The 57,671-nt window shown below is 25.3% G+C and carries 60 protein-coding genes, 1 tRNA gene and 1 pseudogene (1 of these 62 cut by a window edge); 26 read left to right on the top strand and 36 right to left on the bottom strand.

Annotated features, from left to right (window positions below):
* Both G9C01_RS02630 and G9C01_RS02625 read left to right on the top strand, forming a co-directional pair.
* Positions 1–169, top strand: partial view of a zinc ribbon domain-containing protein gene (locus tag G9C01_RS02630; protein WP_166266085.1) — the final stretch only. The gene continues 623 nt to the left of window position 1, outside the view; 169 of the gene's 792 nt are visible here — the last part of the coding sequence; its start codon lies beyond the left edge, outside the window; it ends in the stop codon at positions 167–169.
* A gap of 3 nt (positions 170–172) precedes the next feature.
* Positions 173–727 (top strand): thioredoxin family protein, encoded by a 555-nt coding sequence (locus tag G9C01_RS02625; RefSeq protein WP_166266082.1) that lies wholly within the window; start codon positions 173–175, stop codon positions 725–727.
* On the opposite strand, the gene G9C01_RS02620 is transcribed toward G9C01_RS02625, so the two are convergent.
* From G9C01_RS02620 to G9C01_RS02605, 5 genes are read right to left on the bottom strand one after another with little or no spacing between them, the layout of a single operon-like run.
* Positions 711–1,718, bottom strand: a complete 1,008-nt coding sequence (locus tag G9C01_RS02620; RefSeq protein ID WP_166266079.1) for a DHH family phosphoesterase — start codon at positions 1,716–1,718, stop codon at positions 711–713. The genes G9C01_RS02625 and G9C01_RS02620 overlap by 17 nt on opposite strands.
* A gap of 6 nt (positions 1,719–1,724) precedes the next feature.
* A complete protein-coding gene (locus G9C01_RS02615; RefSeq protein ID WP_166266076.1) occupies positions 1,725–3,143 on the bottom strand; it encodes a CCA tRNA nucleotidyltransferase in 1,419 nt (472 codons plus the stop codon).
* Positions 3,144–3,149: 6 nt separating this feature from the next.
* Entirely contained in the window at positions 3,150–3,428 is a 279-nt protein-coding gene (locus G9C01_RS03140) for an L-threonylcarbamoyladenylate synthase (protein WP_256379519.1), read from the bottom strand.
* Positions 3,429–3,448: 20 nt separating this feature from the next.
* Positions 3,449–3,727: an L-threonylcarbamoyladenylate synthase gene (locus G9C01_RS03135; protein ID WP_256379516.1), complete on the bottom strand. Its 279-nt coding sequence runs from the start codon at positions 3,725–3,727 to the stop codon at positions 3,449–3,451.
* On the bottom strand, positions 3,728–4,552 hold the full coding sequence (locus G9C01_RS02605; protein ID WP_207573369.1) for a 2,3,4,5-tetrahydropyridine-2,6-dicarboxylate N-succinyltransferase: 825 nt from the start codon (positions 4,550–4,552) through the stop codon (positions 3,728–3,730).
* A 63-nt stretch (positions 4,553–4,615) separates the two neighbouring features.
* Between G9C01_RS02605 and ruvX the strand changes: the two genes are divergently transcribed.
* On the top strand, positions 4,616–5,053 hold the full coding sequence (gene ruvX / locus G9C01_RS02600) for a Holliday junction resolvase RuvX (RefSeq protein WP_166266073.1): 438 nt from the start codon (positions 4,616–4,618) through the stop codon (positions 5,051–5,053).
* Positions 5,054–5,056: 3 nt separating this feature from the next.
* A complete protein-coding gene (gene def, locus G9C01_RS02595) occupies positions 5,057–5,593 on the top strand; it encodes a peptide deformylase (protein ID WP_166266070.1) in 537 nt (178 codons plus the stop codon).
* Here the strand turns inward: def and rplT are convergent.
* The 11 genes from rplT to G9C01_RS02540 all read right to left on the bottom strand — a co-directional run bounded on the left by rplT (position 5,585) and on the right by G9C01_RS02540 (position 18,744).
* Entirely contained in the window at positions 5,585–5,935 is a 351-nt protein-coding gene (gene rplT, locus G9C01_RS02590) for a 50S ribosomal protein L20 (protein ID WP_166266067.1), read from the bottom strand. The genes def and rplT overlap by 9 nt on opposite strands.
* Before the next feature lie 6 nt (positions 5,936–5,941).
* Complete coding sequence (gene rpmI, locus G9C01_RS02585) at positions 5,942–6,130, bottom strand: 50S ribosomal protein L35 (protein WP_166266064.1); 189 nt, start codon at positions 6,128–6,130, stop codon at positions 5,942–5,944.
* A gap of 11 nt (positions 6,131–6,141) precedes the next feature.
* Entirely contained in the window at positions 6,142–6,678 is a 537-nt protein-coding gene (gene infC / locus G9C01_RS02580; protein WP_166266061.1) for a translation initiation factor IF-3, read from the bottom strand.
* A gap of 35 nt (positions 6,679–6,713) precedes the next feature.
* Positions 6,714–7,973, bottom strand: coding sequence for a threonine--tRNA ligase (gene thrS, locus G9C01_RS02575; protein WP_166266058.1), 1,260 nt, complete (start codon positions 7,971–7,973; stop codon positions 6,714–6,716).
* A 27-nt stretch (positions 7,974–8,000) separates the two neighbouring features.
* Positions 8,001–8,747, bottom strand: coding sequence for an MIP/aquaporin family protein (locus G9C01_RS02570; RefSeq protein ID WP_166266054.1), 747 nt, complete (start codon positions 8,745–8,747; stop codon positions 8,001–8,003).
* Positions 8,748–8,759: 12 nt separating this feature from the next.
* Entirely contained in the window at positions 8,760–10,262 is a 1,503-nt protein-coding gene (gene glpK, locus G9C01_RS02565; RefSeq protein ID WP_166266051.1) for a glycerol kinase GlpK, read from the bottom strand.
* A 22-nt stretch (positions 10,263–10,284) separates the two neighbouring features.
* Entirely contained in the window at positions 10,285–11,886 is a 1,602-nt protein-coding gene (locus G9C01_RS02560) for a glycerol-3-phosphate dehydrogenase/oxidase (RefSeq protein WP_166266048.1), read from the bottom strand.
* 120 nt (positions 11,887–12,006) lie between these two features.
* Complete coding sequence (gene ffh / locus G9C01_RS02555) at positions 12,007–13,350, bottom strand: signal recognition particle protein (protein ID WP_166266045.1); 1,344 nt, start codon at positions 13,348–13,350, stop codon at positions 12,007–12,009.
* Between the two features lie 27 nt (positions 13,351–13,377).
* The gene (gene argS, locus G9C01_RS02550) at positions 13,378–15,126 is read right to left on the bottom strand and encodes an arginine--tRNA ligase (protein WP_207573359.1); all 1,749 of its coding nucleotides are present in this window, start codon (positions 15,124–15,126) and stop codon (positions 13,378–13,380) included.
* A gap of 21 nt (positions 15,127–15,147) precedes the next feature.
* Entirely contained in the window at positions 15,148–16,209 is a 1,062-nt protein-coding gene (locus tag G9C01_RS02545) for a branched-chain amino acid aminotransferase (protein ID WP_166266039.1), read from the bottom strand.
* A gap of 90 nt (positions 16,210–16,299) precedes the next feature.
* Complete coding sequence (locus G9C01_RS02540) at positions 16,300–18,744, bottom strand: alpha-ketoacid dehydrogenase subunit alpha/beta (protein ID WP_166266036.1); 2,445 nt, start codon at positions 18,742–18,744, stop codon at positions 16,300–16,302.
* A gap of 103 nt (positions 18,745–18,847) precedes the next feature.
* Between G9C01_RS02540 and ndk the strand changes: the two genes are divergently transcribed.
* Genes ndk through G9C01_RS02525 form a run of 3 tightly spaced genes read left to right on the top strand, consistent with a single transcriptional unit; the run spans position 18,848 to position 20,722 of the window.
* A complete protein-coding gene (ndk, locus tag G9C01_RS02535) occupies positions 18,848–19,303 on the top strand; it encodes a nucleoside-diphosphate kinase (RefSeq protein ID WP_166266032.1) in 456 nt (151 codons plus the stop codon).
* Between the two features lie 15 nt (positions 19,304–19,318).
* The gene (locus G9C01_RS02530; RefSeq protein ID WP_166266029.1) at positions 19,319–19,921 is read left to right on the top strand and encodes a LemA family protein; all 603 of its coding nucleotides are present in this window, start codon (positions 19,319–19,321) and stop codon (positions 19,919–19,921) included.
* Positions 19,922–19,978: 57 nt separating this feature from the next.
* Positions 19,979–20,722, top strand: coding sequence for a TPM domain-containing protein (locus G9C01_RS02525; protein ID WP_166266026.1), 744 nt, complete (start codon positions 19,979–19,981; stop codon positions 20,720–20,722).
* 7 nt (positions 20,723–20,729) lie between these two features.
* Here the strand turns inward: G9C01_RS02525 and G9C01_RS02520 are convergent, their stop codons facing one another.
* Positions 20,730–23,381 carry a valine--tRNA ligase gene (locus G9C01_RS02520; protein WP_166266023.1) on the bottom strand — a complete coding sequence of 884 codons (2,652 nt, stop codon included), beginning with the start codon at positions 23,379–23,381 and terminating at the stop codon, positions 20,730–20,732.
* Positions 23,382–23,414: 33 nt separating this feature from the next.
* Between G9C01_RS02520 and G9C01_RS02515 the strand changes: the two genes are divergently transcribed.
* Positions 23,415–23,900 carry a dihydrofolate reductase gene (locus tag G9C01_RS02515; protein WP_166266020.1) on the top strand — a complete coding sequence of 162 codons (486 nt, stop codon included), beginning with the start codon at positions 23,415–23,417 and terminating at the stop codon, positions 23,898–23,900.
* A 6-nt stretch (positions 23,901–23,906) separates the two neighbouring features.
* Here G9C01_RS02515 and G9C01_RS02510 read toward each other — a convergent pair whose 3' ends face one another.
* Positions 23,907–24,545, bottom strand: a complete 639-nt coding sequence (locus tag G9C01_RS02510; protein ID WP_166266017.1) for a bifunctional nuclease family protein — start codon at positions 24,543–24,545, stop codon at positions 23,907–23,909.
* 155 nt (positions 24,546–24,700) lie between these two features.
* On the opposite strand from G9C01_RS02510, the gene G9C01_RS02505 reads away from it, so the two are divergent.
* Positions 24,701–25,357 carry a hypothetical protein gene (locus G9C01_RS02505; protein ID WP_166266014.1) on the top strand — a complete coding sequence of 219 codons (657 nt, stop codon included), beginning with the start codon at positions 24,701–24,703 and terminating at the stop codon, positions 25,355–25,357.
* A gap of 135 nt (positions 25,358–25,492) precedes the next feature.
* Entirely contained in the window at positions 25,493–26,476 is a 984-nt protein-coding gene (locus G9C01_RS02500; protein WP_166266011.1) for a pyruvate dehydrogenase complex E1 component subunit beta, read from the top strand.
* A gap of 6 nt (positions 26,477–26,482) precedes the next feature.
* On the opposite strand, the gene metF is transcribed toward G9C01_RS02500, so the two are convergent.
* The gene (gene metF, locus G9C01_RS02495) at positions 26,483–27,445 is read right to left on the bottom strand and encodes a methylenetetrahydrofolate reductase [NAD(P)H] (RefSeq protein ID WP_166266008.1); all 963 of its coding nucleotides are present in this window, start codon (positions 27,443–27,445) and stop codon (positions 26,483–26,485) included.
* Positions 27,446–27,457: 12 nt separating this feature from the next.
* Positions 27,458–28,726 carry a serine--tRNA ligase gene (serS, locus tag G9C01_RS02490; RefSeq protein ID WP_166266005.1) on the bottom strand — a complete coding sequence of 423 codons (1,269 nt, stop codon included), beginning with the start codon at positions 28,724–28,726 and terminating at the stop codon, positions 27,458–27,460.
* A 79-nt stretch (positions 28,727–28,805) separates the two neighbouring features.
* On the opposite strand from serS, the gene rsmA reads away from it, so the two are divergent.
* From rsmA to G9C01_RS02475, 3 genes are read left to right on the top strand one after another with little or no spacing between them, the layout of a single operon-like run.
* Positions 28,806–29,579, top strand: a complete 774-nt coding sequence (rsmA, locus tag G9C01_RS02485) for a 16S rRNA (adenine(1518)-N(6)/adenine(1519)-N(6))-dimethyltransferase RsmA (RefSeq protein WP_166266436.1) — start codon at positions 28,806–28,808, stop codon at positions 29,577–29,579.
* Positions 29,579–30,439 carry a bifunctional 5,10-methylenetetrahydrofolate dehydrogenase/5,10-methenyltetrahydrofolate cyclohydrolase gene (locus G9C01_RS02480; RefSeq protein WP_166266433.1) on the top strand — a complete coding sequence of 287 codons (861 nt, stop codon included), beginning with the start codon at positions 29,579–29,581 and terminating at the stop codon, positions 30,437–30,439. Before rsmA ends, G9C01_RS02480 begins: the two co-directional genes overlap by 1 nt.
* 3 nt (positions 30,440–30,442) lie before the next feature.
* The gene (locus tag G9C01_RS02475; protein WP_166266002.1) at positions 30,443–31,054 is read left to right on the top strand and encodes a 7-carboxy-7-deazaguanine synthase QueE; all 612 of its coding nucleotides are present in this window, start codon (positions 30,443–30,445) and stop codon (positions 31,052–31,054) included.
* Positions 31,055–31,056: 2 nt separating this feature from the next.
* On the opposite strand, the gene hisIE is transcribed toward G9C01_RS02475, so the two are convergent.
* The 8 genes from hisIE to hisG are packed head-to-tail and all read right to left on the bottom strand — an operon-like array spanning position 31,057 to position 38,231.
* Positions 31,057–31,644: a bifunctional phosphoribosyl-AMP cyclohydrolase/phosphoribosyl-ATP diphosphatase HisIE gene (gene hisIE / locus G9C01_RS02470; protein WP_242673930.1), complete on the bottom strand. Its 588-nt coding sequence runs from the start codon at positions 31,642–31,644 to the stop codon at positions 31,057–31,059.
* A gap of 2 nt (positions 31,645–31,646) precedes the next feature.
* On the bottom strand, positions 31,647–32,426 hold the full coding sequence (gene hisF, locus G9C01_RS02465; protein ID WP_166265996.1) for an imidazole glycerol phosphate synthase subunit HisF: 780 nt from the start codon (positions 32,424–32,426) through the stop codon (positions 31,647–31,649).
* Positions 32,420–33,166, bottom strand: coding sequence for a 1-(5-phosphoribosyl)-5-[(5-phosphoribosylamino)methylideneamino]imidazole-4-carboxamide isomerase (gene hisA, locus G9C01_RS02460; protein ID WP_166266430.1), 747 nt, complete (start codon positions 33,164–33,166; stop codon positions 32,420–32,422). The genes hisF and hisA overlap by 7 nt, the downstream gene beginning before the upstream one ends.
* A gap of 14 nt (positions 33,167–33,180) precedes the next feature.
* Entirely contained in the window at positions 33,181–33,771 is a 591-nt protein-coding gene (gene hisH, locus G9C01_RS02455; RefSeq protein WP_166265994.1) for an imidazole glycerol phosphate synthase subunit HisH, read from the bottom strand.
* A gap of 24 nt (positions 33,772–33,795) precedes the next feature.
* Positions 33,796–34,962, bottom strand: a complete 1,167-nt coding sequence (gene hisB, locus G9C01_RS02450; RefSeq protein ID WP_166265991.1) for a bifunctional histidinol-phosphatase/imidazoleglycerol-phosphate dehydratase HisB — start codon at positions 34,960–34,962, stop codon at positions 33,796–33,798.
* Between the two features lie 7 nt (positions 34,963–34,969).
* Positions 34,970–36,046: a histidinol-phosphate transaminase gene (gene hisC / locus G9C01_RS02445; protein ID WP_207573358.1), complete on the bottom strand. Its 1,077-nt coding sequence runs from the start codon at positions 36,044–36,046 to the stop codon at positions 34,970–34,972.
* Between the two features lie 19 nt (positions 36,047–36,065).
* Entirely contained in the window at positions 36,066–37,364 is a 1,299-nt protein-coding gene (gene hisD, locus G9C01_RS02440) for a histidinol dehydrogenase (protein ID WP_166266427.1), read from the bottom strand.
* A 9-nt stretch (positions 37,365–37,373) separates the two neighbouring features.
* A complete protein-coding gene (gene hisG / locus G9C01_RS02435; RefSeq protein ID WP_166265986.1) occupies positions 37,374–38,231 on the bottom strand; it encodes an ATP phosphoribosyltransferase in 858 nt (285 codons plus the stop codon).
* 172 nt (positions 38,232–38,403) lie between these two features.
* Here hisG and G9C01_RS02430 point away from each other — a divergent pair, with 172 nt between their 5' ends.
* Positions 38,404–39,165 carry an exodeoxyribonuclease III gene (locus G9C01_RS02430; protein WP_166265983.1) on the top strand — a complete coding sequence of 254 codons (762 nt, stop codon included), beginning with the start codon at positions 38,404–38,406 and terminating at the stop codon, positions 39,163–39,165.
* A 19-nt stretch (positions 39,166–39,184) separates the two neighbouring features.
* Here G9C01_RS02430 and G9C01_RS02425 read toward each other — a convergent pair.
* Positions 39,185–39,257: transfer RNA gene (locus tag G9C01_RS02425), tRNA-Lys, on the bottom strand.
* Positions 39,258–39,312: 55 nt separating this feature from the next.
* Here G9C01_RS02425 and G9C01_RS02420 point away from each other — a divergent pair.
* From G9C01_RS02420 to G9C01_RS02405, 4 genes are all read left to right on the top strand, one after another.
* On the top strand, positions 39,313–39,837 hold the full coding sequence (locus G9C01_RS02420) for a shikimate kinase (RefSeq protein ID WP_166265980.1): 525 nt from the start codon (positions 39,313–39,315) through the stop codon (positions 39,835–39,837).
* Positions 39,838–39,844: 7 nt separating this feature from the next.
* Positions 39,845–41,176, top strand: coding sequence for a tRNA lysidine(34) synthetase TilS (gene tilS, locus G9C01_RS02415; protein WP_166265977.1), 1,332 nt, complete (start codon positions 39,845–39,847; stop codon positions 41,174–41,176).
* A 75-nt stretch (positions 41,177–41,251) separates the two neighbouring features.
* Entirely contained in the window at positions 41,252–42,316 is a 1,065-nt protein-coding gene (gene serC / locus G9C01_RS02410; protein WP_166265974.1) for a 3-phosphoserine/phosphohydroxythreonine transaminase, read from the top strand.
* A complete protein-coding gene (locus tag G9C01_RS02405) occupies positions 42,316–42,972 on the top strand; it encodes a YggS family pyridoxal phosphate-dependent enzyme (RefSeq protein WP_166265971.1) in 657 nt (218 codons plus the stop codon). Before serC ends, G9C01_RS02405 begins: the two co-directional genes overlap by 1 nt.
* On the opposite strand, the gene trpA is transcribed toward G9C01_RS02405, so the two are convergent.
* From trpA to G9C01_RS02370, 7 genes are read right to left on the bottom strand one after another with little or no spacing between them, the layout of a single operon-like run.
* Positions 42,956–43,732, bottom strand: a complete 777-nt coding sequence (trpA, locus tag G9C01_RS02400; protein ID WP_166265968.1) for a tryptophan synthase subunit alpha — start codon at positions 43,730–43,732, stop codon at positions 42,956–42,958. The genes G9C01_RS02405 and trpA overlap by 17 nt on opposite strands.
* Positions 43,716–44,918 (bottom strand): tryptophan synthase subunit beta, encoded by a 1,203-nt coding sequence (gene trpB / locus G9C01_RS02395; RefSeq protein ID WP_166265964.1) that lies wholly within the window; start codon positions 44,916–44,918, stop codon positions 43,716–43,718. The genes trpA and trpB overlap by 17 nt, the downstream gene beginning before the upstream one ends.
* Entirely contained in the window at positions 44,915–45,541 is a 627-nt protein-coding gene (locus G9C01_RS02390) for a phosphoribosylanthranilate isomerase (RefSeq protein WP_166265961.1), read from the bottom strand. Before G9C01_RS02390 ends, trpB begins: the two co-directional genes overlap by 4 nt.
* 22 nt (positions 45,542–45,563) lie before the next feature.
* Positions 45,564–46,352: an indole-3-glycerol phosphate synthase TrpC gene (gene trpC / locus G9C01_RS02385; RefSeq protein ID WP_166265958.1), complete on the bottom strand. Its 789-nt coding sequence runs from the start codon at positions 46,350–46,352 to the stop codon at positions 45,564–45,566.
* The gene (gene trpD / locus G9C01_RS02380; protein WP_166266424.1) at positions 46,349–47,350 is read right to left on the bottom strand and encodes an anthranilate phosphoribosyltransferase; all 1,002 of its coding nucleotides are present in this window, start codon (positions 47,348–47,350) and stop codon (positions 46,349–46,351) included. The genes trpC and trpD overlap by 4 nt, the downstream gene beginning before the upstream one ends.
* A 5-nt stretch (positions 47,351–47,355) precedes the next feature.
* Positions 47,356–47,931 carry an anthranilate synthase component II gene (locus G9C01_RS02375; RefSeq protein WP_166265955.1) on the bottom strand — a complete coding sequence of 192 codons (576 nt, stop codon included), beginning with the start codon at positions 47,929–47,931 and terminating at the stop codon, positions 47,356–47,358.
* A gap of 6 nt (positions 47,932–47,937) precedes the next feature.
* Positions 47,938–49,347, bottom strand: coding sequence for an anthranilate synthase component I family protein (locus G9C01_RS02370; RefSeq protein WP_166265952.1), 1,410 nt, complete (start codon positions 49,345–49,347; stop codon positions 47,938–47,940).
* 243 nt (positions 49,348–49,590) lie between these two features.
* On the opposite strand from G9C01_RS02370, the gene G9C01_RS02365 reads away from it, so the two are divergent.
* The 8 genes and pseudogenes from G9C01_RS02365 to G9C01_RS03125 all read left to right on the top strand — a co-directional run.
* Positions 49,591–51,354, top strand: coding sequence for a putative porin (locus G9C01_RS02365; protein ID WP_242673929.1), 1,764 nt, complete (start codon positions 49,591–49,593; stop codon positions 51,352–51,354).
* Between the two features lie 51 nt (positions 51,355–51,405).
* A complete protein-coding gene (locus tag G9C01_RS02360; RefSeq protein WP_166265947.1) occupies positions 51,406–52,068 on the top strand; it encodes a glycoside hydrolase family 73 protein in 663 nt (220 codons plus the stop codon).
* Between the two features lie 17 nt (positions 52,069–52,085).
* On the top strand, positions 52,086–52,481 hold the full coding sequence (gcvH, locus tag G9C01_RS02355) for a glycine cleavage system protein GcvH (RefSeq protein ID WP_166265944.1): 396 nt from the start codon (positions 52,086–52,088) through the stop codon (positions 52,479–52,481).
* A 3-nt stretch (positions 52,482–52,484) separates the two neighbouring features.
* Positions 52,485–54,743 (top strand): heavy metal translocating P-type ATPase, encoded by a 2,259-nt coding sequence (locus G9C01_RS02350; protein WP_166265941.1) that lies wholly within the window; start codon positions 52,485–52,487, stop codon positions 54,741–54,743.
* 12 nt (positions 54,744–54,755) lie between these two features.
* Positions 54,756–54,905, top strand: a complete 150-nt coding sequence (gene ccoS, locus G9C01_RS02345) for a cbb3-type cytochrome oxidase assembly protein CcoS (RefSeq protein ID WP_166265938.1) — start codon at positions 54,756–54,758, stop codon at positions 54,903–54,905.
* Positions 54,902–57,094 (top strand): cytochrome-c oxidase, cbb3-type subunit I, encoded by a 2,193-nt coding sequence (gene ccoN, locus G9C01_RS02340; RefSeq protein WP_166265935.1) that lies wholly within the window; start codon positions 54,902–54,904, stop codon positions 57,092–57,094. Before ccoS ends, ccoN begins: the two co-directional genes overlap by 4 nt.
* A gap of 9 nt (positions 57,095–57,103) precedes the next feature.
* Positions 57,104–57,298 carry a cytochrome oxidase gene (locus tag G9C01_RS02335; protein WP_166265932.1) on the top strand — a complete coding sequence of 65 codons (195 nt, stop codon included), beginning with the start codon at positions 57,104–57,106 and terminating at the stop codon, positions 57,296–57,298.
* Positions 57,295–57,671 (top strand): annotated as a pseudogene (locus G9C01_RS03125) (cbb3-type cytochrome c oxidase N-terminal domain-containing protein); the annotation flags it as partial. The gene G9C01_RS02335 and the pseudogene G9C01_RS03125, both read left to right, overlap by 4 nt.

Below are 57,671 nucleotides of genomic sequence, written 5' to 3'. Positions count from 1 at the left end.
GGCTCCATTGGGGTCTTATTTAGCAATTACTCCTCAAAAATATTCTGAACTAATCCAACGTAATAAACTTTTAGTAGATGAACATAGTGGAAGGATATTAATAGATTCTGAATTAGCTGAGGAAGAGAAGAAAAAATCTCTTGTTTTTTCTTATAAAAAAAAATTGTAAAATATGGTAAAAACTTATTCTTCTAGTGAAATTAGAATTCAAATTAAAGATTTTGAATTATTAGAGGTATCTTCAGGAAAAAAAAAATCTTTGAAAGATTTTTTTTCAAAAAAAGCAACCGTTATAATGTTTATTTGTAATCATTGTCCATATGTTAAGCATATCAATATGGAATTAATTCGTTTGGCTAATGATTTTATACCAGAAAAAATATCATTTTTAGCTATCAATTCTAATGATGCAAAAAAATATCCGGAAGATTCTCCAGAAAATATGAAAAAAGTATATAATCAATTAGGTTATCCTTTTCCTTATTTTTTTGATGAAACACAAGAAGTTGCTAAATATTACAAAGCAAAATGTACTCCTGAATTTTTTATATTTTCTGGAAATGGAAACTTATGTTATCATGGTCAATTAGATGATTCTAGACCTGGAAATGATATTCCTGTTACAGGTTTTGATCTGAGAAATGTATTACAAAATATTTTGGAAGAAAAAAAAATATATCCAATAGTAAAATTAAGTTTTGGATGTAACATTAAATGGAAAACATAAGATTTTTATAATAATTAGGGAGAATACTTAAGAAATATTTGATTGATTCAGACAAACTCTTTTCTGAGATCCCTCCTGATGCATTTTTATGTCCTCCTCCTCTAAAATGTTTTCTAGCAAACTTATTCACATCAAAGTTTCCTTTTGAACGAAAGGAGATTTTGATGTGAGACTTTTCTTTTTCTTCAAAAAATAAAACGGAAAAAACTATGTTTTTAATCCCTAGTCCATAAGTAATAAATCCTTCTGTATCTCCTGGTTTATAAGAAAAAAAATTTATATCCGAAGTTTCAATACTTGTATAAGCAGTTCTATATTTTTGAATAACTTTTAATTTTTTTAAAACTTTAGACAATAATTTTAATCTATTTTCATTATATTTTTCTTGCAAATTATTATAAATGTAATCTATATCAATTCCTTTCTCTATTAATTTTCCAGCAATAAAATGGGTTTCTGAAGTCATAGAAGGAAAACGAAAAAAACCTGTATCAGTCATCAATCCAACATATAAACATGTAGCTATTTTTTTATCTATTTTATCTAAATTATTCATATCTGATATGAATCGAAATACTAAAATACTGGTAGCTGGAACTGTAGAATCTGAAAACATAAAATCAAAATAAAATGGGAGAGGATGATGATCTATTAATATTTTTTTTGCTTTTGAACATAAAAAAATATCTCTTATCTTATCTATTCTTGATAAATTATTAAAATCTATAATAAAAACATAATCAGAGTTTATAATTTTTGTTTCTACTAAATGTCGTGTATGTTCAGAAAATACAATAATATCCTTGCTTCCAGGAAGCCATTGAAAAGATTCAGAATATTCTGTAGAAGATATTAAATCTACATCATGTTTTAATTTTCTAAAATAAAATAAAAGAGCCAGGGAAGATCCCAAAGCATCTCCATCCGGGTTATTATGAGGCAATATAACAATTTTTTTTTTATTTATTCCATTAATATTAGAAAACAACATACTTTTTTATTTTTTTTTTAATCCCAATTCTTCTCCTTTTTTTAACATTAGTAAATAAGCAGAATGAAAATTATTAGATATTTTTCCTTCTAATATAGAATCTTTAACAAAATCTTTTATGATTCCTATTTTTCTACATGGATCGATATGAAAAGTCTTCATTATATCATTTCCTGATATAGGAGATTTCCAATTTTTGATCTTATCTTTTGCTTCTAACTTTCTAATTCTTTCTATAAGAGTAAAAATATTTTTTTTATATTGATTTTTTTTTTCTATATTATTAGTAGTAATATCAGCAATACATAATTTCATTAAATCTTCTAAATCATTTCCTATGTCAAATAATAATCTACGTATAGCAGAATCACGAGGATGATTTCCTATTAATGCAATAGGTCTATAACTGTATAGAATCATTTTTTGAACATATTTCATATAAGAACCTTTTGGAAGCTTTAAACGTTGAAATATATTTATAACCATTTTGGATCCTACAAATTCATGATCATGAAAAGACCATCCTATTTTAGGAAAAAATTTCTTAGTAGAAGTCTTTCCTATATCGTGAAGTAATGCCACCCATCTTAACCAAAGAGAACTATTTTTTTCTTTACTAATATTATCTACTACTTGTAAAGTATGATAAAAATTATCTTTATGTTTATATCCATTTTTTTTTTCTATTCCTTTTAACGAAACTAATTCCGGTAATATAATTGACAATAATCCAGATTCATATAATAAAAACAATCCAATAGAAGGTTTTTCAGACAAAAGAATTTTATTAAATTCTTCCATAATTCTTTCTATAGAAACAATATTTATTCTATCCTTATTTTTTTGAATTGATTGAAACGAATCTTTTTCAATCTCAAATTGCAGTTGAGTGGCAAATCGTATAGCTCGCATCATTCGTAATGGATCATCAGAATAAGTTATATTTGCATCTAATGGGGTTCTTAATATTTTTTTTTTTAAATCCATGAAACCTCCAAATGGATCTATTAATTCTCCATAATTGTTATGATTTAAACTAATAGCTAAAGCATTGATTGTAAAATCTCTTCTTTTTTGATCATCTTGCAATGATCCTAATTCTATAATAGGTTTTCTACTATAAAAATGATAAGATTCTTTTCTAGATCCTACAAATTCAATTTTTTGATTGTTATATTTTAACATAGCTGTTCCAAAACGTTTAAATATTATTATTTTAGGAAAAGGAATCATATATTTAGAGACCTCTTGAGCTAACTTTATCCCTTCTCCTATAGTTAAAATATCTAAATCTTTAGAATTCATAATTCCTAATAAAAAATCTCTTACATAACCTCCTATAACATAACTATTTTGTTTTATTTTTTGAGCAGAAATACTTATAATACGAAAAATTTCTTGATGGACAGCAGATGACAAATTCATGTTAATCTATATCCGTAATATTTTGATTTTATGGGACACAATTTTTATAATAGAAGAACTATTGTATTTAGCTTTTTCTTCTCTACGAAAATTGACAATATAATCTGTTTTTTTTAAAATATAAGAACTAATTTCTGAAAAAGATTTAGGAGTAACAAATCCTGATAAATTAGCGGAAGTAGAAATGATAGGTCTATCCAAATATCGAATCAAATAAATACAAAAAGGATCATTTGTCAAGCGAACAGCTAAAGTATTATCTTTACTAAAAAAATTAGATGCTATTTTTTTAGTATTTTCGTATATTACAGTAACAGGTTTTTTTTTTTGACAAGATTATCACTAATTATCCTTTTAGTGAAAAAAGAAACTTCTCCTACTAATTGATGCAAACGATCCATACTTTCCACTAGAACAATCATGGGTTTTGAAATACTTCTATTTTTTATTTCACATATTTTTCTTATAGCTTGTATATTATACGCATCACATCCCAAACCCCATACAGTATCTGTAGGATATAATAAGTTTTTTCCTTTTTTTAATATATCTACACCTTTTTCTATTTCTTCGTAAAAAGACATTTAAATTGCTAAATTATGAGTTCTCAATGCATCATTTAAAGATACTTTTTTATTTGTACTTTCTTTTCTTTTTCCTATAATCATTGCACATGGAACATGATATATACCTGAAGGGAATTTTTTTGGATAAGATCCAGGGATAACTACAGAATACTCGGGAACCACTCCTTTTATTTCTACAGGTTTTTCATGGGTTACATCAAAAATTTTAGTAGAAGAAGTAATAACTACATTCGCTCCTAAAACAGCACTTTTTTTTATCAAAACGCCTTCCACTAAAATGCATCTAGATCCAATAAAAACATCATTTTCAATAATAACTGGGTTAGCTTGTAAAGGTTCTAAAACTCCTCCTATTCCTACTCCTCCACTTACATGGACTCCATTTCCAATTTGAGCACAGCTACCCACTGTTGCCCATGTATCTATCATTGTATTTTTACCTATGTATGCTCCTATATTTACATAAGAAGGCATAAGGATAACACCCGGTGATATATACGAACCATAACGTGCTATAGCATGAGGTACAACACGAACTCCTTTTTTTTTAAACTTATTTTTAATAGGAATTTTATCATAAAATTCTAATGGACCTAATTCTATTGTATTCATATTTTGAACAGAAAAATACATAATAATAGCCTTTTTAATCCATTCGTTGATTATCCATTTTCCATGAAAATAATTTGATACTCTGATTGAACCTTCTTCTATAAGATTAATAACCTGAATTACTATATTTTTTATATTTTTATCAGTTTCCCATACATTTTTATTATTCCAAGCTTTATCTATTTCTAATTTTAATTTATTCACTTTAATGAGTATATTAATAACAACAAAAGTAGCAAAAATAAAATAAGATAACAAGATATATATTTTACAATGTCAAAAATATTAGGAATAGATTATGGAAAAATTATCACTGGATTATCTATAACAGATTCTCAAAAAATATTCGCGTTTGGACTAAATGCTATTCCAACTCAAGATTTAATGAATTTTTTCAAATGTTTTTTAGTTTATGAAAAAATAGAAAAAATTGTTGTAGGATTACCCAAAAAATTGAATAATCAAAAAGAAATTTTAGTAGAAATAGAGATTCAAAAATTTATAAAAAAATTTCATATAAAATATCCTAAAATTAGGATAGAAAGATTAGATGAACGTTTTACATCTAAAATCGCTTTTTCTACCATGATAAAATTAGGTTTGAAAAAAAAAAAAAGAAGAGAAAAAATAATTTTAAATCAGATTAGTGCCACTATAATTTTACAGTCTTATCTAACTCTTACAAATCCAAAAAAAGAAAAAAAAAATTAATTCATGGTATTACCTATAATTCTTTATGGAAATCCTATTTTAAGAAAAAAATGTTTAGATATAGATTTTTCTTTTTATGAAAATAGAAAAAAAATCAATCAATTGATTAAAGATATGTTTGAAACTATACATAAAGTAAAAGGAGTAGGATTAGCTGCTCCCCAAATTGGAAAAAATATTCGACTTTTTATAGTTGAAACTCCTTATTTGGAAGAAAAAGACATTATAAATAATTATAAGGAAGTTTTTATTAATGCTAAAATATTAAAAACTTATGGAAAAAAGAGCAAATTCAATGAAGGCTGTCTTAGTATTCCTGGAATTATGGGATATATAAAAAGAAAATCAAATGTAATCATTGAATATTTTGATCAAAATTGGAAAAAACAAAAAAAAACCTTAACAGGTATATGTGCAAGAGTAATATTGCATGAATATGATCATATAGAAGGAAAACTTTTTATAGATTATTTTTCTTATAAAAAAAAGAAAATAATAGAGAAAAAATTGATGAATTTATCAAAAACTAATTCATTGTGAATAAACATCTTCTATTATTTTTTTGAAAACATTAGAATCATTCATGGATATATACGCAAGAATTTTTCTATTGATTAGAATCTTTTTTTCTGATAATTTACTCATAAATTCTGAATAGGATTTTCCATATTGTCGTACTCCTGCATTGATACGTTGAATCCAAAGAGATCTGAAATTTCTTTTTTTTCTTTTTCTTCCTGAAAAAGCATAAATGAAAGATTTTTCTACAGCATTTTTAGCTACTGTATAAACTTTACTTCTGGCCCCGTAAAAACCTTTAGCCAATTTCAGTATTTTTTTACGTTTCCGTCTAGAGGAAACTGCATTTGTAGATCTAGGCATAAATTTCTAAATTTGTGTTTTTATATTTTTTTGATCTGATTTCTTCAATAAAGTAAATAAAGAAAGATTTCGTTTTCTTCTTTTAGATTTTTTATTTAATAAATGATTTTTAAATGCATGTTTTCTTTTAATATATCCATGAGCTGTTTTTTTAAATCTTTTTTTAGATCCTGATTTTGTTTTTAATTTAGGCATAATGAATAAAATTAAAATTTTTTTGGAGCTAATACCATATACATTCTTTTTCCTTCCATGACAGGCATTTGTTCGACTTTTCCATATTCCTCAATTTCTTCTGCAAATTTTAACAATTTGATTTTACCTTGATCTTTATATACTATGGAACGGCCTTTAAAAAAAACAAATACTTTTACTTTATCTCCGCGCATTAAAAATTTTTCTGCACTTTTAATCTTAACTTTTCCATCATGATCTCCAATTTGAGGACCGAATCTAATTTCTTTAGTATTTACTTTAATTTGTTTTGCTTTGAATTGTTTTTTTCTTTTTTTTTGTTCATATAAAAATTTTTTGTAATCCAATATTTTACACACTGGAGGATTTAATTTAGGATTAATTTCAACCAAATCTAATTCTTTTTCCCTCGAAAATCTAAAAGCTTCTTGAATAGAGTATACTCCATTTTCTATGGAAGAATGACCTACTATACGAACTTTTGGTGTATTCACAATATTATCATTGATACGATGTTCTTCTTTTTTTTGCGGTAATGGTCGGTACATTCTATTTTTCTTATTACCTCTTGAAAATTTCTTTTTTATAATAGTTTTATAGTTTTAGTTTTAAAATTGATTTCATTCAAAATAGATTCTATTCCATAAGAAATAGAAAATATCCCTAAATGTCCGTATCCATGACGTCGTAATGACATCATTTCATTTTTTTCCTCTTTACTTCCCAAAATTATCATATAAGGAATCTTATTTTCTTCAGAATCCCTAATTTTTTTATTAATTTTTTCGTTTCTTTTATCAATAAATACACGAATATTGTAATTATGCATTAAATTTAAAATTTTTTTTGCATAAACTATATATTTTTCACTTACAGGAAGTATCACAGCTTGATCCGGAACTAACCATAATGGAAGATTTCCTTTTGTATGTTCTATCATAATAGCTATAATACGTTCTAATGAACCAAAAGGAGCTCTATGTATCATTACGGGACGACATTTGTCATTATTTTTTCCTTTGTAATACAAATCAAATCTTTCAGGTAAATTATAATCTACTTGAATTGTTCCAAGTTGCCAATCTCTTCCTAAAGAATCTTTAATAATAAAATCTAATTTTGGCCCATAAAAAGCTGCATCTCCATAATGAATAGAAGCATTTATTTTTTCTTCTTTAACCACTTGTAGTATAGCTTTTTCAGCTTTATCCCAATTTTTTTCTGAACCTATATAATCATCTATTTTTTTAGGATCTCTAAGAGAAATTCTAATTGTATAGGTTAAAAAACCTAAAGAACGAAAAACATAAAAAACTAAATTAATTACTTTCTTAAATTCTTCCAGTAATTGATCATAAGTGCAAAAAATATGTGCATCATCTTGAGTAAAACATCTTACTCTAGTCAAACCATGAAGTTCTCCACTTTGTTCATAACGATAGACTGTACCAAATTCTGAAAAACGTTTAGGAAGATCACGATACGACCATTCTTGCGAACGATAAATTTCACAATGATGAGGACAATTCATAGGTTTCAAAAGAAACTCTTCTTCTTTACGAGAAGTGTGAATCGGCTTAAAATGATCTTTTCCATATTTACTCCAATGACCACTCATGACATATAATTTTTTATGACCAATATGTGGAGTTACAACCATTTCATATCCTGATTTATTTTGAACGTTATTTAAAAATTCTTCTAAATTTTTTCTAAAAATGGTACCTCTAGGCAACCATAAAGGTAATCCAGTTCCTACTCGATCAGAAAACACAAAAAATTTTAGTTTTTTTCCTATTTTTCTATGATCTATTAAAATAGGAACTGACTTATCTTTATCCATAAAAATAAGTTACAAGTTTTTTTATTTTTATGATGATAAAAATAAATATAATGTGGCTGCGACAACACATCCTACTATAGGTCCAAGTATTGGAATCAAAGCATAATTCCAATTACTTGTTCCTTTTCCTGGAATAGGAATAATAGAATGGATAATTCTTGGGCCTAAATCACGAGCTGGATTTAAAGCTGCACCTGTGACTCCTCCTAATGATAAAACAATACCTAATACTACTAAAGCAGAAGGAAGGGCACCTAAAGAACCTAAACCTATAGGATACTTTTCTTTTTTAAGAAAAAGAGTCCCTTCTGTAGAAAGATATAAAGAAATGAATATAAAAATAAAAGTAGCTAATACTTCACTCAAAAAATTGGAAAATGAATTTTTTCCAGAAGGAATTGTCGCAAAAATAGATAATTTTTTTTGTTCTTCTTGATTCTCAAGAAAAAAATCCTTGTATAAAAACCATACTAATATAGCTCCCAACATAGCTCCAATAAATTGAGAAAAAATATAAATGGGAACCATTTTCCAATTGAATTTTCCAATTATTGCAAAACTTATTGTTACACATGGATTTAAATGAGCTCCACTATAAGGAGCAGCAACTGTAATCCCCATAAAAACAGCTAATGCCCATCCTATAGTAATAGTTAGCCATTCTCCATTTTTATTGTGTCCTTTAGTTTTTGGTAGAATAATATTTGCTATTACACTATTTCCTAAAAACACTAAAATCATTGTTCCTATGATTTCCGCGTATATTTCTTTCATTATATTTTATATTTATTTTATTTGATTTGACCAGGAACGAGTTGTTTTGATTGCTCTTTTCCAACCTTGAATTCTTTCCAATCTATTAGACATTTCTTTTGGTTCAAAAACCTGTTCTAATTGCCATTTATCTTGAATATCTTCTAAACTACTCCAATAATTTACAGCTAATCCAGCTAAATAGGCAGCTCCAGCCGCTGTTAGCTCAGAAATTTTAGATTTTACAACTTTTACATTTAAAATATCAGATTGGAATTGCATCAATAATTTATTTACTGTAGCCCCTCCATCTACACGTAATTCTTTTATAGAAATACCAGAATCAGCCTCCATAGCTTTTAATACATCCATATTTTGAAAAGCAATACTTTCTAATGCCGCTCTAACAAGATGAGCAGAAGAAGTTCCTCTTGTTATTCCTACAATAGTTCCTCTTGCTTTTTGATCCCAATAAGGAGCACCTAAGCCAGAAAAAGCTGGAACCATATATAATCCCTCCGTATTATCTACTGAAGAAGCTAATATTTCCGCTTCATTCGATGATAAAAGAAGGCCAAGTCCATCTCTGAGCCATTGTACAACTGCTCCTGCAATAAAAACACTTCCTTCCAATGCATATTGAACTTGATTTTTGATTTTCCAAGCCACAGTGGTTATTAAATTATTTCTAGAAAAAACAGGATTATTTCCTACATTCATTAACATAAAACATCCTGTTCCATAAGTATTTTTCACCATCCCAATTTTGGTACACATCTGACCAAAAAGAGCAGCTTGTTGATCTCCAGCTATCCCAGATATAGGGATTTTATGGGATAAAATATGTCCTGTTGTATAACCAAAAATTTCACTAGAAGATTTTACCTCTGGAAGCATGGTAATTGGAATATTAAATAAATTTATCAATTCTTGATCCCAACTAAGTGTGTGAATATTAAATAACATAGTTCTAGATGCATTAGTTACATCCGTAACATGAATTTCTTTACCGGTTAAATTCCATATTAACCATGAATCTATAGTTCCAAAAGCTAAAGATCCGGAATGAGCTTTTTTCTTAGCTCCAGGTACATTTTCTAATATCCATCTAATTTTCGTAGCAGAAAAATAAGGATCTATAATTAAACCTGTTTTTTTTCTAATCATTTTGGTTAATCCTTCTTTTTTAATCTGATCACAATATTTAAACGTACGTCTATCTTGCCATACTATAGCGTTAAAAATAGGTTCTCCCGTTTTTTTATCCCATACAACAGTGGTTTCTCTTTGATTGGTAATTCCTATTGATACAATATTTTCTCCTTCTAAATTAGCCTTTAATATAGCTTCTAAAGCAACTGAAGCTTGCGTAGACCATATTTCTTCTGCATTATGTTCTACCCATCCAGGATGAGGATAAATTTGTGTAAATTCTCTTTGAGCTATAGAAATAATATTTCCAATTTTATCAAAAATAATAGCTCTAGAACTAGTAGTTCCCTGATCTAATGATAGCACATATTTTTTCATAAACATATAAACTTTTCTATAGTCAATACTATAAAACTGATGGATAATAGTATTGCATTGCCAGCTTCTTGAAAGCCGTTATTTGTGATTTTTCCCATTTTTCATCTTTAGAAAGTTCTTGAGACATTAATGCAGCTACTCTGGGTGCTATATCTATTGCCTTTTTAGCATTTAAAAATAATAAACGAAATCTTCTTGCTAAAACATCTTCTATTGTTCTCGCCATTTCATAACGAACCATCCAAATTACTTCTGCTTCGGTATAAGAAAAAGAATTTCTTGAAATTAAGGAAACTCCCAACAATGGATTTTTATCAATTAATCTCTTTATATGATATTCATCTTCTCCATATTTATTCCAATGATAATTTTGGCTTTTATATGAAGAATAGGATCCATAAATTCTAAGATTTTTTGTTACAGAAGGCATTTTTTTTAATTTTCCTATTTCGATAGCTTTATCAACAGCATCTTCTGCCATTTTTCTATATGTAGTCCATTTTCCCCCTATAATACTAATAAGTCCAGAAGAACTAATCATAAGTTTATGAGATCTAGAAATATCTTTAGTTTTAGTAATATCAGAACAAGAATTTTTAGGAAAAAAAAGAGGCCGCAATCCAGAGAATGCACTTAATATATCACTTTTTTTTGTATGAAATACAAAATATTTGTTAAAAGTTTGTAATATAAAATCTATTTCTTTTTCTAAAGGTTTTGGTTCAAGAACACTTTTTTCCAAAAAAGTATCTGTAGTTCCAACTAAAACATGATCACACCATGGGACACAAAATAATACTCTTCCATCTGCAGTTTTTGGAATAACTATAGCATTTGAACTACTAAAAAAAGATTTATCTAATACAATATGTGTTCCTTGACTTGGTTTAATAAAAATAGGACATGTAGATTTATCCATTCTTGAAATAGAATCAGAAAAAACTCCAGTAGCATTGATGACTATTTTTGAATAAATAGAATATTTTTTTTTAGTTTCAAGATCACAGGCTATAACTCCAGAAATTTTATTTCCCATTTTTTTTAGTAAACCTTTCACTTGGAAATAATTTAATAATATCCCACCTTTTTGAACACAAGTTTGTGCTATATTTATCGCTAAACGTGCGTCATCAAATTGCCCATCATAATATAAAATACCTCCTTTTAACTCTGTATTTTTAATTTCTGGAATATTTTTAATTATTTCATTTTTGGATAGATATCTAGATTTTCCAAAGCTTAAAGAACCAGACAACCACTCATATAATTTTAATCCAGTCCAATACATAATTCCCATCCTCCAATTAAAAATTGGAATAATAAATTTTTGTTTTTTTACCAAATGAGGAGCATTTTTTAATAAAAAACCTCTTTCTCGTAAAGCTTCATAAACTAACCTTATATTTCCCTGAGCTAAATATCGTATTCCTCCATGAACTAATTTAGTACTTCTACTAGAAGTGGCTTTAGAAAAATCAGATTGCTCTAATAGAAGAGTTTTATATCCTCTAGAAGAGGAATCTAAAGCAATTCCTAATCCTGTAGCTCCTCCTCCAATAATGATAATATCCCAAATATTTACATTTTCTAAAATGTTCAAAAATCTACCTCTATTTAAAAGAACTTTCATTATATTTCATTCATATCAAATTCCAAACAAAATATCCATTTTATTGGTATTTTTAAAATATTAAATGAACAAAATTAAAAATATTTTCAATAAAAGAAAATTATAATTAATAATTATACATTATTTTCTTTGATTAATCATTTGATAAATAAAATCTTTTATAATTTTTTTTTCTGAATGAGCATGAATTTTTTTCATAATTTTATTCATATCATAAAATTGTTTAATAAAAAGATCTACATGATTTAGCAATATTCCAGATCCTTTAGATATTCTTTTTTTTCTTTTGATATCAATAAGAACCTTAGGATTGTTTCTTTCATAAGGAGTCATAGAATGAATAATCGCTTCTATTTTCTTAAAAGAATCTTTTTGATTTCCATAAAAGGAAAAATACTTATCAATTCCAGGAATCATTGAAATAATATTTTTTATATTTCCTATTTTTTTAATTTGTTGAATTTGTTCTAATAAATCATTAAAACTAAAACGATTTTTTGAAATTTTACTATAAATTTTTTTAGTTTTTTTTTCATCAAATTGTTCTTGTACTTTTTCTACTAAGGAAACAACATCCCCCTTGCCTAATATTCTATTGGCTATTCTATCTGGATGAAAAATTTCTAAATCTTCTATTTTTTCTCCATTACTAATAAATTTTATAGGTCTTTTGATTACACTGGACATAGTTATAGCAACACCACCTCTACTATCTCCATCCAATTTTGTTATTACAATACCATTAAAATTCAACTTTTTTGAAAAGGATTGAGCCGTATTTATAGCATCTTGTCCAGTCATGGAATCAACAACAAATAAAATTTCATTGGGTTTGGAATATTTATTTATTTTTGTAATTTCTTCCATCATGATTTCATCGATTCCTAATCGACCAGCCGTATCAATTATAATTACATTTTTCTCTTTTTTATAAGCATATAAAATAGATTGATTTACTATTTCTACAACATCTTTACTTTCTTTTAAATAAAAAACAGGAATATTTACTTTTTCTACAATCAATTTTAGTTGATCTATAGCTGCAGGACGATGAATATCTGCCGCAACTAATAAAGGAGATTTATTTTTTTTTTTTAAAAAAAAAGCAAGTTTAGAGGCAAAAGAAGTTTTGCCACTTCCTTGCAATCCACAAATTAAAATAATAGTAGGATTTTTATCGAAATTTATTTCGACATTTTTTTCTCCCATAAGAGAAACTAATTCATCGTATACAATTTTTGTAATTAATTGTTTTGGATTCAAAGAAGTTAATACTTTTTTACCAATAGACTTTTTTTTAACTTTCTGAATAAAATCCTTAACTATTTCATAATTAACATCTGCATCTACAAGTGCTCGTCCAATTTCTTTTATAGAAGACGCTATATTAATTTCTGTAATTGTATTGTGCCCTTTCAAAATATGAAGAGCTTCAGATAATTTGTTTTGTAAATGTTCAAACATAATAAGTATACATTTTTTTTACATATTTTACATACGATCAAGCATTTTAATTCCTAATAAATTCATTCCAGATTTTAAAACATTTCCTGTTACATGAATAATATTCATGGACATATTACTATAAATTACGTTTAAAGGATCTATTAATTTTTTATTTTGATAAAGGTGATTAAAAGTTTTAGATACTTCATAAATATAATTTGCGATTAAAGAGGGATTTAAATATATTGCTGATTTTTTTAATATCAATGGATATTTTTGAAGTATTTTGATCATATTTTTTTCATGTATATCAAATTTTATATTTGACCAGCAATAATTCAATAATGAACATAATTTGAAAAATTTTTTTTCTAAAGAACGAATTCTTGAATAAGTATATTGAATATATGTTCCTGTTTTACCTTTAAAATCTATAGATTTTAAAGGATGAAAAATTATTTTTTTTTGGGGATCTATTTTAAGAAAAAAATATTTTAAAGCACCTAATCCTATTATTTCAGAAGAATATTCTTTTTCTTGAAAAAACTTTTTTGAAAAATTTTTTTTTGCAATAGAAGACATTTCTAAAATGAGGCTATCAGCATCTACAATATTTCCTTCTCTTGATTTCATTTTTCCACTAGGTAAATATACCATTTCATAAGATAAATGATATAATTTATTAACCCATATATATCCTAAACGTTTTAATATGTTGAAAAGAACTTGAAAATGATAATCTTGTTCTTTTCCTACTATATATATGATTTGATCTATATCATATTTTTTAAACCGTTTTACAGCTGTTCCTATATCCTGAGTAATATATACGGAAGTTTGATCAGATCGTAATAAAAGTTTTTGATCAAAACCTTCATTGGTTAAATCAATCCAAATGGATCCATCTTTTTTTTGAAAGAAAATTCCTTTTTTAAGACCTTTTTCTACAATTTTTTTTCCACATTTATAAATATCACTTTCATATTCAATTTTATCGAAAATAATTCCTAATTTTTTATAAGTTTTTTCAAAGCCGTCATAAACCCATTGATTCATTTGTTTCCAAATATTTCGAACAGTAGGATCTCCTAATTCCCATTTTTTTAATAATGCTCTAGCTTGATTTAAAATTGAATCCTGAATAGGTATTTTTTTTTTAGATAATTCTTGAATTTCTTTACGATAAATTTTGTCAAACAAATTATAATATTTTCCTACAAAATGATCTCCTTTCATTTTAACGCTATCAGGAGTTTCTCCTTTTCCAAACTTTTTCCAGGTTACCATAGATTTACATATATGAATTCCTCTATCATTAATAATTTGAGTTCTTATTACTTTATGTCCAACTATTTTTAATATTTTAGCTATAGATGCTCCAATAAGACTATTTCTAATATGTCCTAAATGTAAGGGTTTATTTGTATTAGGAGAAGAATATTCTATCATGATTTTTTTAGAATCATATTTTAAATCATAAAAATTTGTATTTAACATATTTTTTAGAAGATAAACATAATAATCATTTTCGAAAATAAAATTTAAAAATCCTTTAATAATAGAAAATTGTATTAATCCTTTGAATTTATTTTTTACATAATTTCCTATATCTTTTCCTATTTTTTCTACAGGTTTCTTAAATTCTTTTGATAGGGGAAATAAAATTAAAGTTATATCTCCTATATATTCTTTTTTAGTATATTGAAAATCCAATTTAGGACAAGATTTTATTTCATATAAAATAAATATGGATTCCTTTACTATTTTCTCTATAGATTGAAAATGATCATTCATATTCATATATTGAATGATTTTTTACAAAAATTTTTTTAATTGAACTCTCCATTCAAAAGGATCTTCTGATAGGTTATGTTGTATATCTAATAATTTTTTCTTTAAATAGAGAGATATTCTTTCTTCTTCTGGAAAATCTGGTAAATAAAAATCATTTCCTTTATAACTAATTGTTTTAAAATAATTTATAACAGCTGCAGTTCCACAACCAAAAGCTTCTTTCAATTCTCCAGTTTTTAATCCTTCTATAATTTCTGAAACACTTAAATCCCGTTCTTCTACTAAAAATCCTTCTTTATCCGCTAAAGATAGAATACTCTTACAAGTAATTCCGCTTAATATATTATCATTGGCCTTTGGAGTTATAAGTTTATTTTTTAAATAGAAAAAAACATTCATAGTCCCTGATTCTTCTATCATTGTATGAGTAGAAGAGTCTGTCCATAATATTTGATCAAATCCTTTTTCGATAGCTAATCGAGTAGGATAAAAAGAAGAAGCATAATTCCCCGCTGCTTTAGTAAATCCAACTCCTCCTGATGCAGATCTACTATATTTTTCTTCTATTTTAATTTTTAAAGGATATTTGTAATAGGTATCTGCAGGTGTAGATATAATTATAAACATGTAATTTTTAGAAGGTTTAGCGGATAAGACTCCATTAGTTGCAATTAAAAAAGGACGAATATATAATGATTGTCCATAATTTTTTGGAATCCAACCCCTATCTATATCTATTAATCTTTTCAATCCATTCATAAAAATATTTTCTGGAATAATTGGCATTTCCAAACGAATTGCAGATCTATTTATTCTTTTAAAATTTTCTTTTGGACGAAATAAAAAAACTTCTCCGTTTTTATCTTTATAAGCTTTCATTCCTTCGAATACAGCTTGTCCATAGTGAAAAACAAGAGAAATAGGGGAAAACATGATTTTTCCAAAAGGCTTAATAATAGAATTTTTCCATTTTCCATTCTTGTATTCAGAACAAAACATATGATCTGAATATTGATTACCAAAATCAATATTATCAAAATCCATTTCTCCAATTCTAGAATGCAAGGTTCTTTCTATTTTCATGTTACAAGGACATTATTAAACATTAATAGTATAATAATAAACAATTATTGTATTTAAAAAAAAAAATTAAAAAATAAAATACTTAATTTTCTAACTATCATGCATTATTTTTAATACTTTTTCTACAATATTTTCAACAGAAGGTTTTGAAAAATAATCTCCATCAGATCCATAAGGAGGACGATGTTCTTGAGCTGTAATTGTAATAGGAGGACTATCTAAATAATAATATCCATTTTGTTCTTCTAATATTTTTTGAAGAATATAAGCGGATGCCCCTCCTGGAACATCTTCATCTATAATCAATAATCTATTAGTTTTTTGTAAACTTTTAACAATATCTTTTTGTAAGTCGAAAGGTAATAAAGATTGAATATCGATAATTTCAGAATTTATATTAATTTTAGATAGCTCTTCAGCTGCTTCATTTACAATTCTCCATGTAGAACCATAAGTAACCATAGTAATATCTTCTCCTTTTCTTGTTTTTTCTACTATTCCAATAGGTGTTCTGAATAAACCTAAGTTTTTAGGTAACTTTTCTTTAATTCTGTATCCATTTAAACATTCAACAACTAAAGCAGGATCATCTCCAGACAATAAAGTATTATAAAATCCAGCCGCTTTTACCATATTTCTTGGAACAAGAACTAAAATTCCTCTCAAATAATTAATAATACCACCCATAGGAGAACCCGAATGCCATATTCCTTCTAAACGATGTCCTCTAGTTCTAATAATAACAGGAGCTTTTTGTCCTCCTTTTGTTCTATATTGCAAACAAGCTAAATCATCACTCATGATTTGTAAAGCATATAAAAGATAATCTATATATTGAATTTCAACTATAGGACGAAGCCCACGCATCGCAAGACCTATTCCTTGCCCAAGGATGGTAGATTCACGGATTCCTGTATCAAAAACACGAATTTTTCCATATTTTTTTTGTAATCCTTCTAGTCCTTGATTCACATCTCCTATTTTTCCTACATCTTCTCCAAATATTAAAAGATCAGGATGTAATTCCAACAATTTATCAAAATTTTCTCTTAATACAATTCGACCATCTACTTTTGAATTATTATTATAAAGGGGAAAAACTTCCGTTATTTTAATCGAAGCTTTTTTAGAAATACTATATAAATGCGAAGAATAATTTTCTTGTTCTTTTTGGTATTTTTTTTTAATCCATTTTATCAGATAAGACTTCGTCTTATATTGCATTTCTGATAAAAGATACAATACTTTTCTAGCGATACGGAATACTGATTTTTTTGTAGGAATATTTTTGATTTCATTATGTAATTCTTGAATATATTTATTGATATATTTTTGAATCCATTTTTTTTCTTCAGAACTATTTTGTATTTTATGCAAAATATTCATTACTTCATTTTTAATTTTATCAATAGGTTTTTTAAATGCTTTCCAAGCTTTTTCCTTTTCATTTATTACATATTCTTTAGCTTCTATATCTATTTGATCTAGAGAATTAACATCAGCTATTTTACGTTTATCTTTTTTATTAATTGCAAACTTAAAATTTAAAATCCAGTCTCTAAATTTTTTTATTCCATCATGATTCATTTCCCATTCTAAACGTTCTTTTGATTTATATCTTTCATGTGAAGAAGAAGTAGAATGCCCTTGAGGTTGGGTTAAATTTGTTACATGTATGACTACAGGAACATATTCATAACGAGCAATTTGATCTGCTTTAACATATGTTTTTATTAGATCTATATAGTTAGATCCATTTACACGAATAATTTCTATTCCTTTTTCTTTTATATTTCTATGAAATCCAGATAAAAGATCACTAATATTTTGTTTTGAAAATTGATATTTATTAGGAACAGATATTCCATATTCATCATCCCAAATGGAAAGTATCATTGGAATCTGTAAAACTGAAGCTGCATTTAATGTTTCCCAAAATAATCCTTCAGAAACACTAGCATTTCCAATAGTTCCAAATGCAACTTCATTTCCATTATGAGAAAATATTTTATGTGTTTTTTTTAAGTTTTTTAATTCTTTATAAATTTTAGAAGCTTGAGCTAATCCTAATAATCTAGGCATTTGGGCAGCAGTAGAAGAAATATCTGCACTAGAATTCTTCTGTTCAATAAGATTTTTCCAAAATCCATCTTTATTCAAAAAACGTGTTCCAAAATGTGCCGTCATCATTCTACCAGACGAAATTGGTTCTGCTTCTAAATCTGAATGTGCATATAATTGCGAAAAAAAACTTTTTACTGTTAAAACTCCAATAGCCATCATAAATGTTTGATCTCTATAATATCCAGACCGATAATCTCCATTTTTAAAAACTTTTGCCATAGCTAATTGAGGAATTTCTTTTCCATCTCCAAATATTCCAAATTTAGCTTTTCCATTTAAAACTTCTTTTCTGCCCAATATGCTAGTTTCACGGCTAATTCTTGCTAATCTATAATCATTTAAAACCGTTTTTTTAAATAAATCAAAATCAGTTTTTTCATCATCAATAGATTTTTTTTTGTTTAAATTCATAAATTATCATTTTTTTTTACATTTTTTTATATGAAAATACAGGGATTTTCATTTGTAAATTTCTTTATTTAATTTTAAATATTTTTGAAATAAAATAGAAATTATGATTGATCATATGCATATGTTTGGAAAAATCACTCTTTCTATTATAAAACCAGATGCAGTACAAAAAGGATATGTTCTACCTATTTTATCTAAAATAGTTCATGCAGGATTTCATATTGTGGCATTAAAAATGACAGAACTTTCAAAAAAATCAGCTACTAAATTTTATGCAGAACATAAAAAAAAATTTTTTTTTGAATCTTTAGTCAAATTTATGTCTTCTGGACCAATTGTATCTGCAATTCTAGAAAAAGAAAATGCTGTAAAAGATTTTAGAATTTTAATAGGAGACACAAATCCAATACATGCACAAAAAGGAACTATACGAAATTTATATGCTACTTCTTTAGAAAAAAATGCTATACATGGATCTGATAGTAATAAAAATGCTTTTAAAGAATGTTTATTTTATTTTTCTAATAGAGAAATTTTTTTTAATAAAATTTGTAATTAAAAATTTTTTTTTCATATGAAAAAAAGTTTTCTGATAGTTATTTCCTCAATTTTTATATTGACATTTGTAACTGTATTATGGATTATTAATACATACAATCAACTTGTCAAACTTAACGAAAATATTAAAAAACAATGGGGACAAGTAGAAAATGTTTATCAACGTAGAGTTGATTTAATTCCTAACTTGGTAAATACAGTAAAAGGATCTGCTAATTTTGAAAAAAATACATTCAATCAAATTATAGAAGCTAGAGCAAAGGCAACTTCTATTTCTATAAATAGAAATGATTTAAATCAAAATCAAATAAGTAAATTCCAACAAGCACAAGATCACTTAAACAATACTGTAAATAGATTGTTATTAATTGTTGAAAATTATCCTAATCTTAAATCAACGCAAAATTTTTATGAATTGCAAAATCAATTAGAAGGAACAGAAAACCGTATTAATGTAGAAAGAAATCGTTTTAATGAAAAAGTAAATAATTTCAATACTTATAGAAACCAGTTTCCAAAAATTGGAATTGCAAGCTTTTTTGATCAGTTCAAAGAAAAAGGATATTTCCAATCTCAAATAGAATCGAAAAATTCTCCAATTATAGATTTTGGAAAATAAAAAAATATGATTATGAGATTGAAGGATCAAAATGCATAGGAGCAATTCAAAAAGATCATGAAAAAAATTATTCAATCTATTTTAATTATTTTAATTTTTTTTTGTTCGAATTTAATACAAGGACAATTTAATATTCCTGAGGCCCCAAAAAAAATATATCCTATTCAGGATTATGTCGGAGTTTTATCTAAAAAACAAATAAAAGAATTAAATCAAAAACTTATTTCATATTCTGAAGTGACATCGACAGAGATTTTAGTTTCTATCATTCAGGATCTTCATGGAGAAGATCCTAATTTATTAGCTTCTAAATGGGGAGAAAAATGGAAAATTGGAAAAATTCATAAGAATAATGGGATTATTATATTATTATCTATTCATGATAAAAAAATATCCATTCAAAACGGATATGGGATAGAACCTTATATTACCGATTTTTTAACTATAAAAATTATAAAAAAAATCAAACCTATATTAAAAAATAATCTCTATTATCAAGCTATAGATTGTGGAACTAAAGAAATATTTAAAATTTTAAAAAATAAATTTCAAAAAAAACAGAATAATCGCATTTCTGAAAGATATAAAGTGTTCATCATTATTGGTATTTTTTTAATGATATTTTTTTTATTTTATTTTTTTTATATGAATAAAACAACAGATTCTTCATTATTAATGACATTATTTTTAACAAATTTTTTATTTAGAGATAAAAATTTATATCATGATCATGATGATAATTTTGATGGATTTGGAGAAGGAGGAAATTTTGGAGGAGGAGGTAGTAGTAGTGAATGGTAAAATCTCCTTATTTTTTTAAATATTCTAAATATTCTTTCAGTTTAGCGATTTTATTTAATGTATCATTTTCTTTTTTTCTTTCTTTCAAAAGTAAATTTTTTGGAACAGAAGTCACATATTTATTGTTATATAAATTTTTTCTAATCATAGATAATAAATTATTAAAATATTGAATTTTATTTTCAATTTTAATAATATCCATATGATTTGAATTCCCCTTTTTACGATCTAATAATAAAAAAAATTGATCTGTATCTAACAAAAAAGAAAAAAATGGGACATTTTCTGGTTTTTCTGATACAGGAATTATTTTCTCTAAATTGGCTAGTTTCAATATAATGGGATCATATTTTTTTTCTTCTTTTTCTTTTTTTCTTATAGAAAATAAAACAAGACTTTTTTTATGAGAAATATGATTCTGATTTCTAATATTACGTATTTCAGATATTATTTCAGTTGCTTTTTCGAAAGAAACTAAAATATTATAATCATAAAATTTTTTTTCAGGCCAAGAAGAAATAATAAGAGCTTCTTTTGATTTTCTTTTTCTAATTAGATTCCAAATCTCTTCTGAAATAAAAGGCATATATGGATGTAAGAGTTTCAATATATTTTCAAAAAATTGAATAACATTTAAATATACCATTTCTGGAATATATTTTTTTCCTGAAATAGGTTTTACAATTTCTAGAAAAAAAGTGCAAAAATCATACCAAATAAACTTATATAAAACCATTAATGATTTGTCCAACTTATATTTTTGGAAATATTTTTCATATATATCTAAAATATAATAAAAACGATTTCTAACCCATTCAATAGCAAGTAAAGAGGAATCAGAAACATATTGATCTTTTGTTACTTCCCAACTTTGAATTAAACGAAAAGCATTCCATATTTTATTAGAAAAATTTCTTCCCTGTACACATATTTTTTCTTCAAAATGAAAATCTTTTCCTGCACTATTTTTTAACATAAGTCCCATACGAACAGCATCTGCCCCATATTTATTAATTAAATCTATAGGATTTGGAGAATTATTTAATGATTTTGAGATTTTATTATTTTTATAATCTCTGACAATTCCAGTAAAATAAACCTTATTAAAAGGTTTATGATTTTTCAATAAAAAACCAGACATAATCATACGTGCAACCCAAAAAAATAATATGTCTGAACCTGTTACTATTTCTTCAGTAGGATAATAATAACAAATTTCATGATTATAAGGATGATGTATTCCATCAAATATAGATATAGGCAATAACCAAGAGGAAAACCAAGTATCTAAAACATCTGGATCTTGCCTTATTTCATTATAACTTAAATATGGATTTTGACTTTTACATCTCGCTTTTTTTAATGCTTTTTCTAAACTTTCTGCGACTACGAAATCATTAATTCCTTTACCATAATAATAGACAGGAATACGATGTCCCCACCATAATTGTCTAGATATATTCCAATCACGAATTTTATTCATCCATTTAAAATAAATGTTATAAAATTTTTTGGGATAAAATTGAATATTTCCTTTTTTCACTGCTTCTATAGCAGGAATAGACATTTTTTTCATTTTTAAGAACCATTGAATAGATAATCTTTGTTCTACTACAGATAAAGTTCTTTCTGAGAATCCTATTTTATGATTATATTTTTCGATATTTTGTATCGCTTGCAATTGATAAAGTTCTTCTATAATTTTTTTTCTTACTTCAAAACGATCCATCCCTTTATAATGAAGACCTTTATCATTTAGAGTTGCATTTTTATTGAAAATGTCTATTATTTTCAATTTATGTTTATCTGCTATATTTTTATCATATATATCATGAGCTGGAGTTATTTTCAAACATCCAGTTCCAAAATTAGGATCTACATATGAATCTTGTATTATTGGAATATATCTATTAATTATTGGAATTTGAGCATATTTTCCTTTCAAATGATAATAACGCATATCATCTGGATGAAAACAAATTGCTGTATCACCAAATATGGTTTCTGGACGAGTTGTAGCTATAGTAACATAATTTTCTTCTCCTTTTATTTTATATTTTAAATAATAAAGTTTACCAATATGTTCCTTATAAATAATTTCTTCATCCGAAAGGGTAGTTTGAGCTTCTGGGTCCCAATTAACAACATGATATCCTCTATATATATATCCCTTATCATACAAATTAATAAAAACTTTTGTTATAGATCTAGATAATTTAGGACTCATCGTAAATTGGGTACGATTCCAATCACATGAACATCCTAACTTTTTAAGTTGTTCAAAAATAATGTTTTTATATTTTTTAGACCATTTCATGACATGAAACAAAAATTTTTCTCTTCCTAAAACAATTTTCGACAATCCTCTTTTTTTTAATTGGTGTATAACTTTAGCTTCTGTTGCAATAGATGCATGATCTACTCCTGGAATCCAACAAGTATTATATCCTTTCATTCTAGCATGTCTAATCAATACATCCTGTATTGTATTATTCAACATATGTCCTATATGAAGAACTCCAGTTACATTTGGAGGAGGCATTATTATAGTATAAGGAATTCTATCGTCTGGATAAGATGAAAAGTAATTTTTCCTCATCCAATAATGATATCTTTTTTTCTCCACGGATTTGGGATCATATTTAATTGGAATATCCATAAATTTAAAAATATAAAAAAAATTGAAATAATCATGAAAATTATACTGATTGCTGCTATTTCAAGAAATGGATTTATAGGAAAAAATAATCAATTAATGTGGCATTTGCCTAATGATTTAAAACGTTTTAAAAATCTAACTACGGGAGAAACAGTTTTAATGGGAAGAAAAACTTTTGAATCTATAGGAAAAATACTTCCAGAAAGGAATAATCTCATTTTAACAAAAAAAAAAATCAATTTTAAAAATCAAAAAAATATTAGAATTATTTCTTCTACAAAACAAATAGAAAATTTAACATGCGATAAAATATTTGTTATAGGAGGGGAAAAAACATACACCTCTATAATAGAAAAAGCACATGTTATAGAATTAACACTTGTTCATGAGAAATTTCATGGGGATACTAAATTTCCAAAAATAAATCTAAAACAGTGGAAAAAAATGCATGAGTTTATTTATGAAAAAGATAAAAATCATTTATTCAATTATAGTTTTATTAGATTTGAAAAAAAATAAATTAATTTATTCTCTTCTATCTAATTCTTTTTTTATTCTTGCTGCAAGTTCATAACATTCATTGTTTACTGCATGATTGAGTAAAACATTTAAATCTTTCTCAGTCATATTTTCTAAATCTTGTTTACTTTTTTCTTTGAAAAAAAGAAGAGTACTATTTTCTGCTCCTGTTTCATAAGGATCATTTTCTTTATCCATAGGAAATCCATTTTCAAAATAAATTCCAGCTTTATCTAAAATTTCTTTTGTTGTATAAATAGGAGCTTGAAAACGTACAGCTAAAGCAACAGCATCCGATGTTTTTGAATCTATTTTATATTCTTTTATTTCTTTTTCTTCTTTTTTTATAGAATCTTTTTCTAACAATAAATAAGAAAAAAATATTCCATTTACTAGTTTATATATAACTATGGCTTTTAATCGAATATGGAATATTCTTGCAAAAGAAAGAAATAAATCATGAGTAAAAGATCTAGATGGATCTCTTTTCCCTAAAGCATAAGCAATAGACTGAGCTTGTGAACTTTCTATAATAATTGGAAGCTTTATTTTTCCAGATTCTTCTTCAAGTAATAAAACATATATCCCAGATTGTATTTGACTTAAGGAAATCCCTCGTATAACTAATCTAATGAACTGATTCATAGGAATATATAAATTATAATAAATCTAACCATTGTTCCAAATATACTACATTTGGAAGGATGGTTTTGTCAAAAATATAATAAAATATAATAAAATTCTTATTTACACGTAAGAATTTTTTTATATATTTAATAATAATATTAAAAATTTTTATTATGAATACTTCCTTTAAATTTTTGATTCCCACAATTTTTATAACATTAGGATTTATGATTTCCTGTAATGATGATATGACTTCTGCAGGAGAAGAATATGACGGGAATAATAATAACCCTAATGTAGCTACTTCTTCTAACCCTGATCCTCCTGACAATCCTGATGCTGATGATGCCCCTATTCCAAATGTTTATTATGATTCGGATAAAAATCCTGAAAATTTTAATTTTGATGAGATAGATCCTGAAGATTTATCTATAAAAATTAAAGAAATAGGAGTGAAAATAGAAGAATTAGAGGAAGACAGAGTAAAATATTTTGATGAATACAACAAATTGGCAGAAATCCAAAAGGATATTTTGGATCAAATGACAAAAAACAAAATGATAATGAGATTGAAACCTCTAGGGTCAGAAGAACAAATACGAGCTGAAAAAGAATTTGAAAATAAGAAAAAATTAGGAAAAGAAAAATTAAAAGTACTTAAAGAGAAAAACATCTTTTTACATAAATTGTTAAAAACAATAACAGATACAAAAGATGAAGAAATGACTTTACGAAAAAAACAAGAATTTTTTTATAAAAAAAGAAAAGAAAAAGAAAGAAGAATGTATAAAGAAAGAAAAAAAATGAATCAAGAAAAAATGAATATATAAAGAAAGAATGAATCAAGTATTTTTAAAAAAATCAAACGGAAAAGCGGAAAAGAAAGATTTTCTTTCTTTTCCGTTTTTCCATTTTTCAGTGAAAATGAAATTGAAAGACTGACCCCTAATTATATGTGTATGTGTATGAAAAGAAAAAGTTTTCGTGAAGTTATAGCAGAAGCTATGAGTGAAGAAATGAGAAGAGATAACACAATTTATCTTATGGGCGAAGAAGTAGCTCAATATAATGGAGCTTATAAAGCTTCTAAAGGAATGCTAGAAGAATTTGGACCAAAAAGAATTATTGATACTCCTATATCTGAATTAGGATTTTCGGGAATAGGAATAGGTTCTGCTATGAATGGGTGTAGACCTATTATTGAGTTTATGACTTTCAACTTTTCTTTGGTAGCCATGGATCAAATTATCAATAATGCGGCAAAAATATATTATATGAGTGGGGGACAATGGAATATACCTATTGTTTTTAGAGGGCCTACTGGTTCTGCTGGGCAATTAGGGGCAACTCATTCTCAATCTTTTGAAAGCTGGTATGCAAGTTGTCCTGGATTAAAAGTGGTTATTCCATGCAATCCTTATGATGCAAAAGGTCTTTTAAAATCTTCTATCAGAGATAATAATCCAGTAATTTTTATGGAATCTGAACAAATGTATGGAGATACAATGATGATTCCAGATAAAGAATATACTATTCCTATTGGAAAAGCAGATGTCAAAAAAAAAGGAACTGATGTTAGTTTAGTTTCTTTTGGAAAAATTATGAAAATCGCATTAAACATAGCATCTCAATTAGAGAAAGAAAACATTAGTGTAGAGGTTATAGATATTCGCACTATACGTCCATTAGATTATGAATCTATACTACTTTCTGTCATAAAAACTAATCGTTTAGTAATTTTAGAAGAATCATGGCCTTTTTCATCTGTAGCTTCTGAAATTTCATATTTTATACAAAAAAAAGCCTTTGATTATCTTGATGCTCCTATTAGTAGAGTATCTTTGTTAGATACTCCCGCTCCTTATGCTCCTAATTTAGTAGGAAATTGGTTCCCTAATGAAGAAAAAATAATCAAAACTATAAAAAAAACTCTTTATTTAAATATATAAGAAAAATCAATAAATAGCTTGTACAATTTTGTAAATATTTTCTGGTTTATCCATTGTATAATAATGGATCACTTTTACTCCAGAATTTTTTAATTCTTTAGATTGATGGATGGCCCATTCAATTCCAATATGATAAATGTTTTTTTTATCTTTTACTTTTTCTATTTCTTGTACTAATTCATTAGGAATATTTAGATAAAAACGAGAAGGAAGACCATTTAGTTGTTTTTTCGATGAAATAGGTTTTATGCCAGGAATAATAGGAACAGAAATTCCTTCTGATCTACATTTTTCTACGAAATTAAAAAATTTTTTGTTATCAAAAAACATTTGAGTCACAATATAATCAGCTCCTGCTTCTACTTTTTTTTTCAAGAAAAATAAATCACTTTCTATATTTGGAGCTTCTAAATGTTTTTCTGGATATCCTGCGACTCCGATACAGAAATTAAATAACGGAGATTCTTTTTTTTCAACAACAGTTTTATCAAGATATTTTCCTATATTTAAATCTTTAACTTGTTTTACAAGTTCTACAGCATATTTATGTCCATCTTTTTGTGCAATAAAATTTTTTTCAGATTTTAGAGGATCACCTCTAAGAACTAAAACATTATCTATTCCTAAAAAATTTAAATCTATTAAAGCATTTTCCGTCATTTGTTTACTAAATCCTCCACAAATTAGATGAGGAACTGCATCTACTCCATATTTGTTCATAATAGCCGCACAAATACCTACGGTTCCTGGACGTCTTGAAATTGTCCTTCTTTGCAAAAGTCCATTATCTTTTTCTACATAAATAAATTCTTCACGATGGTAAGTCACATCAATAAAAGGAGGACTAAATTCCATTAATGGATCTAAAGTATAAAATATATCTTTTATATCACGTCCTCTTAAAGGAGGTAAAATTTCAAAAGAAAATAAGCTTTTTTTTGCTTTAGCTATATGCTCAGTCACTTTCATAACATAAAAATTTTATTTAATATGATCAAATTTTGTATAAGGAACCAAAACTTTAGGAATATTAATTCTATTTTCGGTTTGATTATTTTCTAATAAAGCAGCCATAATTCGCGGCAAAGCTAAAGCACTACCATTAAGAGTATGACACAATTCTATATTTCCTGTAATAGTTTTATATCTGAGATGTAATCTATTAGACTGAAAATTAGTACAATTTGATATAGAACTGACTTCTAACCATTTTTTCTGTACTGTAGAATAAATTTCAAAATCATAAGTTATAGCAGAAGAAAATCCAAGATCTGGACCACTTAAACGAACGAGACGAAAGGGAAGATTTAAAGATTTTAAAATATTTTTTATATGTGAAATCATTTCCTTTAAAGAATAAGAAGAAGTATATGGGGTTGTTATTTGAATAATTTCAACTTTTTCAAATTGATGTAATCTATTTAATCCTCTCACTTTTGAACCATAAGAACCGGCTTCTCTTCTAAAGCAAGAAGTATAAGTAGTAGCTTTAATAGGAAGATCTAAATCTGTAAGAATTCTATTTCTAAAACAATTCATAATAGGAACTTCTCCAGTAGGAATTAAATAAAAGTTATCTTTTTCTATGAAATACATTTGATTTTCTTTATCAGGAATTTGTCCTGTAGCATATCCAGATTTTTCATTAACAAGATAAGGTAAACTATATTCTTTATATGATGCTTGTATGTTTTGATCCAAAAAATATTGAATTAAACTTCTTTGTAATTTAGCACCTTTTCCCATATAAACTGTAAAACCAGAACCACATATTTTGGTTCCTAAATTTGAATCAAATAAACAAAATTTTTTTGATAAATCCCAATGAGGTAGAGGATTTATAATGGAACAATGAGTTTCTCCTTCTTGGAAAAGAATATCATTTTTTTCATAATTTTTTTTTATTTTTTCATCAGGAATATTAGGTATCTGATTTAATTTCTTTTCCAAATTTTTAGAAATTTTTTCTAATTGAATATTAGTATTTTTTCTTTTTTTTTTCAGAAAAAAAGATTTTTCTTTTAAAGATTTTATTTGAAAATCATTATTATATGAATTTATAATTTTTCCTATTTTTTTCGATATTAAATTTTCTTCTTGTAATATTTTATTTAAAATATTTTGAGCTATTTTTTTTTTTTCGTCTAAAATTAATATTTCATTAATTAGATATAATTTTTGGAAATTACGTTTTTCCAATCCCAATAAAACTTTTTCTTTATTTTTTCGTATAAAAGAGGTTTGAAGCATATCATATGAAAAACTACAATCATATGTAACACAATATACGAATAAAAATTTCTATATTTGCATAATGCACAGAATGCAAATGCATAAACTTTTTTTTAAAAAAAAATTTGATCAACACTTTCTGAAAGATCAAAATATAGCTAAAAAAATTGTTAATCATCTTTCTTTTGAAAATTACAATACAGTGGTAGAGGTTGGACCAGGATTAGGAATTCTAACTCAATATTTATTAAATAATCCATATAATCATATTTTTTTGATAGAAATTGATCAAGAATTAATTTATTTTCTAAAAAATAAATTCTTGATTTCTAAGAATCAAATTATACATAAAAATTTCTTAAAATGGAATCCTAAAGAAATAAACTTAAATAATTTTGCAATTATTGGTAATTTTCCTTATAAAATTTCTTCTCAAATATTATTTCATATATTAAAATATAGTCTCTACATTCCAGAATGTGTAGGAATGTTTCAGAAAGAAGTGGCAAAACGGATAACATCTCATAAAGGAAAAAAGACTTATGGAATTTTATCAGTGTTGGTCCAAACATTTTATAATGTGAAATATCTTTTTCCCGTAAAAGAAAAGGTTTTTTATCCAATACCTAATGTACAATCTGCCGTCATCTCTTTAAAAAGAAAAAATGAACCTATTTCTTGCAATAAAAATATATTGTTTCAATGTGTTAAAGCCGCTTTTAATCAAAGAAGAAAAAAACTAAAAAATTCTTTACAATTATTCAAAAATATTAAAAATTTTCATAAAATGCCATTCTTAAATAAAAGAGCAGAAGAATTATCTGTAAAAGAATTCCTTCAATTAACAAAAGAAATAGAAATTAGAAAATGATTACTAAATTATTAGATGGAAATATGTTAGCTACAGAAATAAGAAGTGAAATATCCCATACTTTAGAAAAAGAAATATTAAATAAAAATAAACGAATTCCTCATCTTGGTATTATTTTAACAGGAAATAACCGTTCTAGCATAACATATGTTAATAATAAAATTAAGGAATGCAAAAATATTGGAATTAAATATTCTTTAATCCATTTACCTGTAAATACTTTAGAAAAAAAATTACTCGAAGAAATAAAAAAAATGAATCAAAATCCATACATAGATGGTTTTATTGTACAATTTCCTTTAGAAAAACATATAAATCAAGACAAAGTAATTTTAACTATCAATCCTACAAAAGATGTAGATGGATTTCATCCTGAAAATTTTGGAAAAATGGCTTTAGACATGAAAGCTTTTTTTCCTGCTACTGCATTAGGTATATTAACCATTTTAGATAAATATAAAATTAAAATATCTGGAAAACATACTGTAATAATTGGAAGAAGCAAGATAGTGGGAAGACCAATAAGTATACTTATGAGTAGAAGAAATCATCCTGGAAATAGTACAGTAACTCTTACTCATAGTAAAACTCCGAATATAGAATATTATACTAAACAAGCCGACATTATTATAGTGGCCGTAGGAAAACCAGGATTTCTTAAAGGAAAAATGATTAAAGAAGGGTCTATTATTATAGATGTAGGAATCAATAATTATGAAAAAAAAATACTAGGAGATGTCGATTTCGATAGTGTTAATGGAAAAGCTTCTTATCTAACTCCCGTTCCAGGAGGAATAGGTCCTATGACTCGTGTTATGCTCCTAAAAAATACTTTAATAGCCGCATTAAATAATAGATAGAATATGAAAGAAATTAGTTATCCTATAAAAGAATCATTTTTTTCTATTCAAGGAGAGGGACATTATTGTGGAACAGCTGCATATTTTATTCGTTTTGAAGGATGTAATATAAAATGTAATTGGTGCGATACTAAAGAAAGTTGGTATATAAAAAAAAAGGATTTTATTCCAATTCATAAAATTATTGATAATATCAAAAATTATAAAGTAAAAACTATTGTAATTACCGGAGGAGAACCTACAATGTGGAATTTGTATCCTTTAATTAAAAAATTAAAAAAAAAAGGATATCGTATTCATATCGAAACTTCAGGTTCTTATCCTATAAAAGATGAATATTTAGATTGGATAACAATTTCTCCTAAAAAAATAAAACTTCCTTTACGAGAAAATTATAAAAAAATAAATGAATTAAAAATTGTAATTTCCGATGAAAAAGATTTTTTTTTCGCAGAAAAGCAATCTACTTATATAGTAGATCCTAACTGTTTTTTATTTTTACAACCCGAATGGAATAATATAGAAAATATTATTCCAAAAATAATTTCTTATATCAAAGAAAATCCTAAATGGAGAATATCTTTACAAATTCATAAAATATTAAACATTCCTTAAAATTAAGATTTTGAATGTCTATTTTCTAGAATATTAATCACGTCTTGTATTTTAAATCCTTTTTCTTTCAAAAGAATGAGATAATGAAAAAGTAAGTCTGCTGACTCATTTAAAAATAAATTTTTATTATTGTCTTTGGATTCAATGATAAGTTCTACAGCTTCTTCTCCTAATTTTTGAGATATTTTGTTGATCCCTTTTTTTGATAATTGATATATATAAGAATTTTCTTGTTTTTTTTTGATTCTATCCGATATTATATTTTCCAAATGAAATATAAAATTTTTATTGTTCATTTCTTTCCAACATGTATCTGAACCTTCGTGACAAATAGGACCTGTTGGTATTGCCTTAATTAATAATGTATCTTTATCACAATCTATTAATATGTCTTGAATTAAAAGATAATTTTTACTTATTTCACCTTTAGTCCACAATCTTTTTTTTGATCGACTATAAAAAGTAACTTTTTTTTCATCAATGCTCTTTTTGTAAGCTTCATCATTCATATACCCTAGCATTAATACTTTATCTGTTTTTGAATCTTGAACAATTACAGGGATCAAACCTTTTTTAAAATTTATTTTCATGTTTATATGTTCATATTTTCTACTATTGTAGTTCTTACAGGTATATAAAGTTGATTTAAATAACATTTTAATTTTGGAATTTTTATTTCCCTATAGTGAAATATACTAGCAGCTAATGCAGCATCTGCTTTTCCTTTTTCAAATATTTTATAAAAATCTTCTAATTTTCCAGCTCCACCTGAAGCAATTACCGGAGTAAAAATATTTTCGGATATTTTCCTGGTAATATCTAATGCAAATCCATTTTTTGTTCCATCATGATTCATTGAAGTTAATAAAATCTCTCCAGCTCCTCTACTAATTCCTTCCTTAGCCCAATCTAGGGCTTTAGTATGAGTAGAAATTCTTCCTCCATTTAAATATACCCACCATCCATCCCCTTCATATTTAGTATCAATAGCCAAAACAACACATTGACTTCCAAATCTTTTAGAAAGATTTTCTAAAAGATTTGGGTTTTTAAAAGCTGCAGTATTAATCGATATTTTATCTGCCCCTGCATTTAACAATAGTTCTACATCTTTTTCCTCTCTAACTCCTCCTCCAACTGTAAAAGGAATATTAATATGACGGGATATATCTTTGACTAAACTAATTAATGTTTTACGTTTTTCATTTGTAGCTGTGATATCTAAAAATATTAGTTCATCTGCTCCTTGTTTTGTATACCAATAAGCTAATTGTATTGGATCTCCTGCATCTTTTAAATGTTTAAAATTTATTCCTTTTACGGTTCTTCCATTTTTAATGTCCAAACAAGGAATAATACGTTTAGCTAACATATTGATTTATTATTATTTTTTTTTCTTATCCAATCTTTAAGATCAGATAATGATATTTTATTTTCATATACAGCTTTTCCAATAATGACTCCACTACAACCTAAATTAAATAATTGATCTACATCATCCATATTACTAATTCCTCCACTTGCGATAAACTCAATATTTGGAAATTTTTCAATAATTTTTTTATATAAAAGAAAAGAAGGCCCTGATAACACTCCATCTCTAGATATATCTGTGCAAAAAACTTTTTTAACTCCATGATTACTTTTTTCTTGTAAAAAATCTAAAAATGGATAATCACTAAATTTAGTCCATCCATTAGTTGCTATTTTATTATCTTTAACATCTACCCCTAATAATATTTTATCTCCTCCATAAGTATAAATCCATTTTTTTAATAGAAAAGGTTTTTTAACAGCAATACTTCCTACAGTAGCCATATGCCCTCCATTTTCAAATACAGTACGTATATCCTCTTCAGAATGAAGTCCTCCTCCAAAGTCTATGATTAAATGTGTATGTTTTGCAATATTCTCTAAAATTTTCCAATGAACTACTTTTCCTTTTTTTGCTCCATCTAAATCTACTAAATGTAGTCTAGATATTCCATGATTTTCCAATATAAGAGCTATTTCTAGAGGATTTTTATGATAAATTTTTTTCCTTTCAAAATCACCTTGTATTAAACGAACACATTTACCATCAATCAAATCTATAGCTACTATTATATCCATTTTCATAAATTTATTTATAATCTAATAAAATTTTCTAATATTTTATGTCCCACATAAGAAGATTTTTCAGGATGAAACTGTACAGCATAAAAATTATTTTTTTGTAATGCAGCACTATAATTGACTATATATTCCGTTTTTGCAGTTGTATATTTTCCTAAAGGAACATAATAACTATGAACAAAATATTGATAACTACCATCTGGTATATTTTCAAATAAAGATCCTTTTAATTTGTGAATTGTATTCCAACCTATTTGAGGTACTTTATCTTTTTTATCGTTAGATTGAAACTTTTTTACTAATAAATCAAAAATTCCTATGCATGTAGTGCTACTTTCCTCTGAAAAATTACAAAGTAATTGCATTCCCAAACATATACCCAATACAGGTTGTTTTAATTTAGATAAAAGTAAATCCAATTTTTTTTCTTTTAAATATTTCATAGCACAATTAGCTTCTCCAACTCCAGGTAAAATAATTTTTTCTGCATTTTGTATCGATTCTTTAGAATCTGTTACTGTAGCTTGTACTCCTATTCTTTCTAAAGAAAAAAGAACCGATTGTACATTTCCTGCAGGATATTTTATAATAATTGTTTTCATGATAAAAAAAATATTTTATATTTTTTACAAAATACCTTTAGTACTAGGTATTTTTTTAGCAAAAGAATTTTTTTGTATAGCCATTTTAATAGCTCTTCCAAAACATTTAAAAATAGATTCTATTTTATGATGATCATTTTTTCCTATAGCATGAATATGTAAATTACATTTTGCGGATAAAGAAAAGGATTTAAAAAAATGGAAAAACATTTCAGTAGAAACTTTCCCTATTTTTTCCCTTAAGAATTTTACCTTCCAAAAAAATTGACTTCTTCCTCCAAGATCTAATGCTATTGTAGCCAAACTTTCATCCATAGGAAGAGAATAAAATCCATAACGTTCTATTCCTATTTTATTTTCTAAAGCTTGATTAAAAATTTCTCCTAAAGTAATACCAGTATCTTCTATAGTATGATGATCATCTACGTATAGATCTCCTTTTGTTTGAATATTTAAATCTATTGAACTATGAAATGCCATTTGTTGGAGAAGATGATCAAAAAATCCAAGTCCTGTTTGAATATGAGATCTTCCTTTTCCATAAAGAAAAATGGTAATTTTTACACTTGTTTCTAATGTTTTTCGTTGAAAAACAAATTTTTTCGTTGTGATTGATGATAAATATTCATAAATTTTTTCCCAATTATCAGTTTTTAAAGATGTTATTTCTTTTAGATCTTTTTCATCTATATTATCATAGTAATTTTTTTCTTCTTTTGTTAAATTTTTATAAGAATGATTATTTCTTATCCATATAGATTTGCATCCTAAATTTTTAGCCAACAAAACATCTGTTAATCTATCTCCAATAACAAAAGATTCAGAAATATTGTACAAATCTGATTTTAAATAATTTTTTAACATTCCTATACCGGGTTTTCTATTGGGTGATTTCTCTTCTGGAAAAGTTTTATCTATATGGACAGAAATAAAATTAATCCCCTCAGTTTTTAAAATATTTAATATATGATTATGTATCGGCCAAAAAATATTATCAGGAAATCGATCCGTACCCAATCCATCTTGATTAGTTATCATCACTAAATCGTAATTCAATTCTTGCACAATTTTTGACAAAAAAAATATAACTTTTGGATAAAAATTGATTTTATCAATAGAATCAATTTGATAAGTAGTAGGACATTCTTGTATAATAGTGCCATCTCTGTCAATGAACAATATTTTTCTCATTACATTTTTATTTTTTAGTGGAGTATTCTTGAATCTGATTTATTAAATACTCATTCTCTTCATGAGTTCCTATTGTAATTCTTAAACAATTTTTACATAAAATGATTTTTGAACGATCTCTAACAACGATTTTTTTTTTCATTAGATATTGATAAAGATTTTTTGAAGAAAAATTTATTTTGGCTAATAAAAAATTAGCAGAACTAGGATATACTTTTTTTATAATTGAAATTTTTTTTAGAGATTCTTGCATATATTCTCTTTCTGAAAGAATATTTTTTAAATGAAAAAAAAATAAATCTTTATTTTCCAAAGCTTTAATAGCTATTTTTTGAGAAATCAGATTGATATTATATGGATGTTTAACTTTATTCATCCATTGAATAATCGCTTCAGAAGCAATAGCTATTCCTATTCTTAACCCCGCTAACCCCCAAGATTTAGAAAGAGTTTGTAATATGATTAAATTTGGATATTTATCAATTTCTTTTGATAAAGATTTTTGATTTGAAAAATCAATATATGCCTCGTCTAAAACAACAATTCCTGTAAATTTTTTTATTATATTTTCTATATCTTCTCTATTAATATCATTTCCTGTAGGGTTATTTGGAGAACAAATAAAAATAATTTTACTATGCGTATTTACAATTTTTTCTATTTTTTTTAAGTCTAATTGATAATTTTCTTCTGTAAGAAAAATTTTAATTACATCTACTTCATGAATATTTCCACTTACTTCATACATACCATAAGTAGGAGGAAAAATGATGGAATGATCTATTTTGGGACGAGAAAAAATACGATATATTAAATCAATGATTTCATCACTTCCATTCCCTAAAAATACTTGGGAAGGAGATACATTTTTTAGATCTGATATTTTTTCTTTTAATTCTTTCTGTAAAGGATCCGGGTATCTATTATAAGAATTTAAAAAAGATAAAGGAGAACCAAAAGAATTTTCATTAGCATCTAGAAAAATAGAATTTTTTTCTTTATGATGTTCTGTCCTAGCAGATATATAAGGATCAAGATTTAAAATATTATCTCTAATAAGTGAACTCAAATTAAACTTATTCATGTTATTCATGTACTGATGTTTAAAACTCATTTTTTAATCGAATATTAATAGATTTTTGATGTGCGATTAATCCTTCTTCAAAAGACAAAACATTTATACATTCTGATAGATTTTTCAATCCTTTTTTAGATATTTTTTGAAAAGTTATTTTTCTTACAAAACTATCAATAGATACTCCGCTATAAGATTTTGCATAACCATAAGTAGGAAGTACATGATTAGTTCCAGAAGCATAATCTCCTGCACTCACTGGAGAATAATTTCCTAAAAAAACAGATCCAGCATTAATTACTTTTTGCCCCCAATAAGAAGCATTTTTGCAATTTATAACAAAATGTTCTGGAGCAACTTCATTGATTAGAGTCAAACATTCTTCTAAAGAAGTCAAAACAATTATTTTACTATTTTTTAAAGATTTTTCTATAATATTTTGTTTTTTATAAAAAGATAAAAATTGTCTTTTTAATTCTTTTTTTACTTCTTCTATCCAAGAAGGATTATTTATAGTTACCAAAAGAATATAACTTTCTGGATCATGTTCTGATTGAGATAATAAATCAGCGGCAATATATTTTGGATTTGCTGTATCATCAGCCATAATTGCTATTTCTGAAGGTCCAGCAGGCATATCTATAGATACTATTCCTTTTTGAGATACAATTTGTTTAGCTATCGTCACGTAAGAATTTCCGGGGCCAAATATTTTGTATACAGAAGGAATGCTTTCTGTTCCATAAGCCATAGCGGCAATAGCTTGTGCTCCTCCTACTTTATATATACGTGTAATTCCTACATATTTAGCTGTATATAAAATTGCGGGGTGAATTTCTCCATTTTTATTTGGGGGAGTACATAGTATAATATTTTTACATCCTGATAATTTACCAGGAACTCCTAACATTAATACAGTAGATAATAAAGGAGCAGAACCGCCTGGTATGTAAAAACCAATTTTTTCAATTGGAACGATTTTTCTCCAACAAAAAATTCCTTTTCCAATTTCTATTGGAAATTCTTCATGTATTTGTTTTTTATGAAAAGATTTTATATTCTGATACGCAATTTCAATCGATTTTTTTAATTGATCTGAAATTTTTGTATTAGCTTGATCAAAATCTTTTTCTGTGATTTGAATTTGTTTTATATCTGCATGATCATATTTTCTTGTATAAGCTTTTAAAGCTATATCTCCATAAATTTTAACATTATCGATAATAGGAGAGACTAATTTTTTTAAATGAAAAATATTTTGTGATGTTCTATTTGAAATAGATTTCCATGTTTCGTATGTAGGATGAACATATACTTGAATCATAATACATATTTTTTACAATATAATTTTTTCTATAGGAAGCACTAATATATCTTGAGCTCCAAGTGCTTTTAAATTTTCTATTATTCCCCAAAAATCGTTTTCATTAACTACAGAATGGACAGAACTACATTCTGAATTAGCTAGAGGTAAAATGACGGGACTTTTAATTCCTGGAAGATAAGATATTATTTTTTCTAGTTTTTCATTGTGAACATTTAACAAAATGTATTTATTATTTTTAGCTTTTTTTACCGCTCTAATTCGAAATAATAATTTTTCCATTATGATATTTTGTGGAGAGCCTAAATGTAAGTTTGAAGCTAATACTGCTTCAGATTGAAGAACTGTTTCAACTTCTTTTAATCCGTTCATAAAAAGAGTTGATCCACTACTGACTAAATCACAAATACAGTCAGCTAAACCTATTCCAGGAGCTATTTCTACTGCACCAGATATTTCGTGAATATCTGCATTTATATATCTTTTTTTAAAAAATTCTTTTACTAAAAAAGGATAACTTGTTGCGATACGTTTTCCATTCAAATCGTTAATATTATTGTAATATAAAGATTTAGGAACAGCTATGGATAGTCTACATTTTCCAAATCCTAAAGTTTCTTTAATTATTATTTTTTTTCTTTTTTCTAAAAGAACATTTTTCCCAACAATTCCTATATCAGCGACTCCATCTTCTAAATATTGAGGAATATCATCATCTCTAAGAAAAAGTATTTCTAATGGAAAATTAAGAGCCGTTGTTTTTAACTTATCTATTCCAATATTAATTTCAATGCTGCAATCTTTTAATAATTTTATAGAATCGTCATAAAGACGTCCCGATTTTTGAATTGCTATTTTCAGTTTATCCATAATCCAATACAGGAAAAAATAATAAAAGCTTACTCTTGTAAGCTTTTTATTTTAGTTTTAGTAAATCAAATTAATGCATTTTAATGCATCACGGCAAATATAAAAACTATTTTTAATATTTTATAATTATTTTTTGAAAATAGTCTATTTTTTGTAATTAAAATTTAAAATAATGAAAATTATTAGTTTGAATATAAATGGGATCCGATCTGGAATTCGTAAAGGATTATCTAATTGGATAGAAATTCATCATCCAGATATTTTATGTTTACAGGAAATAAAAGCTTTTCCAGAGCAAATAAATACAAAAATTTTTGATAGTTTAGGTTATAATCATTATTGGTTTTCTTCAAAAAAGAAAGGATATAGTGGAGTAGGTATTTTGTGCAAAAAAAAACCTATTCACATAGAATACGGAATAGGATTAAATTCTATAGATGAAGAAGGGAGAGTGTTACGTTTAGATTTGAAAAATTTTTCAATCATGAGTCTTTATATTCCATCAGGAAATGATATGATGAAAAGATTGAATTTTAAATTTTTTTTTATGAAAAATTTTATGTCACATATAAAAAAAATAAAAAATAAATTGAATAATCTTATCATTTGTGGAGATTATAATATTTGTCATCATGAAATAGATATTTATAATCCTATTCAAAATCAAAAATTATCAGGTTTTTTACCAGAAGAAAGAAAATGGATGACTCATTTTTTAAATTTAGGATTTATAGATAGTTTTAGGAATTTTATTCAAGAAGCACATCATTACAGTTGGTGGAATTACCGTTATAATGCTAGAAAAAATAATAAAGGATGGAGAATTGATTATGCTATGGTTAGTGATTCTTTAAAAAAGGAAATAAAAGATGCTTATCTCATGCCAGAAGTAAAGTATTCCGATCATTGTCCAGTCGTTTTAGAAATTTTTTAATTATTTATTAAAAATGAAATGACCTGACTGGGATTCGAACCCAGGACCCTTACATTAAAAGTGTAATGCTCTACCAGCTGAGCTATCAGGTCGTTTATATTCAAATAGTTATTAGTTGAAGCAAATATACTATAATTTTATGTTTTTATGAAAATCACTTTAATTGGATACATGGGAAGTGGAAAAACCACTATAGGAAAAATGCTTTCTAAAGAATTAAATTTAGATTTTTATGATTTGGATGCTCTTATTGTTGAAAATAATAAGGATTCTATTTATAATCTTTTTAATAAAGAGGGGGAACTTTATTTTAGAAAGAAAGAACATGCTTTATTAAAAAAAATTTTAAAACAGAAAAATAAGTACGTTTTATCAGTTGGAGGGGGTACTCCTTGTTTTTATAACAATATTTATTTGCTAAATAAATATTCAAATACATTTTATTTAAAAATGGATAGTTATATTTTATTTAAGAGATTGTTTTTGGAAAAAGAAACAAGACCTTTAATTTCTAAATTATCTAAAAATGAATTATTTCTATTTATTATTAAACATTTATTAAAACGATCATATTTCTATGAAAAATCTTTAAAAAAAATAAATGTATGCGGAAAATCCAAATACGATATAGTTCAAGAAATTGTTTTGTCTGTTCGTTGTAGTTGCAATTGAAAAAATTATGAAAAAAATATCATATCATCATTTTTTTATAGATAAAATAAAAAAATATTTTTCATTTGAACAAAAAAAAAAAGTATGTGTAGCTGTAAGTGGAGGATTAGATAGTATGCTACTTATCAATTTATTTCTTGATATTCCAGAAATAGAATCAGAAGTTGCACATTGTAATTTTTCTTTAAGAGATGAAGAATCTAATGAAGATGAAATTTTTGTCAAAAATTTTTGTTATAAAAAAAATATAATATGTCATGTAAAAAAATTTGATACTTTAAATTTTGCTAAAAAACATAAATTATCTATACAAATGGCTGCTAGAAAACTTAGATATGATTGGTTTTCAAAATTATTGAAAATAAATTCATATGAATACCTAGTATTAGGACATCATTTTGATGATTCTATAGAAACTTTTTTTATAAATGTTTTTAGAGGAACTGGAATTAAAGGTTTATTAGGGATTCCTAAAAAGAATAAAAAATTTATTCGTCCTCTTTCTGATTTTACTAAAGAAGAAATTTTACATTGTGCAAAAATAAAAAATGTAAAATGGAGATTGGACCGCAGTAATCAAGATCTTAAATATTTAAGAAATAAAATTCGTTCAGTTTTATCTACATTTTCATTTTCTTTTCACAAAGGATTAAAAAAAACCATAAGTTATCTTCATAATGAAAATCTTATAATAGAAAAAAAAATAGAAGAAATTTGTCAAGAAATTACGATAGAAAAAAAAGATTATCCATTTTTTTGGAAAATAGAATGTAAACAAATAAAAAAATTACATCCTTTATCTTTTTATTTGTTTAAATTATTTTATCCATATGGATTTAATGATATAAATGGACTAAAAACTCTTATTGATGCACAATCTGGTAAACAACTTAAATCCCAAAATTACCGCATTATTAAAAACAGAAATGATTGGATTTTAGTTTCTCATCAATTTTTATCAAAAAATAAAAATAAAACTTATCTGATTCCAGATCTAGAAGTTGTAAAAAATATGTTATTACCTGTAGATATAAAATTTTTTTCAAATCCAGAAAAAAAAAGTATTAAAAATATGTTTTTAATGGATTTTGATAAAATTCAATTTCCATTATTATTAAGAACATGGAGAAAAGGAGATTTTTTTTATCCTTTTAAAATGAAAGGGAAAAAAAAATTAAGCAAATATTATAAAGAAAAAAAATTCTCTCTTTTGGATAAAGAACATACATGGTTATTAATTAATGGAAATGGATATATTATTTTAATTATAGGAAATCGTTTAGATGATAGATTCAAGATTACGAAAAATACAAAAAAAATATTAGGCATAAAAATATAATGTATTATTATATGTTCTTTTTACAATTACAATTAGTATTTTTTTTAATTTTGAAAAGAATTAGTTGTTCTATTTATGAAAATACACAATTTCAATGCAGGCCCTTCTGTTCTACCGAAAGAGGTTGTTAGAAAATCAGCTCAATCTGTAATTAATTTTAATGATACTGGATTATCTTTACTTGAAATATCTCATAGAAGTCAAGATTTTTTAGAAATCATAGAAAAAACTACTTGTTTAGTAAAACGTATTATGAATTTGAACGATGAATATGCTATTTTATTTCTTCAAGGAGGAGCTACTTTACAATTTTCAATGGTTCCATATAATTTAATGCATAAAAAAGCGGCTTATTTAGATACAGGATTTTGGGCTTATAATGCTATTAAGGAAGCTAAAAAATTAGGAAAAGTAAAAATTTTATTTTCCGGAAGAAAAAACAACTATACATATATATCAAAAAATTATCATATTCCATATGATATGGATTATTTTCATTGCACATCTAACAATACAATAGTTGGAACACAAATGAAAATATTTCCTAAAACATCTGTTCCAATAGTCTGTGATATGTCTTCAGATATTTTTAGCAGAAAATTAGATTTTGATCAATTTAGTTTAATCTATGCTTCAGCACAAAAAAATGTAAGTTCTGCAGGAATGACTATTGTAATTCTAAAAAAAGATATTTTAGGAAAACTTAAAAAAAATATTCCTTCTTATATGGATTATAAAATCCATATCCAAAATAACAGTATTTTAAATACTCCAAACGTTTTTTCTATTTATAATTCTATGTTGACTTTAGAATGGATAGAAAATCAGGGGGGTCTTTCTATTTTAGAAAAAAAAAACCAACATAAAGCTAAATTATTATATGATGAAATCGATCAAAATAATTTATTTGAAAATAAAATACATAAAGAAAATCGTTCTAATATGAATGTTTCCTTTTTTTTAAAAAATAAGAATTTAGAAAAAAAATTCAATAAAATGTGGAAAAAAGAAAATATTGTAGGATTAGATGGTCATAGATATTTAGGAGGATATCGTGCTAGCATATATAATGCACTTTCTAATGAAAGTGTTCAATTTCTCATTGAAATCATGAAAGAATTCGAAAGAAAATTTTCGTAATGAATAATTGCATAATAGAAAATAGATTTTTTAGTATAAGAAATAAAATTCCAAAAGATGTAAAAATTTTAGCTGTTTCTAAAAATCAGGATATTTTTTCCATAGAAAAATTATATAAAATAGGACATAGAGATTTTGGTGAAAATTATATTCAAGAAATGGTCACAAAATATAAAAAATTACCCAAAGATATTCGATGGCATATGATTGGAAGAATCCAAAATAATAAATTAAAATATATAATTCCTTTTATTCATTTAATTCATAGTGTTCAAAATATAAAACAAATTAATATTATAAATAAAATAGCATTTAAACATCGTAAAATTATAAATTGTCTTTTGCAAATAAAAATTAGTAATGATAAAAATAAATCCGGAATCACTTATCAAGAAGCTTCCCAAATTTTGGAAAATGAAGAGTACAAAGAAATGAAAAATGTTAAAATAATAGGATTAATGGGAATGGCATCTTTTCAAGACTTGATAAAAGTTCATAATGAATTTTCATATTTGCGTAATATATACAATGAATATAAAAATAAGTATGGACATTATATACTTTCTATGGGAATGAGCAGAGATTATAATATAGCTATAAAATATGAAAGTACAATTATTCGATTAGGTAATGTTATTTTTAGTAGTCGAAAATAATAGATTTTATATATTTTATAATACTTTTTTTCAGTTTATCTTTATCCAAAGATTGAATAAAAGAACTTCCAATAATTCCTCCATTAGCATATTTACATGCTAAATCAAAAGTTTTTTTATCCTTTATTCCAAAACCAATTAATTTTGGAATATCTAAAGATAATTTTTTGATACGTTTAAAAAACGATATTTGTTCCTCTCCGAAAGAATTACTACTACCTGTAGTAGAACTAGAAGATACTATATACAAAAATCCATCACTAATTTTACTTAACATAGATATTCTAGAAGAATTAGTTTTTGGAGTAATTAAAAATATCATAGATAAAAAATATTTTTTAAATATGTTTTGATATTTTTGTAAAAATATGTCAACTGGAAGATCTGGTAAAATTAATCCGGAAATACCTGATTTTTTGCAGTTTTTTAAAAATTTATTTTCTCTAAATTGATAAAATTGATTATAATATCCCATAAGAATAATAGGAATTTTTATTTTTTCTTTAATTTTTTCTATTTGATCAAATAATAACGAAATATTCATTCCATTGCTCAATGCAATTTGATTACTTTTTTGTATAATCATTCCATCTGATAAAGGATCAGAATAAGGAATTCCTATTTCAATTAGGTCTACAGGAAGATCCTGTAATATTTTTATTATTTCCTCTGTGCTATTTAAGTAAGGAAATCCAGCTGTGAAATAAATGCATAATATGTTTTTGTTTTTATTTTTAAATAAATTATGTATTTGATTCATTATTTGATAATTTTAAAAAAAATTTATTGTAAACATTAATATCTTTATCTCCTCTTCCAGACAAAGTGATCACTACTACATCTTCTTTTTGAAAAGGAATTTTTTTTAATGCAGCTAATGCATGAGCACTTTCTAAAGCAGGAATGATTCCTTCTAATCGAGTTAATTCATACCCCGCTAGTAAAGCTTCTTCATCTGTAGAAGACAAAAAATTTACACGTTTTTTTACAAAAAGATTGGCAAACATTGGTCCAATTCCTGGATAGTCTAATCCCGGAGATATAGAATAAGCAGGAATAACTTGGCCATCTTTATCTTGTAAAACAAATGTCATACTTCCATGCAATATTCCTTTAGTACCACAATGAATAGACGCCGCTGTTTTTTTGGTTGTAAGACCTAATCCAGCCGCTTCTACAGCTACAAGGGTTACAGAATCATTATCCAAAAAATGATAGAAAGATCCTGCCGCATTACTTCCTCCCCCTATGCAAGCTATTACATAATTTGGATCAGGATGACCCTCAATTTTTCTCAATTGTGTTTTAATTTCCTCACTAATAATAGATTGAATATCTGCTACCATTTGAGGATAAGGATGAGGACCTACTGTAGACCCCATTAAATAATAACTTTCTGGATGATTTATCCAATAACGGATAGCTTCATTTACCGCATCTTTTAGTGTTTTATCTCCACTTAAAACTGGATTCACTTCTGCCCCAAGAGATTTCATTCTGATGACATTACTATACTGACGTTGTATATCTTTTTCTCCCATAAAAATTATACATTCTAAATGCATTAATGCACAAATAGTAGCTGTAGCAACTCCATGTTGTCCTGCACCTGTTTCTGCTATAACTTTTTTTTTTTCTAGTTTTTTAGCCAATAAAGCTTGACCTATAGCATTATTAATTTTATGTGATCCTGTATAATTGAGATCTTCTCTTTTAAGATAAATTCTAGCATTATATTGATCAGAATATTTTTTACAAAAATATAAAGGAGTAGGTCTTCCTACATAATTTTTTAGTAATTTTTTATACAATTTCTGATATTCATCACTTGTGATAAGTTCTTTATATTTATGTTCTATTTCTATGATGTTGTAATGTAACATTTCAGGAATAAAAGCTCCTCCAAATTCTCCATAATATCCATTTTTATCTACAAAATATTTCATAGTTCTTTTATTTTTTTTATAAAGGAATTTAATTTTATGATGTCTTTTTTTCCTGGAAAAATTTCAAATTTGCTATTAATATCTATTCCAAACATTTTAGAATGTGAAAAATTTTTGATTTGATCGAAATCTTGTATTCCTATTCCTCCACTTAAAAAAAATGGAACTTGAAAAGTGTATTCATGAAGTTTTTTCCAACAAAATTTTTTACCGCTTCCTCCATAATAAATTGTATTACTATCAAATAAAAAATAAGTACAAAAAGGAATATAATCTGTAATTTTTTCAAAGGAGAATAAATCATCGATTCTAAAAGCCTTAATTAATTTTAATCCTTTTTTGAATAGTTTTTCACAAAACACAGAACTTTCTGTTCCATGTAATTGAATAAAGTCTAATTTATTTTTTTCTTTTATTTTAAATATGTTTTTTTCTGATTCGTTTACAAAAACACCTATTTTCGATATTTTTTTTTCAAATTTTGGGATAACAAAATCGAAACCGACAAATCTAGGAGAATTAGGATAAAATATAAAACCGACAAAATCGGGAAAAGAATCAAAAATTTTTTGTAGATCAAGTTTTATTCCACATACTTTTATTTTTAATGATCTAGATTTCATCATATTTATTAATAAATTTCATTTAGTTTTTTTTTGATAAGGATTTTATAAAATCTTTACAAATTTTTCCAGGGTTTTTTTTTCTCATAAAATGTTCTCCAATTAAAAAACCTTTAAATCCTTTTTTTTTTAATTGAAATATGTGATTCACATTATTGATCCCACTTTCTGCTATTTTTATATAATTATTAGAAATTTTTGAAGATAATCTTAAACAATTATTATAATCTACTACAAAAGTTTGTAAATCTCGATTATTGATTCCTACAATATCTAAATTATCTGTTATTTTATTTATTTCAAATTCATTATGAATTTCAATAATAATTTCTAACCCAATATTTTTTGCAAGTTTAGAAAACTTAGTTATTTGATTTTTAGAAAGAATTCCGGCAATTAATAAAATTACATCAGCTCCTATAGATTTAGATTCTATAATTTGATATTCATCAATAATAAAATCTTTTCTTAAAATAGGAAGAGAGACAATAGAGCGTGATTTTTTTATATTTTTTTTTTCACCAGAAAAAAAATATTGATCAGTAAGAATAGATATTCCACTAACTCCTGCTAATTCATAATCTTTAACTACTTTTTCTACTGACACGGTATTATTAATAATTCCTTTAGATGGGGATTTACACTTAAATTCTGCAATAATTCCAGTATGGCTTTTAGTTATATTTTTAACTAGAGAAAAAGTTTTTCTTTTAAATAGGATACTATTTTCCAATTTTTTTATTGGATGTGTAATTTTATTTTGGTATACCTCTTTTTTTTTTATAGATACAATCTTTTCAAGAAGATTCATAAGTCTAATAATTGGATTAGAATGTTTTTTGCTTGACCACTTTTTAATGAATGTTTTGCTTTATCATAATTATTTTCAAAACTATCTTGATTTAATAAACTTAATGCAAATGTAGCATTTGTTAAAACGACTTCATTTTGAGCTAAAGTTCCTTCTCCAGATAAAATACTAATAAATATTCGAATGTTCTCTTCTATATTTTTTCCTCCCTTTAATTCATTAGGATTTACTTTAATCTTTTTACTTCCTATTTTTTTTAATTTTTCTACAGAAAAAAATTGTTCTCCTTTTGGAGTATAACATTTGATATCACTAGTAAGTGTAATTTCATCATATCCATCTAAACTGTGAATAATAGCATAATTATTATTGGTATTTTGATACATATAATAATATATTCTTGCTAATTCTAAATTGTTTACTCCTAACAGCTGATTTTTTGGTTTTCCTGGATTTAACAATGGACCAAGTGTATTAAAAATAGTTTTAACTCCTAATTCTTTTCTTACTTCAGATATACTACTCAATATAGGATGAAATACAGGAGCATGTAAGTAACAAATACCTACTTTATCTAATTGATTTTTCAAATTTTCTTCTTTGTTAGTAAAATGATATCCTAATCCTTTTAATATATTTGAAGATCCAGTGAGAGAAGAAGAACTAAAACTTCCATGTTTGATCACTTTTTCTCCTGTTCCTGCTACTATAAAACATGCTAAAGTAGAAATATTAAAAGTATTTTTTCCATCTCCACCTGTTCCAACAATGTCAACAGCATTAAATTCTGTAAGATTAATTTTTATGGATAGTTCCATCATAGCTTGCTTAAAACCTATTATTTCTTCTAAAGTAGGAGATCTCATATTATATATAGTAGTTATAGCTACAGCTTGTGTTTTGTTAATTTTCCCTTTTGATAATTCTATCAAAAGATTTTTAGCTTCTTGTTTTGTCAATGTTTTTTCTAAAAAAAGATTTTTTAATATTTTTTTAATCATAATTAACTAATATTCAACCAATTATCTATTATTTTTTCTCCATATGGAGTTAAAATAGATTCTGGATGAAATTGTACTCCACGTACATCATAAAATTTATGACGTAAAGCCATAATTTCTCCTTTATCTCCAATAGCTGTAATTTCAAGTTCTTCAGGAAAATTCTGTTGAGATATAATCCAAGAATGATAACGTCCCACTTGAATCTCTCTAGGTAATTTTTTAAATAAAATTTCTTGTGAATCTACAATTCTAATTAAACTGGATATACCATGATAAACCTCTTTTGTATTCAAAAGAGTAGCGCCAAATACTTCTCCTATTGCTTGTTGACCTAAACAAACTCCAAAAATACTTTTAGTAGAAGCGAAAGTCTTTACTAAAGGTTTTAAAATATGCGCTTCATCAGGGATTCCAGGACCTGGAGAGAGAATAATTTTATTATATTTTTCTATATCCGAAAGTTTAATTTCATTATTTCTATATACTTTTATAGGATTTTTGGTCAATTTTTTGACAGTATGGACAAGATTATAAGTAAAAGAATCATAATTATCCAAAATCAGTATTTTATTCATAATACTTCATATATTTTTAGCTAATTCTATAGCTTTAAATAAGGCCATAAGTTTATTATTCACTTCTTCCAATTCTTTGTTTTCTTGAGAATCAGATACAATACCTGCTCCAGCTTGAAAGAATAATATATTATTTTTACTTACAAAAGAACGGATAATTATGGCCATGTTTACACAAGAGTTTTTTAGTCCAAAAAAACCAATTGCTCCTCCATATACTCCTCTATGTTGATTCTCAATTTTATCAATTAATTCCATAGCTTTATATTTAGGAGCTCCAGAAAGAGTTCCTGCAGGAAAAGTATCTCCAAATATTTTTACAATTGATATATTTTTTTCCAACTTTCCTGATACTTGAGATACCATATGTAATACATGAGAAAAAACTTGAATTTCTTTAAATTCTTCTACTTTTACATGAGAAGAATTTTTGCTAAGATCGTTTCTTGCTAAATCGACTAACATAACATGTTCTGCATTTTCTTTTGGATTATTTGCAAGATTTTCGGATAATTTTTTATCTTTATATTTATTTCCTGATCTTCGTATTGTTCCTGCTATTGGATTAATATAGGCAATTTGATGATGAATGATAAGTTGTGATTCCGGAGAAGAACCAAATAATTTGTAATTTCCATAATCAAAATAAAAAAGATATGGAGAAGGATTTATAAATCGTAAAGCACGATATACATTAAATTCATCTCCTTTAAACTTTTGTTGAAATTGACGAGATAATACGATTTGAAAAACATCTCCACGTAGACAAGCTTTGATTCCTAAGGATACCATTTTTTTGTATTCTACATCTGTTACATTTGAATAACGATTTCCTATAGATTTAAATGGAAAAGAAGCAAAATTTTTCTTTTTAATCAATTCTATCAATTGATTGATGTAAGTTTTTTTTTCAATATCATCAAACTGATGTTCAATGATATATATTTTATGATGAAAATGATGGAATACAATCAAATTTTTATAGAAACCTAATCGTATTTTTGGAATATTATATATTTCTTTAATTGGAGCATGAAATTGAATCTTCTCAAAATATTGAATACTATCATAAGATATATATCCATATAAACCTGAGTAAGATATACTCATATTTTTATTTTCAAATTTTTGAAAAAAGTCTTCAATTAAAATTTGTATATCTAATTTATCATTTATAAAAATATGTTTGTGTACACAGTTAGGATATGATATTCGTAATACATTTTGATCTAAAATAAATTCAGAAATAGGATTTATACAAAGAATAGAAAAATTATTTTTTAATATTTGATGATTGGATGATTCTAATAATAATGTATTAGGAAAAATATCTCTTATTTTTAAATATAATTCTATTGGTGTGGTACTATCAGCCAAAATTTTTTTCTGAATGGTTCTGAAATTAAATTTAAACATGGTTTATGGTATTTTGACATGATAAAAAAAAGGCCGTCACAAAGACAAGCCTAAAAAATATTGTACAAACAATATTATTTGAAGAATACCATTTATTTTAAATAATGACATTTACATCATGCAAATATAAATAAATTTTTTCTATTTGTGGATATTAATTACGAATAGTGCAATTTATAATTCGATTATATGAAAATATTCATTTTTACTTTTTTTCTTTTTATGTCTCATAACACGTATAATATGAAAGAAAAAATAATAAAACATCATATTGATGAAAATCAAATTGGAATAACTGAAAAAGTGGAATTCTATGATCCTACTTATCAGGATTATAAATTTTGGACGGAAGAAAAAAATGTGAAAGAAACTTTTATAGAAAAAGATTTTTCCATAAAAAAATATTATTCTCATAATTTTTTCAAATATGATAATATTGGATTCTTTCCAAGAAATGGAAAAGATTTGTTTATTCCTAATGAATATCAAAAATTAATGCAAGAAAATTTTAACGAAAAAATGCCTAAAAAAATGTTTTTTTTTAAGGATCCTTTTTTTTATCGTGAAAAAATTAAATATTTTGATGTTAAAACTCCAATTTCAGAAATTTTTTATGTAAATGATTTTTTAAAAAAAGAAAAAACATTAGGTGGTTTTTTTTCACAAAATTTTAATGAAAAAACGAATTATTCCATAGAATATAGAAATTTCCATTTAGAAAATGAACCTGATTCAGCAAAAAGTAAAGATTTAGTATTAACTACCTTTAATTATCAAAATCATAACGATAACGATTATGATTATAAATTATGGGGTCATTATATTTATCAAAAATTTGAAACAAAAGAAAAAAAAGAAATAAAAAAATGGAATATAAAAAATTATAAAAATATTTTGTTTCATTATAACAAACTAATTCATAATAGATCTTATATAAGTTTTATTCAAAAAATTTTTTCTTTCAAAGAAAAAAATAGATCATTATTTTTAAAAACTCATTTGGAATATGAAAAATATTATCAAGATTATTTATTTCAATATTTACAAAAGAAAATTAATCATTTTTATTTGAGAAATGGTTTATTTTTAATTTTCAAACAAAAAAAAATTAATATAGAAGTAGGATCAATTTTTGATAAAATACATTATCAATTATTCAATAATAATTATATTAAAAATAAAACTGTCAACAGTTTATCTATACAAACTAAAATACATTATCCTATTAATGATATTTACGAATTATATTCAAGCGGAAAATGGATTGTAGAAAATAATAATATTCAAAAATATTATTTTAATACTAATGTAACGTTCAACGTATTTTTACCCAAATTTCTATTTTTTACTCAATTTAGTATTGATGAAAATGATTTAGTTTATAATAGTTTTATTCCTATTTATATTTTAAAAAAAAATTTAGATTGTTATAATAATGAACAAAAAAACATATTTGTTTTTAATAGAAAAAAAACAATTAATTTTTCTATAAACAAAGATAAATATTATGCTTCTTTTTATATATCTAGGTTAAATCGTTCTTATGATGAAAAATCTATGGAAAAATTTTTATATCGTAAGTATATACAGTTATATGGATTACAAGTAGAAACTACACATAATATATGGAAATTTCAATTAAATAATATTTTACTATATAATAAATACAATTCTGATCCATTAATTTTTTCTATTCCCAATTTTTTATCGAGAAGTACTATATTTTATAGGGATAATTATTTTAATAAAGCTTTATTTATACAAACAGGATTTTCTTTTTATTATTTCAGTAAATTTTATCATCAAAAAATTTCTTATCCTTTTCAAACTTTTTCTTTTGAAAAAGAATGTATTCCTAATCAAATTGGGGGAACTCCTTTTGTAGATTATTTTTTAAATTTTAAAATATATAGAACTATATTTTACTTCAAAATTCAAAACATAGAATTCAACAATAACAATGAATTTTTTATTAAAACAGGTTTTTTGTGGAATCTTTTTACTTGATGATAAAAATAAAATCTATAAAAAAATGTACTTTTATTAAAGTTAATAAAAATGAAAAAGTTTTTTTATTTTATATTATTCTTTTCTATGTCATTGTTTTCTTTTTCACAAAAAAAGTATAAAGAAAAAGAAATAGAAAATGTAATTGAATATATTAAAAAATATGCTGCTTTTGCTGTTGAAGAAATGGAAAAATTTGGAATACCAGCTAGTATTAAATTGGGTCAAGGTATTTTAGAATCTTCTAGTGGAAATAGTTCTTTGTCCAAAGCAACAAACAATCATTTTGGAATTAAATGTGGAAAAAATTGGAGAGGAGATGTTTATTACCATGATGACGATATTCCGCAGGAATGTTTTAGAAAATATAATTCTGTACGAGAATCTTTTCATGACCATTCTAAGTTTTTAAAACAACCACGTTATTCTAAATTATTTCTTCTTAAAAAAAATGATTATCAAGCTTGGGCTACGGAACTCAAAAAAGCAGGTTATGCTACATCCTTAAATTATGCTAATTTATTAATTGATCAAATAGAAAAATATTATTTATGGAAATTTGATCAAAAAACTACTTCTAGTATAGAAAAAAGAATCAGTCAATATTTGAATTATATGAAAAATAAAGACAAAGATTCTTTTTTTACAACATTTAGTAGAAAAGTACGTTTTTTTATAAAAAATTTATATAAAGCAATTATAATTAAAATTTGAATTCAAATTTATTAAATATGAACCCTAATAATTTAAGGTATAGTAAAAATCATGAATGGATTAGTCTTCCCAATGATAAAAATCAATCTTATGTAGGAATCACTCATTTTGCTCAAAATGAGTTGGGAGACATTGTTTATTTAGATGTAGAAAATTCTATCATAGGAAAAAAAGTAAAAGCTGAGAATTCCTTTGGAACAATAGAAGCGGTAAAAACTGTTTCAGATTTGTTTATGCCTGTTTCTGGTTATATTCTTGAAATTAATAATAGATTATTATCTAACCCAGAATTAATTAATCAAAGTTTTTATAGTGAAGGATGGATAATTCGAATAGAAATTGTAGAAGTAAAAGAGTATGATCAATTAATGTCTTCAAAAGAGTACCAAGAATATATACAGAAAACAAAATAAATAATGAAAAAACAGAAAATTTTTGATTTTCTTGATGATGAAAAAATTTCAGATAAAGTAATTGATTTTAATCATAAAAATATTACCATAGTTCGTTTTTTCATTCCCTCTATTCACTGTAGTTCTTGTGTTTTTATTTTGGAAAGTTTGTCTAAGATGTATAAAAATATTTTTGATGCTACTGTTGATTTTCCTAGTAAACAAATTTGTATCACATTTAATAATATTGAATTTAAACTGAGTGATATAGCTAAATTACTTGATAGCATGGGATATAGACCATCTATTAATTTTGAATCAATAGAAAAAAACATAAAAACTAATAACTCAAATTTATTTGATAGAAAATTAATAGGAAAGCTATCCATTTCTTTTTTTTGTTTTGGTAATATCATGCTGTTAGCTATTCCAGAATATGTAGGTGCTGAACAAGACATATGGTTTATGGAAAATCGTAATTTTTTTCGTTATTTTATGTTAATACTATCTTTACCAGTAGTAATGTTTTCTCTTACTGATCATATTAAATATGCTGTATTAGGATTAAAAAAACATGTCTTGAATATAAATGTTCCAATTTCCATTGGAATATTAGTTCTTTTTTCATGGAGTTGTTATGAAGTATTTTTTGACTTAGGTTCAGGTTATTTTGATAGTCTTTCTAGTTTTTCTTTATTTCTACTTATAAGTAAAATATTTCAAATACATACTCATAACAAAATTCTTTCTTTTGATAAAAATTATAAATCTTTATATCCAGTTTTAATAACAAAAATATATGATAATGAAAAAGAAGAAAAAATTTTACTTTCTTCTTTACAAAAAGGGGATCTTATTTTAATAAGAAATGAAGAAATTATTCCTGCTGATTCTGTATTAATAAAGGGTAACGCAGTATTAGATAATAGTTTCATTACAGGAGAATCCTATTTAATTCACAAAAAAATGGGAGAACGAATTTATGCTGGTTCTAAACAAAAAGGAGAAGCTATTATTATAAAAGTTATTAAAAACATAGATCATAGTTATTTAAGTTTATTATGGAATAAGAATAAATCGAATCAGTATCATCGTAAAAGTCACAAATTATTTGATTTGAATTCAATATCTACTAGATTTAGTCAATATTTTACTCCTATTATTTTGATAATTTCGATTATAACTGGAATATATTGGTCTTTTAGTAATGATGTTTCAAAAATTTTTCAAACAGTTTTTTCTGTTTTAATTATTACTTGTCCATGTGCTTTAGTTCTTTCTAGTCCATTAATTTTTGGAAATATAATCCGTTTTTTTTCCAAAAAAGGTTTTTATGTGAAAGATATTTTTACAATGGAAAGAATTGCCTCTGTCAAAACTTTAATTTTTGATAAAACTGGAACTATAACAGATCCCAATAAGGAAAAAATATTTTTTGTGGGAAATATAAAAAATGAAGAAAAGAAAATTATAGCTTCTTTGTTAAAAAATTCAAGTCATCCTTTAAGTCAAAAAATACTATCAGAATTATCTGTAAAAGATTTTTATATTATAAAAAATTTTAAAGAAGTTATAGGAAAAGGTTTAGAAGGAATTATAAAAAATATACCAGTTAAAATCGGTTCTCAAAAATATTTAGGGATTGAAAATCAAATGATTCATCAAAATCAAATTAATCAAACAACAGTTTTTATTTCTATAAATAATAAATTTGTAGGTTATTTTATATTTAGAAATTTATATCGTGATGGGGTAGAGAAAATGTTTAAAGATTTAAAAGAATATAATATTATTATTCTTTCTGGAGATCATAATGATTTAGAAAAAAAGTATTTAAAGTCAATTTTACCAAAATCAAGTAAGGTTTTTTTTAGTCAAAGTCCAGAAAATAAATTAGATTATGTTAAAAAATTACAAGAAAAAGGAGAAAAAATTATGATGTTTGGAGATGGAATTAATGATTGTGCAGCGTTAAATCAAAGTGAAGTAGGTATTGCGGTATCAGAAAATCCAACTAGTTTTTTTCCTAGTTGTGACGCTTTTATACAATCTAATTGTTTGAATCATATTTTTTTATTTTTGAATATATCAAAAATATCTGTGAAATTAGTATTCATTAATTTTATGATTAGTTTATTTTACAATAGTGTAGGAATTTTTTTTGCTGTTACCGGAAATTTAAAACCTTTTATAGCTTCTATTTTAATGCCTTTAAGTTCTTTTTCCGTTATATTTTTTTCTATAATATCTACTTGGATCCTTTCACGAAAATTAATATTTTAATCATAGTATAGTATGGATATATTAATTATTATGATATTATCTAGTGTTTCTTTAGGAGCTATTTTTCTTATATTTTTTTTATATAGTCTTTATTCGGGGCAATTTGATGATTATGAATCTCCTAGTATTAGAATTTTAATTGATGATTTTGATAAAAAATGAAATTTAAAACATATTATTATAATAACAGGATTGTAAAAGCTTTTTTATATGCTACGATATTTTGGGCTTTTATGGGGTTTTTAGCTGGATTATTTATAGCTTTATTATTATTTTTTCCTGAAATTCCTGAATTTATTTTAGGAGAAAAACTAAAGGATTCTCAAGGAATCATGGGGTTTGGTAGATGGAGAATGTTACATACAAGTACAGCTGTTTTCGCTTTTGTGGGAAATATTATTTTTACAGGTTATTATTATGCTTTGCAACGTTTGTTAAAAACGAGAATTTTTAGTGATGTTCTGAGTTGGATCCATTTTTGGGGATGGCAAATATTTATTATTTCTACTTGGATAACTTTTTTATTAGGAATAAATACAAGTAAAGAATATGCTGAACATGAATGGCCTATAGATATATGGGTTTTTTTTATTTGGATTATTTACGGAATAAATATGATTGGCAGTATTTTGAATAGAAAAATTAAACATTTATATGTTAGTATTTGGTTTTTATTAGGAACATGGGTAGCTGTGGGGATGTTACATGTATTTAATAATCTGGAATTGCCTATATCACTTTTATCTTTTAAAAGTTATTCTATATATGCTGGAGTACAAGATGCTTTAATGCAATGGTGGTATGGCCATAATGCTGTGGCATTTATTTTAACTACGCCTATACTAGGTTTAATGTATTATTTTGTTCCAAAAGCATCGAATCAACCTATTTTTTCTTATAAACTTTCTATTATACATTTTTGGTCATTAATATTTATATATATTTGGGCTGGACCTCATCATTTAATGTATACATCTCTCCCTAATTGGGCTCAGATGTTGGGGACTATTTTCTCAATTATGCTAATTGCTCCTTCTTGGGGAGGAATGTTAAATGGATTACTTACTTTAAGAGGAGCTTGGGATCAAGTGAGAGAAAATCCTATTTTGAAATTTTTTGTAGTAGGAATTACTTGTTATGGAATGGCTACTTTTGAAGGACCTATGTTGGCAACTAAAACTTTAAACTCTATAGGACATTTTACAGATTGGGTCATCGCTCATGTTCATTTAGGTACTTTAGGATGGAATGGTTTTATGGCTTTTGGAATTATATATTGGTTGACTCAAAAGATATGGAATACAAAATTATATTCCATATCATTGGCTAACATTCATTTTTGGTTGGGTGTTTTAGGAATCCTTTTATATATTTTTCCTATGTATTTTAGCTCTATTTTACAATCTATCATGTGGAAAAAATTTAATCCTGATGGAACTTTAGCTTATAAAAATTTTTTAGACTCTGTTATATCTATCATTCCATTTTATAAAATGAGATTTGTAGGTGGAATTATTTATTTTTTGGGTTTTGTTTTGATGATTTTTAATGTTTTTAAAACAATTAAACAAGGTTATTCATTAGATGATGAAGAATTTAAATGCGATTCATTTTATGGTACTTATGGAAAAGATAAAAAGGAAACATTCCATGGATGGTTAGAAAGGAAACCAGTACAATTGACTATTCTTTCTTTTATAGCAATAGCAATTGGAGGGTTTATAGAAATTATACCTACTTTAGTAATTAAATCTAATGTTCCTACTATTCATAATGTTAAACCTTATAAAGCCTTAGAATTAGAAGGTAGAGATTTATTTGTAAGAGAAGGGTGTAATGCTTGTCACAGTGCACAAGTTCGTCCATTTAGAGATGAAGTTGTTCGTTATGGAGAGTATTCTAAAGCTGGAGAATTTGTATATGATCATCCATTTCTTTGGGGATCTAAACGAACAGGTCCTGATTTAGCTAGAGAAGGAGGAAAAAATCCTAATTCTTGGCATTTTAATCATATGTATAATCCTCGTTCTACTTCTCCTGGATCTATTATGCCAAGATATCCTTGGTTAATTTATAATAAATTGGATAGATCGAATACAGAAAAAAAAATGAAAGCTATGATAAAATTGGGAGTTCCATATACTTTAGAATACATAAAAAATGTGAATAAGGATATGGATCTTCAAGCAGGTAAAATTGTACATGATATTTACAAAGAATATCCAAATTTAAAAAAAGAAATAGATCAACAAAAAAAAGTAGAAAAAGATAAATTTATTTCATTGGAGAAAAGAGAAATTATAGCTCTTATTGCTTATTTACAGCGATTAGGTACAGATATCAAATCTTAATTTTCAAAAATGATAAGTTTTTTTAAGCAATATTTTACAGGAGAAAAAAATATAGGTATTTTTCAATCTATTATGTTAATTTTATTTTTATTATCATTTTTTTTCGTAATATTTTTTGTTTTTTCAAAATCTAAAAAGTATTATCATGAAATAAGTTTGACTCCTTTTGAGTTAGAAGAAGAAAAAAAAAGGAAAAGGTTATGAGATCGAAAATTCCTTCTTTTATTATGATTCCCTCTTTTTTATCTGTTATCATATTTATGTTTTATGTGTTTTTTATAAGCTATAATCACATATCTTATTTGGTCCATCCTATTACTATATTTTTTTTTATTATAACTACAGTGTTATTGTATATTTTGGAATGCATTAACAATTTAATTTTTAAAAAAAAATTACAATTTCTTTCAAAAGAAGAAAGAATAAAGATTATTGAAGAAAATGAAGGGAATTATTTTTATAGACTTTACAAATTTATATTTTATGACTCTAAAAAAATAAGTCATAATGGGGTTAAAAAAATAGATCATGGGTTTGATGGAATTATAGAATTAGATAATAAATTACCTATGTGGTG

The sequence above is a fragment of the Blattabacterium sp. DPU genome (assembly GCF_011290385.1).
Classification (GTDB): Bacteria; Bacteroidota; Bacteroidia; order Flavobacteriales; family Blattabacteriaceae; genus Blattabacterium.
This window is presented reverse-complemented; position numbering and strand designations above follow the sequence as displayed.

Coding starts and splice junctions, on each gene's coding strand:
- G9C01_RS02625 (WP_166266082.1), top strand. CDS start 173: ATGGTAAAAACTTATTCTTCTAGTGAAATTAGAATTCAAATTAAAGAT.
- G9C01_RS02620 (WP_166266079.1), bottom strand. CDS start 1,718: ATGTTGTTTTCTAATATTAATGGAATAAATAAAAAAAAAATTGTTATA.
- G9C01_RS02615 (WP_166266076.1), bottom strand. CDS start 3,143: ATGAATTTGTCATCTGCTGTCCATCAAGAAATTTTTCGTATTATAAGT.
- G9C01_RS03135 (WP_256379516.1), bottom strand. CDS start 3,727: ATGTCTTTTTACGAAGAAATAGAAAAAGGTGTAGATATATTAAAAAAA.
- ruvX (WP_166266073.1), top strand. CDS start 4,616: ATGTCAAAAATATTAGGAATAGATTATGGAAAAATTATCACTGGATTA.
- def (WP_166266070.1), top strand. CDS start 5,057: ATGGTATTACCTATAATTCTTTATGGAAATCCTATTTTAAGAAAAAAA.
- rplT (WP_166266067.1), bottom strand. CDS start 5,935: ATGCCTAGATCTACAAATGCAGTTTCCTCTAGACGGAAACGTAAAAAA.
- rpmI (WP_166266064.1), bottom strand. CDS start 6,130: ATGCCTAAATTAAAAACAAAATCAGGATCTAAAAAAAGATTTAAAAAA.
- infC (WP_166266061.1), bottom strand. CDS start 6,678: ATGTACCGACCATTACCGCAAAAAAAAGAAGAACATCGTATCAATGAT.
- thrS (WP_166266058.1), bottom strand. CDS start 7,973: ATGGATAAAGATAAGTCAGTTCCTATTTTAATAGATCATAGAAAAATA.
- G9C01_RS02570 (WP_166266054.1), bottom strand. CDS start 8,747: ATGAAAGAAATATACGCGGAAATCATAGGAACAATGATTTTAGTGTTT.
- glpK (WP_166266051.1), bottom strand. CDS start 10,262: ATGTTTATGAAAAAATATGTGCTATCATTAGATCAGGGAACTACTAGT.
- G9C01_RS02560 (WP_166266048.1), bottom strand. CDS start 11,886: ATGAAAGTTCTTTTAAATAGAGGTAGATTTTTGAACATTTTAGAAAAT.
- ffh (WP_166266045.1), bottom strand. CDS start 13,350: ATGTTTGAACATTTACAAAACAAATTATCTGAAGCTCTTCATATTTTG.
- argS (WP_207573359.1), bottom strand. CDS start 15,126: ATGAATGATCATTTTCAATCTATAGAGAAAATAGTAAAGGAATCCATA.
- G9C01_RS02545 (WP_166266039.1), bottom strand. CDS start 16,209: ATGAAAATAGAAAGAACCTTGCATTCTAGAATTGGAGAAATGGATTTT.
- G9C01_RS02540 (WP_166266036.1), bottom strand. CDS start 18,744: ATGAATTTAAACAAAAAAAAATCTATTGATGATGAAAAAACTGATTTT.
- ndk (WP_166266032.1), top strand. CDS start 18,848: ATGATTGATCATATGCATATGTTTGGAAAAATCACTCTTTCTATTATA.
- G9C01_RS02530 (WP_166266029.1), top strand. CDS start 19,319: ATGAAAAAAAGTTTTCTGATAGTTATTTCCTCAATTTTTATATTGACA.
- G9C01_RS02525 (WP_166266026.1), top strand. CDS start 19,979: ATGAAAAAAATTATTCAATCTATTTTAATTATTTTAATTTTTTTTTGT.
- G9C01_RS02520 (WP_166266023.1), bottom strand. CDS start 23,381: ATGGATATTCCAATTAAATATGATCCCAAATCCGTGGAGAAAAAAAGA.
- G9C01_RS02515 (WP_166266020.1), top strand. CDS start 23,415: ATGAAAATTATACTGATTGCTGCTATTTCAAGAAATGGATTTATAGGA.
- G9C01_RS02510 (WP_166266017.1), bottom strand. CDS start 24,545: ATGAATCAGTTCATTAGATTAGTTATACGAGGGATTTCCTTAAGTCAA.
- G9C01_RS02505 (WP_166266014.1), top strand. CDS start 24,701: ATGAATACTTCCTTTAAATTTTTGATTCCCACAATTTTTATAACATTA.
- G9C01_RS02500 (WP_166266011.1), top strand. CDS start 25,493: ATGAAAAGAAAAAGTTTTCGTGAAGTTATAGCAGAAGCTATGAGTGAA.
- metF (WP_166266008.1), bottom strand. CDS start 27,445: ATGAAAGTGACTGAGCATATAGCTAAAGCAAAAAAAAGCTTATTTTCT.
- serS (WP_166266005.1), bottom strand. CDS start 28,726: ATGCTTCAAACCTCTTTTATACGAAAAAATAAAGAAAAAGTTTTATTG.
- rsmA (WP_166266436.1), top strand. CDS start 28,806: ATGCATAAACTTTTTTTTAAAAAAAAATTTGATCAACACTTTCTGAAA.
- G9C01_RS02475 (WP_166266002.1), top strand. CDS start 30,443: ATGAAAGAAATTAGTTATCCTATAAAAGAATCATTTTTTTCTATTCAA.
- hisIE (WP_242673930.1), bottom strand. CDS start 31,644: ATGAAAATAAATTTTAAAAAAGGTTTGATCCCTGTAATTGTTCAAGAT.
- hisF (WP_166265996.1), bottom strand. CDS start 32,426: ATGTTAGCTAAACGTATTATTCCTTGTTTGGACATTAAAAATGGAAGA.
- hisA (WP_166266430.1), bottom strand. CDS start 33,166: ATGGATATAATAGTAGCTATAGATTTGATTGATGGTAAATGTGTTCGT.
- hisH (WP_166265994.1), bottom strand. CDS start 33,771: ATGAAAACAATTATTATAAAATATCCTGCAGGAAATGTACAATCGGTT.
- hisB (WP_166265991.1), bottom strand. CDS start 34,962: ATGAGAAAAATATTGTTCATTGACAGAGATGGCACTATTATACAAGAA.
- hisC (WP_207573358.1), bottom strand. CDS start 36,046: ATGAATAAGTTTAATTTGAGTTCACTTATTAGAGATAATATTTTAAAT.
- hisG (WP_166265986.1), bottom strand. CDS start 38,231: ATGGATAAACTGAAAATAGCAATTCAAAAATCGGGACGTCTTTATGAC.
- G9C01_RS02430 (WP_166265983.1), top strand. CDS start 38,404: ATGAAAATTATTAGTTTGAATATAAATGGGATCCGATCTGGAATTCGT.
- G9C01_RS02420 (WP_166265980.1), top strand. CDS start 39,313: ATGAAAATCACTTTAATTGGATACATGGGAAGTGGAAAAACCACTATA.
- tilS (WP_166265977.1), top strand. CDS start 39,845: ATGAAAAAAATATCATATCATCATTTTTTTATAGATAAAATAAAAAAA.
- serC (WP_166265974.1), top strand. CDS start 41,252: ATGAAAATACACAATTTCAATGCAGGCCCTTCTGTTCTACCGAAAGAG.
- G9C01_RS02405 (WP_166265971.1), top strand. CDS start 42,316: ATGAATAATTGCATAATAGAAAATAGATTTTTTAGTATAAGAAATAAA.
- trpA (WP_166265968.1), bottom strand. CDS start 43,732: ATGAATCAAATACATAATTTATTTAAAAATAAAAACAAAAACATATTA.
- trpB (WP_166265964.1), bottom strand. CDS start 44,918: ATGAAATATTTTGTAGATAAAAATGGATATTATGGAGAATTTGGAGGA.
- G9C01_RS02390 (WP_166265961.1), bottom strand. CDS start 45,541: ATGAAATCTAGATCATTAAAAATAAAAGTATGTGGAATAAAACTTGAT.
- trpC (WP_166265958.1), bottom strand. CDS start 46,352: ATGAATCTTCTTGAAAAGATTGTATCTATAAAAAAAAAAGAGGTATAC.
- G9C01_RS02375 (WP_166265955.1), bottom strand. CDS start 47,931: ATGAATAAAATACTGATTTTGGATAATTATGATTCTTTTACTTATAAT.
- G9C01_RS02370 (WP_166265952.1), bottom strand. CDS start 49,347: ATGTTTAAATTTAATTTCAGAACCATTCAGAAAAAAATTTTGGCTGAT.
- G9C01_RS02365 (WP_242673929.1), top strand. CDS start 49,591: ATGAAAGAAAAAATAATAAAACATCATATTGATGAAAATCAAATTGGA.
- G9C01_RS02360 (WP_166265947.1), top strand. CDS start 51,406: ATGAAAAAGTTTTTTTATTTTATATTATTCTTTTCTATGTCATTGTTT.
- gcvH (WP_166265944.1), top strand. CDS start 52,086: ATGAACCCTAATAATTTAAGGTATAGTAAAAATCATGAATGGATTAGT.
- G9C01_RS02350 (WP_166265941.1), top strand. CDS start 52,485: ATGAAAAAACAGAAAATTTTTGATTTTCTTGATGATGAAAAAATTTCA.
- ccoS (WP_166265938.1), top strand. CDS start 54,756: ATGGATATATTAATTATTATGATATTATCTAGTGTTTCTTTAGGAGCT.
- ccoN (WP_166265935.1), top strand. CDS start 54,902: ATGAAATTTAAAACATATTATTATAATAACAGGATTGTAAAAGCTTTT.
- G9C01_RS02335 (WP_166265932.1), top strand. CDS start 57,104: ATGATAAGTTTTTTTAAGCAATATTTTACAGGAGAAAAAAATATAGGT.